This window comes from Ottowia sp. (assembly GCF_046348305.1).
In the GTDB taxonomy this organism is placed as follows: domain Bacteria; phylum Pseudomonadota; class Gammaproteobacteria; order Burkholderiales; family Burkholderiaceae_C; genus Ottowia.
Map to the genome: position 1 here is coordinate 55,351 of NZ_JAXMEM010000009.1, position 54,308 is coordinate 109,658.

Genomic DNA, 54,308 nt, shown 5'->3' on the forward strand with positions numbered 1-54,308 from the left:
CCGAAAGCGAATACCGGCGCGAGCTGGAGACCGACATCGAGCCCTTCAAGGGCCTGCTGATGGGCCTGTTTTTCGTCGCCGTCGGCATGAGCATCGACTTTGGCGTGCTGCTGGGCTCGCCATGGCTGATGCTGGCGGTGCTGCTGGGTTTTCTGGCGCTGAAGGTAGGGGTCATCGGCGCGCTGGCGCGGGTGCTGAAGCTGCCGATGCAGGAGCGCCCGGTGTTCACGCTGCTGCTGGCGCAGGGCGGTGAATTCGCCTTCGTGGTGTTTCGCGCCGCGGCCGACGCCAACGCGCTGCCGGCGGCCACCGCCTCGCTGCTGGTCGGCGCCGTGGCGCTGTCGATGCTGGCAACGCCCCTGGCGCTGGTCGCCGTGGACCGCTGGCTGTTGCCGCGCTATGCCGACTGCGGCCGCCCGCCCGCACCGCAGGAGCTGTCGGAGCCGCAGAACGCGCCGGTCATCATCGCCGGCTTTGGCCGCTACGGCCAGATCGTCAGCCGCCTGCTCAGTGCCGAGGGCGTGCCCGTGACGGTGCTGGACCACGACGCCGAAATGATCGAGGCGGCGCGCACGTTCGGCTCGCGCGTGTTCTACGGCGACGCCACGCGGCTGGACCTGCTGCGCACCGCCGGCGCCGCGCAGGCGAAGATCCTGGTGCTGGCCGTCGATGACGTGGAGCAGTCGCTGGCCATCGTCGATCTGGCGCGCCAGCACTTTCCCCAGCTCGAACTGGTCGCTCGCGCCCGCGACGTCACGCACTGGAACCAGCTGCGCGACCGCGGTGTGATGCGGGTGGAGCGCGAGCTGTTCGAGGCCAGCCTCAAGAGTGGGCGCAGCGTGCTGGAGCTGCTGGGCGCCAGCGCCGAGGCGGCGCGCTTCAGCGCCGACCGCTTTCGCCGCCACAACCTGGCGCTGTTCGAGCAGATGCACCCCCACTACAAGGACCGCGCCAAGCTGATCTCGGTGGTGGTGCGCGGGCGAATGCAGTTCGAGGAACAGCTGGCGCAAGAGCGCGCGCAGGCCGCGCTGGCGGCCACGGCCAATGCGCTGCCAGCGATCCCGCCCGCCGACCCGGTCGAGCGGGATTTAACATGAAATCCGCGCGCAGCCCTTTTGTGGCCTGCGCAGCCAGCTATCAGAAGAGTAGTGCTGACGCCTTGGCCGTCAGACCCGCTCCAGCACCAGCGCAATGCCCTGCCCCACGCCGATGCACATGGTGCACAGCGCGTACTTGCCGCCGGTGGCGTGCAGGCGGTTGACGGCCGTGGTGGCCAGGCGCGCGCCGCTGGCGCCCAGCGGGTGGCCCAGCGCAATGGCGCCGCCCCAGGCGTTGACACGCGCGTCGTCGTCCGCGAGGCCCAGCATGCGCAGCACCGCCAGGCCCTGGGCGGCAAAGGCTTCGTTCAGCTCGATCACGTCGATCTGATCGAGCTTGAGGCCGGTGCGCGCCAGCACTTTTTCGGTCGCCGGCGCCGGGCCGATGCCCATCACGCGCGGGGCCACGCCGGCCACGGCCATGCCCACCACGCGCGCCCTGGGCGTCAGGCCGTACTGGCCCGCCGTGGCCTCGTCGGCCAGCAGCAGCGCGCACGCGCCGTCGTTGACGCCGCTGGCGTTGCCGGCCGTCACGCTGCCATCGGGCCTGACCACGCCCTTGAGCGCGGCCAGCTTCTCCAGCGTGGTGGCGCGCGGGTGCTCGTCGGTGTCGACCACGATGGCATCGCCCTTTTTCTGCGCGATGTGCACGGGGACGATCTCGCGCGCCAGGTGACCGGCGGCAATCGCCGCGGCCGCCTTTTGCTGGCTGGCCAGCGCCATCTTGTCCTGCGCGGCGCGCTCGATCTTGTAATCCACCGCCACGTTCTCGGCGGTTTCGGGCATGGAATCGACGCCGTACTGCGCCTTCATCAGCTTGTTGACGAAGCGCCAGCCGATGGTGGTGTCGTACACCGCATTGGCGCGCGCATAGGCGCTCTCGGCCTTGGGCATGACGAAGGGCGCGCGGCTCATGCTTTCCACGCCGCCGGCGATCATCAGGTGCGTCTCGCCCGCGCGGATGGCGCGCGCGGCGCTGCCCACCGCGTCCAGGCCCGAGCCGCACAGGCGGTTGATGGTGGCGCCCGCCACCTCGATCGGCAGGCCCGCCAGCAAGCTGCTCATGTGCGCCACGTTGCGGTTGTCCTCGCCGGCCTGGTTGGCGCAGCCGTACAGCACGTCGTCCAGCGCCGCCCAGTCCACCTTCGGGTTGCGCTGCATCAGCGCCCGGATGGGCACGGCGCCCAGGTCATCGGTGCGCACGCCGGCCAGGGCGCCGCCGTAGCGGCCGAAGGGGGTGCGGATGGCGTCAACGATGAAGGCCTGGGTCATGGGAAGTCTCCAAATCAAGGGGTTCACGTGTCAATGGCCCAAGATGTTATGCCATGGAACCCGCCGGCGCTGCCCAAGGCCCTGCGTGCTACCCTTCCAGCACCATGTTCGCTCCCACCCAAGAACAAGTGCGCCGGTTTTTTTGCGAGGCCTGGGCCAAGTCGCAAACCGGGCAGCCCATGCAGGCCATCGAGCAGCTGGCCGCCGGCTGGGTGGCCGAGCACCCCGAGTGGCATGCCGAGCTGGCCGACGCCGACGCGGCGGTGGCGCGCGACTATGGGGCCGGCGCAGTGGGTGGCAACCCGTTTTTGCACCTGTCGATGCACCTGTCGATCAGCGAGCAGTGCAGCATCGACCAGCCCGCCGGCATCCGCCAGGCGGTGGAGCTGCTGGCCGCGCGCCGGGGCGACCTGCACGCCGCGCACCACGAGGTGATGGAGTGCCTGGGCCAGATGCTGGCCGATGCGCAAGCGCGGCGCGGCGAGCCCGACGGCGCGGCCTATCTGGAGTGCGTGCGGCGGCACGCCACGCGGGCCTGAACGCTATATCTTAGATAGCTGATTGCGCTTTCTGCGCGCGGGTCATGGCCCGATTTGACTTGAAAATCGAACGGGCAACAAAAAACCCGCCGGCGGCGGGTTTTTGTTGACGGCGCGGCGCCTCGATCAGCGGAAACGCCCCTGCGGCACGGTGCGGATCTCGCCCGGCAGCGAGCCGATGTAGTAGGAGATCGCCTTGAGCTCGGCGTTGGAGAACTGCTTGGCCATGCCGGCCATGACCGGGTTGCCGCGGCCCCAGGTGGTGTGGGTGTCGTCCTTGTAGGCCTTGAGCGCGGCAAACAGGTAGTCCGGATACTGGCCGGCGATCTTGGGGTAGCTGGGGTCGATCGGCTTGCTGAAGTTGTCACCGTGGCAGGACACGCAGGCGCCCTTTTGCAGCAGCGCGGCCACGTCGGCCTTGGCCGCGGGCGGGGTGGCTGCCAGCTCGGGCGCGCCCTTGATATCGCCCAGCGCGGTGTAGTAGGCAGCCACGTCGGCAATGTCCTGCTCGGTCAGCGAGCCGGCGATGCCGCGCATGCTGGGGTGCTTGCGCGTGCCTTTCTTGTATTCGCCCAGCACCGTCTCGATGTACTTGGGGTTCTGGCCGGCGATCTTGGGGACGCGATAGACCTCGGGAAAGTTGGTCTTGTAGTCCATGATGCCGTGGCAGCCGATGCACATGGCGACCTTGCCTGCGCCCGCCTCGACGTTGCCCGTCACCTGGGCCTGGGCAGACGTGGCCAGGCCGACGGCGAGGCCGATTGCAGCGAACATCGGGGACAGGGTCAGTTTCATTTTGCGCGCACAATCCAAGGTTGTTTGATCCAGATCAGCGGCCGATTGTAATCAAGCGCCGCGGCGCTTCGAAACATCACTTTCCCTAGTCCATCTCCGGTCCATTCGCCCCACCCGACATGAAATTCCAAGGCACCGATACCTACGTCGCCACGCAAGACCTGATGCTGGCGGTCAATGCATCCATCACCCTCAAGCGCCCGCTGCTGGTCAAGGGCGAGCCGGGCACCGGCAAGACCATGCTGGCCGAGGAAGTCGCCGACGCGCTGAAGCTGCCGCTGCTGCAATGGCACATCAAGAGCACCACCAAGGCGCAGCAGGGCCTGTACGAGTACGACGCGGTGAGCCGCCTGCGCGACAGCCAGCTGGGCGATGACCGCGTCAAGGACATCCACAACTACATCGTCAAGGGCGTGCTGTGGCAGGCCTTCACCGCCGACGAGCCGGTGGCCCTCTTGATCGACGAGATCGACAAGGCCGACATCGAGTTTCCCAACGACCTGCTGCGCGAGCTGGACCGCATGGAGTTTCACTGCTACGAGACGCGCGAGACCATCCGCGCCAAGCACCGCCCCGTCGTCTTCATCACCTCCAACAACGAGAAGGAGCTGCCCGACGCCTTCTTGCGCCGCTGCTTTTTTCACTACATCAAGTTCCCCGAGCCGGAGACGATGAAGCAGATCGTCGACGTGCACTTTCCTGATCTGAAAAAAGATTTGCTCAGCGCCGCGATGAAGGTGTTCTTCGACGTGCGCGGCCTGCCCGGCCTGAAGAAAAAGCCCTCCACCAGCGAGCTGCTGGACTGGCTGAAGCTGCTGGTGGCCGAGGACATCCCGGCCGAAGCCCTGCACAGCAAGGACGACAAGGTGGCCGTGCCGCCGCTGGTGGGCGCGCTGCTGAAAAACGAGCAGGACACGAGCCTGTTTGAAAAACTCGTGTTCATGAATCAGCGCAACAGATGACCACCCCCAGGCTCCACTCGCTGCGCGATGTTGCGCCTCCCCCCTGCGAGGGGGCGCACCCATTGATCGGGGAAACCCCGACCAAGGGTGCCTTGGCATGGCCTGCTCCGCGGCCTTTTGGCCCTTGGGATGCCGAGGCCACCGATCCGCAGGCCACGTGATTGAACTTGGAAGACCCATGCCTCCTCTGCTGGCCAAGGCACTGACCGACGCCGTCGGCTTTGTCGGCGGCGCGCTGGCGGGCTACTGGCTGGCGCGCATGGCCGGCATCGACGCGCTGCGCGATCTGCAAAGCAACGCCAGCGTGCTGGCCATCGCGGCCATCGGCCTGTGCGGCGGCATCGGCCTGGGTGCGGCGCGCCGCTGGAATGAACACACTGGCAAACACAGCTCGGAGTAAGCATGGCCTTCGTCCAACCCGTCATCCTGCGCGACCGCGGCATCCGTCTGGAACCCTTGACGCTCGACCACGAAGCCGGCCTGCGCACCGCTGCCGCTGACGGCCAGTTGTGGACGATTCGCGTCACCGGCGTGCCCGAGCCCGAGCAGACCCGCGCCTACATCGAAACCGCCCTGCAGATGCGCGAGCAAGGCAGCCGCTTTGCCTTTGCCGTCATCGACGAGGCCGGCGAGCGCGTGCTGGGCTCCACCAGCTTTCACGACATCATGCCCGCCGTGCAGCGGGTGGAAATCGGCTACACGTGGTATGCGCAAAGCGTGCAGCGCAGCCACGTCAACACCACGTGCAAGCTGCTGATGATGAGCCATGCCTTCGACACCCTGGGCTGCGCCGTGGTCGGCTGGCGCACCGACAACTACAACTTTGCCAGCCAGCGCGCCATCGAGCGCCTGGGCGCCAAAAAGGACGGCGTGATCCGCCACCACCAGCTGCGCCGCGACGGCACCGTGCGCGACACGGTGATCTACAGCATGACGGCCGGCGAGTGGCCCGAGGCCAAGGCGCAACTGCTGTATTTGCTTGAGCGCCACAATGGCGTTTGACGCCAACTTTCTGAGGAGCAACGCATGAGCGCCATCCCTGCCGAAATTGAAAACCTCACGCCGGCGGAAAAGCTGGACTTGGTTGAAAACTTGTGGGACGACATCGCCCGAACGAGCGCCAACGTTCCTGTCACGGAAGAAATCATGGCCGAAGTGTTGCGTCGTCAGGCGTGGCGCCAACGCAACCCGGGTCGCGGCAAAACGCTTGAAGAAATCATTGATACGCTGGGCGTGCGGCTGTGACCTATGAGGTGGAACTTGACCCCGGCGCCGAGCGCGATCTGATCGATGCCTTTGACTGGTACGAGCAGCAGTCCGATGGCCTGGGCACGGAGTTTTTGCGACAGGTGACTGTGCAGCGCGACAGATTGGCGCGCAACCCGCTGATCCACGCGACCGATTACGCCAACATTCGCCGCGCCTTTGTGGGACGCTTTCCTTACGCGCTTCATTTCGAGATTGAAGAGCGCACTGTGCGCATTCTGGCCTGCCTGCACTTTCGCCAGTCGCCCACCCGCTGGCCCGGAGCCTGACATCATGCTGATCGACTTCTTCTACACCCTGCGCGCCGCCAAGCTGCCGGTCTCGGTCAAGGAATTCCTGACCCTGCTCGAAGCCCTGCAGGCCGACGTGGTGGGCCCGCGCCAGCCCGAGGCCTGCACCATCGACGATTTTTATTACCTGGCCCGCACCGCGCTGGTCAAGGACGAGAAGCATTTCGACAAGTTCGACCGCGCCTTTGCCGCCTACTTCAAGGGCGTGGAGATGCTGACCGACTTCACCAAGGAAATTCCGGCCGACTGGCTGCGCCAAGTCCTTGAAAAGGAACTCACGCCCGAGGAAAAAGCCGCCATCGAGAAGATGGGCTGGGACGAGCTGATGGAGACGCTCAAGAAGCGCCTGGAAGAGCAGAAGGAGCGCCACGAAGGCGGCAGCAAGTGGATCGGCACGGGCGGCACCAGCCCCTTCGGCCACGGCGGCTACAACCCGCAGGGCGTGCGCATTGGCGGGCAGGGCAAGAACAAGAGCGCCGTCAAGGTGTGGGAAAAGCGCGCCTACCGCGACTACGACGACAGCCAGGAGCTGGGCACGCGCAACATCAAGGTGGCGCTGCGGCGCCTGCGCAAGTTTGCGCGCGAGGGCAACGAGCTGGAGCTGGACTTGCCCGACACCATTCGCAGCACCGCCGCCAACGCCGGCTGGCTGGACATCCGCATGGTGCCCGAGCGCCACAACAACGTGAAGGTGCTGCTGCTGATGGACGTGGGCGGCACCATGGACGAGCACATCCAGCGCGTGGAAGAGCTGTTCTCGGCCGCCAAGGCCGAGATGAAGCACCTGGAGTTCTACTACTTCCACAACTGCGTGTACGACTTCATGTGGAAGAACAACCGCCGCCGCTTTGCCGAGAAATTCCCCACCTGGGACATCATCCGCAAGTACAACAAGGACTACAAGCTGATCTTCGTGGGCGACGCGACCATGAGCCCCTACGAAATCCTGCAGCCCGGTGGCAGCGTCGAGTACAACAACGAGGAACCGGGCGCCGAATGGCTGCAACGCCTGACGCACGCCTTTCCCAAGTTCGTGTGGATCAACCCCGAGCCGCAGGGCGTGTGGCAATACCGCCAGAGCATCGCCATCGTGCAGCAGCTGATGGGCCAGCGCATGTTCCCGCTCACGCTCAAGGGGCTGGAGGACGCGATGCGGATGCTATCCAAATAATAGTTTCCCGCGCCCAATGGGCGGGCGCTGGCGGCGTATTTGTTCTGCAAACGCCCCGGGCGGCGCAGCCCCTCAGCTGACGCGGCAAGCCGCGTTGCCGGCGTTCGGCAGCGCCACGAACGAGATGCTGTGCGCCGCCAGCGTGGTGGCGGCGCCCGCCAGCGGCTGGCTGGGCGTGGCCGGCAGTTGTCCGTCGGCGCCCAGCGCCAGCGGCTGGCCGTTGAGCAGCACGCTGCGGCTGCGCAGCGTGGGTGCGCTCAGCTGCCACAGCTGCGCGTCCGGCGCGCCCGCCCACTGCAGCGCCACCGCCTGCGCACTGTTGTTGATGGCCAGCAGCGCCACGCCGCCGGGCGTGCCCTTCAGGCAGTGCGCATAGACGTGGCGCCCCTCGGCGATGGGCACGCCGGTGTCCAGCACGCGCGTGCCCATCAGCCGCGCCCACAGCAGCGCGCCCCAGTAGCTGGGCTTGGGCGTGAGGTCGTTTTCATCCAGCAGGCTGTAGTCGCTGGCGACCAGGGTGTTGTGCAGTACCACCTTCACGTCCTGCCGCGCCAGGCGGCCGAGCTGGTCGAGGTAGCGGAAGGTGTCGATGAACTCGCCCGCCCAGGGGTTGCCGCCGCAGGCGGACTCGCCGGTCTCGGTGTTCCAGAACGGCTTGCCGGGCAGGCGGCGCTCGCGCACCGCACGATAGAAGGCCAGCGTCTGGTCGGTACGGGCCAGCCAGTCTTCGCCCAGCGCGCGCTCGACCGTGGTCTGGTGGCCTTGCGCCGCGCAGCGCTGCGACACGGCGCCGTAGTGGTGGTAGGAAAAGGCGTCGGCCTGGCCCCGCATGCCGGCGGCCAGCGCATCGGCCGGCAGGACGCCCATGTCGGCGCTGTAGCCGCCTTGCGCCACGCCCCAGTCGCCCGTGCTCTCGCCGACGGAGCCGGGGCCCAAAATCTTCGCGCCGGGCAGCTGCGCCCCCATGAAGGCGCGAAACACCCCGAAATCGCGCTCGAAGTCGGCCGCGCCATAGCCCTTGGGCGCGCCGCCCATGGTGGCCAGCGTGGGCTCGTTCATGTATTCGACGGCCGCGATGTCGCCGCCGATGGCGCGGTTGAAGGCCAGCCAGCGCACCGCCTGATCGGGCAGCCAGCGGCCCTGGGCGTCGCGCGTGCCGATGCCGGTGGGCATGGAGGTGACGATGGGCGCGCCCACCGCGTTCGAGAAATCGACCACGCCGCGCCACTGGGCGCGCGTGAGCACGCCGCCGTAGCCCGCCGGCGGCTTGGTCGGCGGGGTGTCGGTGTCGGCAAAGAAGACGTTGTTGGCCCAGGTGCCGCTCACGCGCACGTAGGCCGGCGCCAGCGCGCTGGCCAGCATGCGCAGGCGCGGGTTGGCCAGATCGATCGGCGCGCGGTAGGCGTACAGCGACGCGGCCATGCCGGCGGGCACGTCGGCCGCCACCGGGCCCTTGGCGGCGGGCGCGCCATAGGGCCGCCAGAAATTGCCGCCCGTGACTTCGAGCATCTCGACGTTGTAGGACTGGTAGCGCGCATCGACCTCGCCCACGCGCGGCATGGCGGCGGGATCGAGCCGGACGGAACTGGACATGGTGCTGGCTCCAAGGGCGCAGCCGCCAGCGACCAGCGCAGCGGCAAGCGCAAGCACGGCCGGACGCGGCAAGGACATGAAAGGCATGGACGACTCCTGACAATGGCCGGGGCGGGCGCGATGCGCACCGCACGCACAGCGCTTATAGCATCGGACGCGGCCGCGCGCGCTGATGCCAAGGCCATGCGGCGGCGCTGACCGGCAGTCGCGGCCTTGTCCGACAAGGCTGCCGAATAGACTTGGGCCATGCCATGTGCAAACCCTGCAAGAGCCCTGCGCACCCGCGCCGCCAGGCTGGCCGCCGTGCTGGCCGCGGTGCTGGCGCTGGGTGCCTGCGCGGCCGGGCCGGGCGCGAGCGATGCCGCCGGCGACGCCGAAGCGGCGCCGACACCCTCCGCCACCGGCGTGGTGGGCGAGGCCGCCGCGCCCAACGCCTTCGACATCCGCATCGAATGTGCGGACGAGGATCTGCGCGCGCTCGTCGAGCGCTTCAACACCTTGCAGCGCTACCGCGCCGTGCGCGACCTGGAAGACGGCGAGCTGGCGCGCCTGATGGTGCTGGCCGAGCGCGACGTGCGCGACCTGCTGGGCACCGAGGGCTACTTCAGCCCCACCGTGCAGGTGCGCCGCGAGGGTGCGGCCGACGCCCGCCCCACGGTGGTGATCGCCATCGAGCCCGGCGAGCCCACCACGGTCGCCCACGTGGACATCGGCTTTGCCGGCGACATCGCCCAGTCCGCCGACGCCGGCGCGCGCCGCCAGCGCGAGGCGATCGAGGACGGCTGGACGCTGAAAGCCGGCCGCCGCTTCACGCAGCAGCGCTGGTCCGACGCCAAGACCGAGGCGCTGCGCCAGCTCGTGGCCCGGCGCTACCCGCGTGGGCGCATCGAGGACAGCCGCGCCGACATCGACGCCGCGCAGGCCCGCGCGCGCCTGGGCGTGCAGCTCGACTCGGGGCCGCTGTTTCGCCTGGGGCCATCCATCGTCAAGGGCGCCGAGCGCTACCCGCCCTGGCTGGCCGAGCGCCTGTCCTGGCTGAAGCCCGGCAACGTGTACGACCAGAAAGAGCTGGTCGACGCCCAGCAGCGGCTGACCGGCAGCGGCTACTACGACGCGGCCTACATCAGCATCGACCCCGAAGGCGACCCGGCCGCCGCGCCCGTCACCTACACCGTGACCGAGGCCAAGCGGCACAAGCTGCAACTGGGCGTGGGCTACAGCACCGACAGCGGCCCCCGCCTGACGCTGGAGCACCGCGACAACACGGCCTTCGGCAGCTCCTGGCGCGCCGACACCAAGCTCAACCTGGACCGCAAGCAGCCGCTGCTGCAGGCCGAGCTGACCTCGCTGCCCGACGCCGACGGCTGGCGCCGGGCGGGCCTGGCGCGCACCATGCGGCAGGACGACGGCGTGCTGGCCACGCTGTCGCAAACCGTGCGCGCTGGCGTGCTCAAGACCGAGAAGGACTACGACCGCAACATCTACGTGCAGTACGAGCACGCCAACGTCACCGGCTCGGGCACGCAGGCCGTGCCCGACGCGCTGCTGGGCGACGGCGCCGCCGTCAGCGTCAACTACGCCTGGACGGGACGCTACTTCGACAACCTGCAACTGCCGCGGAGCGGCCACGGCCTGGGCCTGGACCTCGGCCTGGGGCTGACCACCATCGGCCCGCGCAAGCCCTTTGCACGCATCGAGGGGCGCTGGCTCGGCTTCGTGCCGCTGGGCGGTGGCGCCAGCCGCCTGCAACTGCGCGCCAACGCCGGTGCGGTGCTGGCCAGTGACGCGGCGCGCCTGCCTGCCACCAACCTGTTTCGCACCGGCGGCGACGCCACGGTGCGCGGCTACAGCTATCGCAGCATTGGCGTGCCGGTGGGCGGCGGCCTGGTGGCGCCCGGCCGCTACCAGGCGGTGGGCAGCGTCGAATGGCAGCGCCCCATCCTGCAGGAGCGCTATCCCGGCCTGCTGGAGCAGCTCCTGTTCATCGACGTCGGCAGCGTGGCCAACCGCGTGGGCAACCTGCGCGCGCACTGGGGCGTGGGCACCGGCGTTCGGCTGATCACCCCGGTGGGGCCGATGGAGCTGGCCATCGCCTATGGCCTGCAATCGCACCAGGTGCGGCTGCACATGAGCGTGGGGTTCAGCTTCTGATGGCCGCCGGTCCGCATCGCCCGGATGCTCCCGATTCAATAGCTGGCGAGGCAAGTCTGGTGCCGGCATCCGGTCATCATCATCAAACACCGCCTGCGCCCCGGCCGCGGCGACGCGTGGCGCGCTGGCTGGCCGCGGCGCTGCTCGGCGTGCTGGTGCTGCTGCTGGCGGCCATGGGCACGCTGTGGTGGTGGGCCGGCACCGACGGCTCGCTGGCCACCGCGCTGCGTTGGGCCGGCGCCCACCTGCCGCTGCGCGCCGAGGCGGCCACCGGCTCACTGCGCGCGGGCGGCGCCGTGCAGCGCCTGGTCTGGAGCCAGAACGGCCTGCACGTCGAGGTGGACGACGCCGAGCTGCGCTGGGCACCCACCGCCCTGCTGCAGCGCACGCTGCGCATCGAGCGCCTGGCCGCGCGCCGCATCCTGATCGACGACCGCAGCCCCGCCGGCGCCCCTTCGGCCGGCCCGCCTGCGTCGCTGGCGCTGCCGCTGCGCGTGCGCGTCGATGCGCTGGACCTGGGCGAGCTGCAATGGGCCGGACCGCCCGCGTATGCCGTGCAGGACCTGGCCGCGCGCTACGACTACGACGGCGCGCGCCACCGGCTCGAGCTGGAGCACGCGCGCTTTCAGGACGGCCGCTGGCACGCCCGCGCCACGCTGGGCGACGAGGCGCCCATCCAGCTCGATCTGGCCCTGGCCGGCGCGCTGGCGCCCCCGCTGCCGGACGCCGAGGCGACGCTGCCGCTGACGCTGCAGGCCACGCTGCGCGGCCCCCTGGCGGATCTGCGCGCGCAGGCCGACGTGCAGGCTGAACCGCCGCCCGCCACACAGCCCGACGCGCAGGCGGCGCCCGCCGCTGCAGCCGCATCGGCCCCTGCGCTGCCGCCGCTGCCGGATGCCACAGCCCCGCCGCCGACCGATGCGGGCAAGGACACCGACGACGCGCCGCGCGCCCACGCCACCGCCCGCATCACCCCCTGGGCGCCGCAGCCGCTGCCCGAGGCCCACGCCACGCTGCAATCGATCGATCTGGGCGCACTGTGGCGCAGCGCGCCGCGCACGCAGCTGGGCGGGCGCGTGGACCTGGCGCCGCTGCCCGCGGCCGATGCCGCCGCCGGCGCCGGCTGGGTGGTGACGGCCGATCTGGCCAACACCGCCGCCGGCCCCTGGGACCGCCAGCGCCTGCCGATGGACGCCCTGCAGGCCGACCTGAGCTGGCAGGGCGACACCGCCACCGTGCGCACGCTGCACGCGCAACTGGGCGGCGGCACGCTGCAGGCCAGCGGGCGCTGGCAGCGCGCGCCGGCCGGTGCCAGCGCCGCCGCGCCGCCGCCCTGGCAGATCGACGCGCAGCTCGCCGACGTCGACCCGGCGCGCCTGCACACGCAACTGGCCGCGCTGCCCATTGATGGTCAAGCCACGGTGCAGGGCGCCGGCGAGGCCATCGACTTCGACGCCACGCTGCAAGCGCGCGCGGGCGCCCGCAACGCGGCCCCGCAAGCCAAGGGCGCGCCTGCGCGCGCGCTGCCTGGACTGCGCGCGCTGCGTCTGCAGGACCTGCGTGCACGCGGCCGCTGGGCCGACGACGTGCTGACGCTGGAGCAGTTGCGCATCCGCACCGACGACGCGCAACTGGCCGGCAGCGCCACGCTGCAGGGCCTTGGCACGGCCACGCCCGGCGGGCGCGCCGACATCACGGCCAGCGCGCCGGGCCTGGGCGCCACCGTGCAAGGCGAGCTCCACGCCACGCGCGGCGCCGGCACGGCGCAAGTCAAGCTGACCGACGCCGCGCGCACCCTGGCCTGGCTGCGCCGTTGGCCCGGCGTGGCCGATGCGCTGGCCGACGCCGACGCGCGCGGCAGCGCCACGCTGCAAGCGCGCTGGCAAGGCGGCTGGCAAAACCCCGAACTGCACGCGAGCCTGACGGCGCCGCGCCTGTCGGTCACAACCGCCACCGACGCGCCGCCGATCGAGGCGCGCCAGCTCAAGCTCGGCGTGGACGGCACGCTGGCGCAGGCCCGCATCGACGCCCAGGGGCAACTGACCCAGGGCGCGCGCCAGCTCGATCTGCAACTGGCGCTCGAAGGCGGGCGCAGCAGCCCCAAGGCCGCGCTGGCCGATTCGTCCTGGCGCGCCACCGTGCAGCGCCTGCAGGCGCGCGTGCGCGATCCGGCGCTGGGTGCGGGCACCTGGCTACTGGCCAGCCGCAACGCCGTGACCGTGAGCGCATCGCCCGCGCAAGGCGGCCAGGTCGATGTCGGCGCGGGCGAACTGATCGTCACTTCGCCGGCGCCCAGCGCGCAAGCCACGCTGGCCTGGGGTCCGGCGCGCTGGCACGGCGGCGAGCTGAGCACCACCGGCCGCCTCACGGGCCTGCCGCTGCAATGGGTCGAGCGCGTCGCCGGCTCCCAGATGCGGGACGCCGGCCTGGACGGCAACGTGGTCTTCAACGGCAGCTGGGACGCCGCACTGGGCCGCACGCTGCGGGTGCAGGCCGAGCTGGCGCGCGCCAGCGGCGACCTCAGCCTGCACGCCACCGACCCCGACACCGGCGTGCAGACCCAGGTGGGCGCCGGCCTGCGCCAGGCGCGGCTGACGCTGACCAGCGACGGCCATGCGCTGGAGCTGAAGCTGGCCTGGGACAGCGCGCGCGCCGGCCGCATCGACGCGCACCTGCGCACCGAGCTGGCCGCCACCCCCGACGCCGCCGGCCGCACCCGCTGGGCCTGGCCCGAGAGCGCGCCGCTGCAGGGCGAAGTGCGCGCGCAGTTGCCGCAGATCTCGGTCTGGTCGGTGCTGGCGCCGCCCGGTTGGCGCCTGCGCGGCTCACTGGCGCTGGACGCGCGCGTGGGCGGCACGCGCGCCACGCCGCAGCTCACCGGCACCGCGTCGGCCGACGACCTGGCGCTGCGCTCGGTGGTCGATGGCGTGCAGTTCGAGGACGGGCGCCTGCGCGCGCGGCTGGACGGCACGCGCATCGTGATCGACGAGTTCTCGCTGCACGGCGCCGGCCGGCAAGGCAGCGGCGGGCGGCTGACGGCGCGCGGCGAGGCCGGCTGGATCGACGGGCGCGGCCAGGCGCGGCTGGACGCCACGCTCGAGCAGCTGCGCGCCAGCATCCAGGCCGACCGGCAGATCACCGTGTCCGGCCGCGTGCAGGCCGCGCTGGACGGCCGCGCCCTGCGCGCCGACGGCCGCCTGACGGTGGACCACGCGCTGATCGTGCTGCCCGACGAAAGCCGCCCCGCGCTGGGCGACGACATCGTGGTGCACGGCGCCGGCGGCCGCACGGCCCAGGGCCAGGACGCGCCCGGCGTGCTGGCGCGCCCGCCCGCCGCGACCCGCGCCAAGGACACCGAGCCAAGCCCGCCAGCCGCCGGCACGCCGCCGATGACGGCCCAGGTCGACGTGCAGATCGATCTGGGCCAGGACTTCCGGGTCCGCGGCCGGGGCCTGGACACGCGCCTGACCGGCACGCTGAAACTGGCCGCCAACGGCCCGCTGGAGGGGCTGCCCCAAGTCACCGGCCTGGTGCAGACCGAGGGCGGGCGCTTTCATGCGTACAGCCAGAACCTGGACATCACGCGCGGGCGCATCAACTTCACCGGCACGCCCGACAACCCCACGCTGGACATCATCGCGCTGCGCCCCAACTTCACCAGCGACCAGCAGGCCGGCGTGCAGGTGGCCGGCACCGCCCTGCTGCCGCGCGTGCGCCTGTATTCCGACCCGCCCCTGCCCGACAACCAGACTCTGGCCTGGCTGATGCTGGGCCGCGCCGCGCCCGCCACCGGCGCCGAGGCCGCCATGCTGCAATCGGCCGCGCTGGCCGTGCTGGGCGGGCGCAACGGGCGCGGTCTGGCCTCGCGCTTCGGCCTGGACGAATTGAGCGTGGCCGGCGGCGGCGATGGCGACACCGTCGCCGGCGCCAGCGTGACCCTGGGCAAGCGCCTGTCCGATCGCCTGTACGCCGCCTACGAGCACAGCCTGGCCGGCACCGGCGGCGCGCTGATGATCTTCTACGAGCTCTCGCGCCGCTGGAGCCTGCGCGGGCAGGCGGGCGAGACCTCCGCCGTCGATCTGATCTACAAGCTGTCCTTCGACTGATTTCAGACCAAATCCGCCTCTGGCGCCCACGCACCGTGCGCCGCCAGCTATCAAATGAGGAGTCCGGCCCGTCCCGCCCCGCGCCCGCCCGCCGATACAATGCCCCCACTCCCGCCGCCGTAGTTCAATGGATAGAACGGGCGCCTCCTAAGCGCCAGATGCAGGTTCGATTCCTGCCGGGGGCGCCAACGCTAAGCGCTTGCGCCACAACGGACGATCAGCCGGCGATTGCTCGAAGGTGCGTAGTAAGAGCTTGGCCGATCTCGACAACGAGCTTTGAGAGCCGATCGTACTCAGGTTCCAGTAGCGTCTGAAACGAAACCGCTGGGTATGTTTGACCGTCGCGTTCAAACGCGCTGACATGCAGTTCACGAAAACTTCTACGCGAACCCGTCCAATCCTCATTCAGCATGGCCCGGACGACACTTCGATGTTTGCTGTTGTTCGCAACTGCATCGAGGTGGTGCCAAGATGACCCGGATCGCGTCTGGCGGAGCATCGCAGCAAGACTACATAGGCGCCCATCTCCAGCAAGGCGATTGGCCACAGATTCAACCGTGATGGCTCGGCTGGGTATGGCATCCGCACGGATTGCTTGTCCCGTAGAGTAGTAGAGAGCATGAGCAAGGATGTCTGGTATGCAGTGAACGCTCTGAATGGCTGCAGTGGCGTGGGCGCCAGCCTTCACCATGAACGCGTCAAACGCGACGCGCTTCTGCATTCCATTCCGTGTATGCATATCAAGCAGTCGTCCATCTGCAAGATGTTTGCGCTCAAACGCATGCTGCAGGCGACGCGCTTCGTGGTAGTGGAACCTTGCAAAGCTCTGCCGCTCGGCAACGGACTGCGCACTCGCACTTGCCAGTCGCTCCTGCTTCTTGCCAAATGCCTTCCGGACAAGGGTGTACGTCTCTTCAAGGTCCCAGCGGTTCATTGCGACGACCTCATGGATTTGATATGGCGGCAAGCGCGGGTCCATTCAGAGGTTGCTTACGAATCATTTGCATGTCAATGAACGGCATTCACGGGATCACGGTGCCAAATCACCTTCGAAACAGCGCCTTGAAGGTCTTGTCGCATGGTAATCTGGAGCGCGAATTTCAGTCCGCCGTGCAATAGCTTCCTGTCGTTCAGTCGTTGTTCGTCCAGGCAATTTTCAACGACGCCGCCAATTCCATGCCCGCCTACTCCTTCGAAGCCCTGCAAGCCGACGGCCAGACCCGCAAGGGCGTGATCGAGGCCGACACGGCGCGGCTGGCGCGCGCGCAGCTGCGCGGGCAAGCGCTGGTGCCGCTGGCGGTGGAGCCGGTGACGGGCTCGGCCGACAGCCTGCTCACCCGGCCGATCGCGGGCGGGCGCGCTTTTGGCGGCACGCAACTGGCGATCTTCACGCGCCAGCTCGCCGGGCTGGTCGCATCCGGCCTGCCGCTGGAGCGCTCGCTGTCGGCACTGTCCGACGAGGCCGAGGACGACAGGCAGCGCAACCTGATCGCCAACCTGCGCGCTGAGGTCAACGCCGGCGCCCCGCTGGCGCGCGCCATGGCGCAGCACCCGCGCGAGTTCTCGCCGGTCTACACGGCGGTGATTGCCGCCGGCGAGCAGGGCGGCCACCTGGGCGGCGTGCTCGAGCGCCTGGCCGACGACCTGGAAGAGCGCCAGGCGCTCAAGGGCAAGCTGATCGGCGCGGCGCTGTACCCGGCCATCGTCACCCTCGTGGCCATCGTCATCGTGGTGTTTCTGGTCAGCTACGTGGTGCCGCAGGTGGCCACCGTATTTGCCGGCACCAAGCACGCGCTGCCGATGCTGACGGTGGCCATGCTGGCCATCAGCGCCTTCGTGCGCAGCTGGGGCTGGTGGCTGCTGGGCGCCATCATTTTGATAGCTGTCGGCGCACGGTGGGCGCTGACGATCGCTGCTTTTCGTCAAAAGTTCGACGCCGCCTGGCTGCGCCTGCCGCTGGTGGGCCGCCTGGCGCGCGGCTACAACGCGGCGCGCTTTGGCAGCACGCTGGCCATGCTGGCGGGCGCCGGCGTGCCCATCCTGCGCGCGCTGCAGGCCGCCAGCGAGACGCTGAACAACACGGCCATGCGGCGCGACGCCGAAGACGCCCTGGTGCTGGTGCGCGAGGGCGCGCCGCTGGCCGCGGCGCTGGCGCAGAAAAAGCGCTTTCCGGGCCTGCTGGCCATGTTTGCCCGCCTGGGCGAGCAGACCGGCCAGTTGCCCGTCATGCTGCAACGCGCCGCCGTGCAGCTGTCCACCGAGGTGCAGCGCCGCGCCATGCAGCTGGCCACCGTGCTGGAGCCGCTGCTGATCGTCGTCATGGGCATCGTCGTCATGCTGATCGTGCTGGCGGTGATGCTGCCGATCATCCAGCTCAATCAGTGGGTCAAGTAGCGCCGACGCACGTTCCTGCGGGCCCCTGACGCGCAGGCGCCTACTGCGCCCACCCTTCCACTTCAGCTTGGTCGCCCAGACACGATCGGATTGCCTTGCACCCAGGCCGATTTGCTTCACATCAAATTTTTATTGAGAACGATTCGCATTCGCATATAATCGTGGCTTCACTGCCAGCCAGCCAGCCGCCAGACGGGTCATCGCCCGGCCTTGGTCAGACCGGTGCCAGCCAGCCTCCCTCTCATCCCGTGCACGCCGTGCACTACGAGGCTGTTCATGACCCTTGTCGAAATCGTCTGGCGCCGTGCCGCGCACCGCAAAACGCGCACCAGTGCGCCTCCCCGCCCCCGTCGCGCCGCAGCGTTCGCTGCGCAGTCCGCGCCCTTTCCGCTGCTTCTGGCGTCCGGCGTCATGTTGTCGCCGGCCGCCCTGGCCCAAGCACCGGCCACCGAACGGGACACCGCAGCCGACGCGACAGCCCAGGTTGCGCCCGCGCCGGCCGGCGCGGGCGGCGGCAGCCTCCCCGCCGTGGTGGTGACCGGCTCGCGCGCGGAGCGCGACGCCAAGGAAGTGCCGGCCACCATCGACACGATCACGTCCAAGCAGATCGAGGAACGCCAGATCACCGACATCCGCGAGGCGGCCGAGCTGGTGCCCAACGTGTCGGTCGAGCGGCGCTCCAACCGCATGAGCCTGGCGGGCAGCGCCACCGACGGCCGCGCCGGCAACGCCGGCTTCAACATCCGCGGGCTGGACGGCAACCGCGTGCTGATGCTGGTGGACGGCATTCGCGCGCCGCGCAACTACAGCTTTGGCGGCGCCAGCCGCGACAACGTGGACTTCGGGCTGATCGATCGGGTCGAGATCATCAAGGGCCCCTCCTCGGCCTTGTATGGCTCGGACGGCATCGGCGGCGTGGTGCAGTTCTTCACGCGCGATCCGGCGACCTACCTGAAGGGCGGCAAGACCTTCGGCGGCGAAGCCGGCGTGGGCTACGAGGGCGACAGCAACGCCCGGCGCGCGGGCGCCACCCTGGCGGGCCAGGCCGGGCCCACGCTGCAGTGGCTGCTGTCGGGCAGTTTTGCACGCGCCCATGCGCTGGAAACTGGTGGCGACAATTTCAGCGCCTCGCCCCTGCGCACCGCGGCCGACCCTGAGCGCGGGCGCGACCAGGCGCTGCTGGGCAAGCTGGTGTGGACGCCCAACGCCTGGCAAACGCACACCTTTACCGGCGAGTATGTCGAGAAGAAGACCGATCTCGACCTGCTGTCGCAGTACGGCGCGGTCTCGCGCGGCATCACCACGTCCAGCGCGCGCGGCGCCACCGACAACGGCCGCCAGCGCCTGAGCTGGCAGGGCCGGTTCGACCTGGGCGCAAGCTGGGCCGACACGGTACGCACCACGCTGGCCTACCAGCGCTTTCGCTCCGAGGAGCAGTACGACAACACCCGCGTCGGCGTGCCGGGCCAGGTGCGCGACACGCTGGACCACGAGAACACGCTGCAGGCCAACGTGCAGTTCGAGAAAACCCTGCGCGGCGGCGCGCTGGCCCACAAGCTCGCCTGGGGCCTGGACGCCATGCGCATCGGCGCCGACAACCTGCAGACCGGGGTGACGCCGCCGGCGGGCGAGACGTTTCCGCTCAAGCGCTTTCCCGACACCACCGAGACCAGCTACGGCGTGTTCGTGCAGGACGAGATCATCGGCAACGGCTGGAGCGTGATTCCCGGTCTGCGCTGGGACCACTACTCCATCCGCGCCGATCAGGCCGGCTTCTCGGGCACGGCCACCTCCAAGTCCGGCTCGGCGCTGTCGCCGCGGCTGGGCGCCACGCTGGACCTGAGCCGGGACTGGACGCTGTATGGCCAGTACGCCACCGGCTTTCGCACGCCCGGCGCCGACCAGCTCAATCGCTTCTTCGAGAACCCGATCGGCTTTTACCGCACGGTGCCCAACCCCAAGCTGAAGCCCGAAAAGGCGCAGCACGTCGAGATCGGCATCAAGGGCCGGGGCGAACAATGGTCGCTGGGCGCCGCGGTGTTCCATGGCCGCTATCGCAACTTCATCCTCGACAACCAGGTCGTCGCCGGCACGGGCCGGCCGGGCGATCCGCTGGTGTACCAGGCCATCAACCTCGGGCGCGCCACCATCAGCGGCTTCGAGATCGCGGGCGAGTGGCGCCTGGCGCGCGACGCCTCGGGCGGGCAGTGGTCGCTGCCGGCTGCTTTCGGCATGGCGCGCGGCAAGGACCAGGACACCGGCGCGCCGATCAACACCATCCAGCCGGCGCGCCTGAACCTGGGCGTGCGCTATGGGCAGCCCGCCTGGAGCGTGCGCCTGGATGCCACGCACCGCGTGGCCAAGAAGGCCAGCCAGGTGGACGACACGCTGGCGCCGACGGCATCGCAGTTCTTGCCGCCCTCGTCCACCACGCTGGACCTGAGCGGGCAATGGCGCCTGTGGCGCGACGGCAGCGGACGCGAATGGCGCCTGACCGCTGCCGTGCACAACCTCACCAACCGCAAGTACTGGCGCTGGAGCGACGTGCAGGGGCTGGCCTCCAACCTGTCCACGATCGACGCCTGGAGCCAGCCGGGCCGCAGCGTCAGCGTTTCGCTGGTAGGCCGTTTCTGAACCCTTTCACCAAGGAAGAAAACCATGACCGACATGACCCCCGACCAAATCCGCCAGCGCTTTGCCGACGAGCGCGCCAAGGGCAAGCGCGCGCGTGACGCGGCCCACGCCATCGGCCTGTCCGAAGGCGCAGCCGTGGCCGCCCACGTGGGCGCACCCGCCAGCGGGCCGGTGGCGCGCGTGATGCAGCGCGACTGGGTGGCGCTGCTGCAGGCGCTGGAGCCCTGCGGGCCGCTGCTGGCACTGACGCGCAACGAAACCACGGTGCACGAGAAGACCGGCGTCTACAGGAACGTGTCGGGCAACAGCCAGCGCATGGGCATTGCGCTGGGCGAAGAGATCGACCTGCGCCTGTTCTTCGCCCATTGGCACGCCGCGTTCGCGGTCACGGAGCTGGCCGCCAACCCCGGCAACCGTGCCGAGCCCAGTTTGCAGTTCTTCGACGCGCATGGCCTCGCGATCCACAAGATCTACCCGCGCGAGGCCACCGACCTAGCCGCCTGGCACGCGGTGCTGGAGCGCTTCGAAGACCCCGCGGGTCAGCCCGTCGCGTTCACCCCCGCACCGCCGCCCGCCGCGCCGCGCGCCGACAGCGCCGTGGACGCGGACGCGCTGCTGCGCGACTGGGCCGCGATGGAAGACACGCACGACTTCTTCGGCCTGCTGAAGATGCACAAGGTGGAGCGCCAGCAGGGCCTGCGCCTGGCCGAAGGCCGTTTCACGTACCGACTGACGACGGACGCCGTGCGCGCCCTGCTGCTGAACGCCGCGCTGGAGGGCACGCCCATCATGTGCTTCGTGGGCAGCGGCGGCTGCACGCAAATCCATTCGGGCCCGGTCCAGCGCATCGAGCCGATGGACATTCGCGGCACGCAGTGGCTCAACGTGCTCGACCCGGGCTTCAACCTGCACCTGCGCGAGGACGCGATCACCGACGTGTGGGTGGTGGAAAAGCCCACCACCGACGGCGTGGTGACCTCGGTCGAGGCCTTCGACGGCACCGGCGAAGTGATGGCCATGTTCTTCGGCGTGCGCAAGCCCGGCGTGCCCGAGCTGCAAGCCTGGCGCGACCTGGTGCGCGAGCTGCCGCGGCGCGACGCGGCCACCGCGCTGGCCTGAACGGATGGGAAACGCCACGATGAACATCGACACCCAAGGGGCGCGGGGATGGCGCACGCGCCGCGCGGCGCTGGCCGGGCTCGGCGCGCTGGCGCTGAGTGCGTGGCCGCGGGCGCAGGCCAAGGCGGCGCCGCGCCTGGTCACGCTGGGCGGCTCGATCACCGAGATCGTCTACGCGCTGGGCGCCGAGCAGCAGTTGGTCGGCACCGACAGCACCAGCTTCTATCCGCCGGCCGCCGCCAGGACGCCCAAGGTGGGCTACTTCCGGCAGCTGTCGGCCGAGGGCATTCTCTCGCTGCGTCCCGACGCCATCGTCGGCACCGACGACATCGGCCCGCCGGCCGTGGTGGCCCAGGTGCGCAGCGCCGGCGTCCAGGTGGAGCTGGTCACGGTGGACCACACCTGGGGCGAGGTGCAGCGCAAGGTGCAGGCCGTGGGCCGCGCGTGCGCGCGCGAGGGGTCGGCGCGCGAATGGCAGACCCGGCTGGACGAGCAATGGCGCGCCGTGCAGGCGGAAGTGGCGGCGTTCAAGGGGGCGCGGCCGCGCGTGCTGTTCATCCTGGCGCATTCGCAGACGCCGCGCGTGGCCGGCGCCGGCACGGCCGCCGACGCCATGATCCGCTTCTTCGGCGGCATCAACGCCATGCCGGATTTCGAGGGCTATCGCGCCCTCACGGCCGAAAGCCTGGCGCAGGCCGCGCCCGACGTGATCCTGACCACCGACCAGGGCCTGCAGGAGCAAGGCGGCGCCGACACCTTCTGGCGCCGGCCCGAACTGGCACTGACCCCCGCCTACAAGAGCCGCGCCCTGGCCACGCTCGATGCACTGGAGCTGATCGGCTTCGGCCCGCGGCTGCCGCAGTCGGTGCGCACCCTGCATCGGCGCGTGGTGCTGCGCGCCGCCGCGTGAGCCGCCCGTGAGCGCCGTGCTCGATCCGCCCGCGCGCCCGCGCTGGCGCTGGCCGTCCGCCGCCTGGCGCCGGCCGGCGACGGTGTGGGCCCTGGGCAGCCTGCTGTTGCTGCTGACGATTGCCTGGTCCGCGGGCCGGGGCGCCTACGCCATCGATGCGCAACTGCTGCCCGGCATCGTCTGGCGTGCGGCAACCGGCCAGGGCGACGGCAGCACGGCGGCGCTGGTGTTTGCGCACATCCGGCTGCCGCGCCTGCTGCTCGGTCTGGCGGCCGGCGCCGGGCTGGGCGTGGCCGGCGCGCTGATGCAGGGCCTGTTTCGCAACCCGCTGGCCGACCCGGGCCTGATCGGCGTGAGCAGCGGCGCGGCGCTGGCGGCGGGCGTGGCGATCGTGCTGGGCGCGCAGTTCTGGCCCGGGCTGCCGCGCGGCATCGGCAGTTGGCCGCTGATCCTGGCGGCCTTCGCCGGCGGGCTGACGGTGACGATGCTGATCTATCTGCTGGCGCAGACCGGCGGCGGCACGCATGTCGCGCTGATGCTGCTGGCCGGCGTGGCCGTCAACGCGCTGGCCGGCGCCGGCATCGGCTACCTGAGCTACGTGGCCACCGACGAGCAGTTGCGCAGCCTGCAGTTCTGGCTGCTGGGCAGCCTGGGCGGCGCGCGCTGGGGCACGGTGCTGCCGGTGCTGCTGTTCAGCGCGCTCACCGTGCTGCTGGGCCTGGCGCTGGCGCGCACGCTGAACGCGCTGGCGCTGGGCGAGGCGCAGGCGGTGCTGCTGGGCGTGCCGATCGAGGCGCACAAGCGCTGGTGCATCCTGGGCACGGCGCTGGCGGTGGGGGCGGTGACGGCGGCCACCGGCATGGTGGGGTTCATCGGCCTGGTGGCGCCGCACATGGTGCGCCTGACGTTCGGGCCGGACCATCGCCTTGTGGTGCCCGGATCGGCCCTGCTGGGTGCCGTGCTGGTGCTGATCGCCGACAGCCTGGCGCGCACCGTGGCGGCGCCGGCCGAGCTGCCGCTGGGCGTGCTGACGGCGACGCTGGGCGCGCCGTTTTTCCTGTTCCTGCTGCGCGGCATGCGATCGCGCCTGCCGACATGAGCGACCCGATGGCCTGCCCCGGCGCCTTGGCGCTCAACGATGCGGGGGTGCGTGTCGGCGCCGCCGTGCTGCTCGACGGCGTGACGGCGCGCTGCCATCCGGGCCGGGTGACGGCCCTGCTCGGCCCCAATGGCGCCGGCAAGACCACGCTGCTGCACCTGCTGGCCGGCCTGACCCGGCCCAGCCGGGGCCAGGTGCTGCTGGGCGGCCGGCCGCTGGCCCGCTGGCCGACGGCGCAACTGGCGCGCACGCGCGCCATGATGGCGCAGCACAGCGCGCTGGCCTTCGACTTTCGCGTGGAGGAAGTGGTGGCGCTGGGCCGCCACCCGCACCGCCGCCAGCCCTCGCGTCAGGAGGCGCACATCGTCCCGGCCGCGCTGGCGCTGGCCGATGTCGCGCACCTGGTCGGGCGGCGCTTTGGCAGCCTGTCCGGCGGCGAGCAGGCGCGCGTGCAGCTGGCGCGCGTGATGGCGCAGCTGTGGGAGCCCGTGACCGACGCCGCGGGCCAGCCGCTGACGCGCTGGCTGCTGCTGGACGAGCCGATCGCCGCGCTCGACTGGTCGCACCAGATGCGGCTGATGGACACCGTGCGGCGCTGGTCCCATGCGCAGCACGCCGGCGTGATCGCCATCGTGCACGACCTGAACATCGCCCTGCGCTACGCCGACGACGCCCTGGTGCTGGCCCATGGCCGCGTGGCCGCCCAAGGCCCCTGCGCCACCACCCTCACCCCGGCGCTGATCCAGCGCGTGTGGGATGTGCAGTGCCAGCCGGTCGATCTGGGCGACGGCGTGGCGCGGCTGATGGCCTGACGCTGCGCGGCGGCGCGCGCGGCCGGCGGGGCGCGCCGCCAGCGCCCGCGGTATAACATCCGGACCGTACGCGCCGCCGGCCGCGAACATCAGCCAAAGCATCGACGGCGCCCGCCCGGAGGGCGCCGCCAGCTATCGTTTTTGATATGCCCACACCCCTCGACGACAAGCTCGTGGTCGCGATTTCCTCGCGCGCCCTGTTCGATCTGGAAGAAGAAAACCGCGTGTTCGAGGGCGGCGACGCCGAGGGCTACATGCGCCTGCAGCTCGAGCGCCTGGACGTGCCGGCGCAGCCCGGCATCGCGTACTCGATGGTGAAGAAGCTGCTGCGCTTCAACCAGGACGGCGTCGAGCGCGTGGAGGTCGTCATCCTCTCGCGCAACGACCCGGTCTCGGGCATGCGCATCTTCAGCTCGGGCGCGGCGCAGGCGCTGCGGCTGGAGCGCGGCGTGTTCACCCAGGGCCGCGCGCCCTTCGGCTACCTGCGCCCGCTGAACGCCGACATCTTCCTGTCGGCCAACGAGGGCGACGTGCGCGAGGCGCTGGCCGCGGGTTTTCCGGCCGCGCACGTGATGGTGGGCGCGCGGCCGGCGGGCAACGGCTATCCCGACGAGCTGCGCATTGCCTTCGACGGCGACGCCGTGCTGTTCTCCGACGAAGCCGAGCGCGTGTTCCAGCAAAAGGGGCTGGACGCCTTCCAGCGCCACGAAAAGCGCAAGGCCGACGAGCCCCTGCCGGCCGGTCCGTTCAAGCCCTTCCTGGTGGCGCTGCACCGCCTGCAGCAATCGGCCGGCACGGGCATGCGCATCCGCACCGCCCTGGTCACCGCGCGCGGCGCACCGGCGCACCGCCGCGCCATCCAGACGCTGATGCAGTGGAACATCCGCGTGGACGAGGCGATGTTTCTGGGCGGCCTGCCCAAGGGCGAATTCCTGCGCGAGTTCGAGCCCGACTTCTTCTTCGACGACCAGAGCGGCCACATCCGGCAGGCCGCCGGCTTCGTGCCCGCCGGGCATGTGGCGGCCGGTGTTACAAATGCATCCAAGACGGCGGAAACCCGGCGGCGCCCGCCCCGCTCCAAGGACGCATGACCCTGCTTTTGCGCCTGGCCCTGCCGTTGTTCGCCAGCCTGCTGCTTCCCGCCGCCGCGCTGGCCCAGCAAGCCCAGGCGGCCACGCCTGCCGCGCCGGCCCAGGCATCCGCGCCCGGCAAGGGCGAGTCCCAGGCGTTGCAGCTCTTCAAGCTGCTGGACGCCAATGGCGACGGCCGCGTCTCGTGGGCCGAGGCCCAGGTGGCCATCCGCCTCAAGCCCTCGCTGGCCGAGTTGTTTCGCCGCACCGACACCAATGGCGACGGCTACCTGACGCAGGACGAAATCCGCGCCGAAGCGGCCCGCCAGCGCGCCGAACGCCTGGCCCGGCGCGAGCGCGAGGCGCAGGCCGGCAAGGGCAACGTTCCCGCCCGGTAAACCCGCCCGGTAAAGTTTCTTGAAGACGTCGGCGCCACGCAGCGCCTGAGCGTTGGCAACAAAACAAGACTGGCGCGGCCCGACCTGGCGCGCCCAGCCCTTGCGGAGACACCGCCATGGCCCCCCACGTTCCCCCCCTGTCCCGGCGCCGCGCGCTGCTGCTGGCCGCCGCCGGCGCCGCCACCACCTGGGCCCCCTGGGCCCGCGCCGACGACCCGGGCGCCGAGCGCGCCGCCACCTGGCGCGTGCTCTCGCGCCTGGGCTACGGGCCCACGCCCGCGTTGCTGGCGCAGGTGCAGCAAGCCGGCGGGGCGCGCGCCTGGGCGCTGCGCGAGATCGACGCCGCCTTTGCCGCCAGCCAGCAGCCCATCCAGCTGGCCGGCCTGCCGGGCGACTTCGATGCGCCGCTGCCCGAAATCTTCCAGCACGCGGCCGAAGAGCGCGCCGCGCGCCGCGAGCGCCGCGACGCCCAGGGCAACGCCCCCGCGATGGCGCCCGCCCCCATGGCCGCCCCCGTCAACACCATGCCGGCCGCCGCGATGGCTGCCGACACGGATCCGCTTCGCTACAGCGCCCGCATGGTGCGCCAGGCGCAGGACTGGCGCCTGACCAGTTGCAGCCGCCCCGACGTCGAGCACCCGCTGCTGGCGCGCGTGAGCGAGTTCTGGTTCAACCACCTCAACGTCTCGGTCGACAAGGGCCCGGTGCGGCCCTTTGCCGGCCACTACCTGGTGCACGCCATCCGCGCCCACGCCTTCGGCCCGTTCGACCAACTGCTGCTGGCCAGCGCCCGCCACCCCGCCATGCTGTACTACCTCGACCAGGCGCAAAGCGTGGCCGAGGGCACCATGCAAGGCACCCAGCGCCGCGGCCTGAACGAGAACTACGCGCGCGAGCTGATGGAGCTGCACACCCTGGGCGTCGGCAGCGGCTACACGCAGACCGACGTGCGCGAGCTGGCCCGCGTGCTCACCGGCTGGACGGTGGCGCCGCGCCAGGACAGCGGTTTTCGCTTTGCCCCCCGCGCGCACGACGCGGGCCTCAAGACCGTGCTCGGACAGTCCTTCGGCGGCAACCCCGATCCCCGCGCCGGCGAGGCCGAGGGCGTGCGCGCGATCCGCATGCTGGCCGCCGAGCCGGCCACCGCCCACCGCGTGGCGCTGCGCCTGGCGCAGTGGTTTGTCGCCGACACGCCGCCGCCCGCGCTGGTCGAGCAGCTCGCGCGCAGCTTCCTGTCCAGCGGCGGCGACACCCGCGCCCTGCTGCGCACCCTGGTGCAGTCCGGCGCCTTCTGGGAGCCGGCCAACACCCTGTTCAAGACGCCGTTCGACTACGCCTGCTCCGCGCTCGCCGCCTGCGGTGGCCCGCAAGACGCGCGCGAGTTCACGCAAACCCTCAACCTGCTTCAAGGCGCCGGCCAGGGCGTGCTGCGCTGGCCCACGCCCGACGGCTACAAGACCGATCGCGCAACCTGGCTCGCGCCCGAGGCACTGACGCATCGCGCCGACTACGCCCTGGGCCTGGCGCGGCGCAATCCGCCGGTGGATTTTTTGACCGAGTTCATGCAGCCCGCCACCCTGCGCCACATCGACGCACAGCCCGCCCCCCTGCGCGCCGGCCTGCTGCTGGCCAGCCGCGAATTCATGTCGAAATGACCCACCCCCAGTCTCCACTCGCTGCGCGATGTTGCGCCTCCCCCCTTCGAGGGGGCACCGCCAGCGGGCGGGCCAAGCCCTTGCGCGGCGGTCGCTTGCTTGGCCTGCTCCGCGGCCCTTCGGCCCTTTGATCTTGAAAGCGAATTTCGTCGAAGCAAACCTCACCGCCTTCGCTTGATTGAAGCCGGAATCGGTTTTTCAGCAAGCGCGGCAAGCTATTTATTCAGGAGCAAACCATGAACACGCCCCTCTCCCGTCGCCAACTGCTGGCCGGTGCCGCCACGCTGGCGCTCGGCCCGCGCGCCTTTGCCCAGGCCACCCCGGGCGCCCAGGGCGAAGGCCGCCTCGTCGTCGTGTTCCTGCGCGGTGCGGTCGATGGCCTGTCGCTGTTCGTGCCCTACGCCGACCCGGACTACGCCCGCCTGCGCTCCAGCATTGCCCTGCCCGCGCCCGACGGCACCGACCAAAGCGCGCTCAAGCTGGACGACACCTTTGCCCTGCACCCCGCCCTGGCCGACGTGCTGCCGCTGTGGCAGCAGCGCCGCCTGGCCGTGATCCCCGCCGCCGGCTCACCCGACCCGACGCGCTCGCACTTCGACGCGCAGTACCACTGGGAGACCGCGCGCCTGGGCCGCGGCGGCGACACGCCCGGCTGGCTCAACCGCCTCGCCAGCGTGGGCGCCGACGCCGCTGCGGTGCATGCGCTGGGCGTGGGCGAATCCAACCCGCGCATCCTGGAGGGCCGCGCCCCCGTCAAGCTGGTGGCGCGCGGCCGCGCCGCCCAGCGCCCCGGCGCGCTGCAAAACCCGCAGGCGCGCGAAGCGCTGATGGCCTTGTACGACGGGCAGGACAGCCTGTCCAAGGCCTTTCGCCAGGGCGCCGACAGCCGCCTGCGCACCGCGCAGGACCTGACGCGCGAAATGCAGGCCGCCGACAACGGCGCCGCCGCGCCCGCGCTGCTGGTGCAGGACGCGCGCAACCTGGGCACCCTGATGCGGCAGGAGCGCGCCCTGCGCATCGGCTTTCTGTCGGCCGGCGGCTGGGACACGCACGCCAACCAGGGCGCCGTCACCGGCCAATTGGCCAACAACCTGCGCAGCCTGGGCGGCGCACTGGCGCAGCTGGCGCGCGACTTCGACCGCCCCGGCGACGTGATCGTGATGGCCAGCGAATTCGGCCGCACCGCGGCCGAGAACGGCAGCCGTGGCACCGACCACGGCCACGGCAACGCCATGTGGCTGATCGGCCCGCGCGTGGCCGGCGGCCGTTGGCACGGCCAGTGGACGGGGCTGGCCCAAGCCAACCTGCACGAGCAGCGCGATGTGCCCGTGCACCACGACTTTCGCGCCGTGCTGGCGCAGGTGCTGCGGCCCAGCTTCGCCCTGCGCGACAGTCAACTGGCCGACGTGCTGCCCGACACCCGCTGGGATGCGCGACTGGACAGCGTGCTGCATCAGGTCTGACCAGCCTTGCACCCCATTTTTGGGTTGAACTCGGCACGAATGTCATGACGGCCATCGTGCTCACTCCTGCGCGATCTCGTAGTCGCGCACGAACTTCTGCCAAGTGACAGCGGCCGACTCGATGGCCAGGCCCATTTGCTGGGGCGTGCCGCCGGACACCCGAAAGCCCTGCGCCTGCAGCGCGCTGCGCAGCGTCGGCTCGGCCAGTGCGTGTTGAACCTCTTGCGCCAGGCGCGCCGTCACCTCGGAGGGCGTGCGCGGCGGTGCGACCAATCCGTTCCACGCCGTCAGGGTGTCGACAGACAAGCCGCCCTCGGCCAAGGAGGGCACACCCGGCACGATATCGCTGCGCTCGGGCAAGGTCGCCAGCAAGCGCAGCTTACCGCTGCGCACGTGCCCCAACGCCGGCGCCAGCGGGCCGACATAAAACTGCAGTTCGCCACTGATCAGGTCGGGCATGAGTTGGGCGCCACCCTTGTACGGCACCCGCAAGGCCTTCAAGCCGGTGGCCCGCAACAACTGCGCCGTGACCATGTATTCGCCGAGCACGGCGGTGCCGTAGGTCAGCCGATCCGGGTTGGCCCTCAGATGCGCCATGAATTCGTCCACCGTGCTGGCCGGCACCTTCGGATTGACAAAAAGCCCGTAGAGCAGGTCCACCACGGTCGTCACCGGCGCAAATTCGCCCAGCGACTTGATTGGCGGCGATTTCATGAGCAGCGGCATGCCGGCCATCGACGCCATGGCCCACAGCAAGGTGTGGCCGTCGGGTGGGGCCGAAATCGCGGCCTGCACGGCAGGCGCGCCATTGCCGCCAGGTTTGTTCTCCACCAGCACGGGCTGCCCAAGGTTCCTGGCCAGCGATTGCGCCAGAAGGCGCGCGGCGGCGTCCGAGGCGCCGCCGGCCGGCGTCGCCACGATGATCTTGAGCGGATGCCCCCCGAGGCCGCCTTGCGTCAGCGCCGTCCGTGGCGCCATGGCTGCCAGGACGGTGGCGGACGCGGACGAAAACAGCAAGGAACGCCTGCGCATGTCGATTCTCCGTGGGTTGTGCGATGGTTCCACTGTAGAAGGGCGAGGCGACGATGGAAAGCCGACTTGCACTGCATCTGGCTTTAACGTTTGGTTGAAGCGCAAAATGGCCCCGCCAAACGGCCCGGGGACGCGGACTCATGGACAAGCTCAAGGCGCTCGAATATTTCATCCGTTCAGTCGAGGCGGGCAGCTTCTCGCGCGCCGCGCAGCGTCTGGAGATCAGCGTTCCGGCCGTGCAGAAGCTGGTCGGAGCGCTTGAACATCAGCTTGGCGTCATCTTGCTCGAACGCGACACGCATGGTGTACGGCCAACGCCCGCTGGCGCTGAATACCTGGATCGCTGCCGCGCGTTGCAGCTGGAGCACGACGAGCTGAGGCAGGTCGAGCGCCGCCTCAAAGGCTCGAGCGAGCGCGCCAGCGGCTTGCTGGCGGTGGCCGCCCATCCCCAGCTGGCTCACCACGTGCTGCTGCCGGTGCTACCGCGGTTTCACGCACTCCATCCGGAGATCGAGATCGACCTGCGCACGGTCCATCGGATCAGCGACACCGACGCCGTGACCGCCGACGTGCTGCTCTTGCATGGCTGGCCCGATGCGCCGCCGGACTATGTGCACCACCGGTTGGGCGGCGCGCGCAGTCTGATCGCGGCCGCGCCCGAGCACTGGGCCGCCCACGGCGTGCCACAGCACCCCTCGGATCTGACTCGCTACACCTGCCTGCCGATGCGCAACCCCAGCGGCACCCTGGTCGATCTGTGGGAGTTCAGGCGCCAGGATCAAGCGGTGCAAGTGCCGGTGCGCGGCTGGCTGTCCAGCAACGCCCGCGAGGTCGTGCTGGCCATGGTTCTCGGTGGCCATGGCGTGGGCCGTTTCACCGAAATGACCACGCGCAACGCCGTGCAATCCGGTCGGCTGGTCCCGGTTTTGCTGGATTGGGAGGTGCAAAACGGCCCTCCAGTCAACCTGTTGTTCAAGGGCACAGCTCGACGAACCCCCCGGGTACGCGCATTTGTTGACTTTGTCCTTCAGTGTGTGCGCTCCATGCAGACCCTTCGCGACGCCCCGGCCGCGCAGGCACCGACACAGCGCCCCGCCTGGCATTTGCGCGGCTATTCACGAGCGTCTGCGACCGTTCGGCGCTCTGACTGACCAGCGCTTTCGGTGCCACGCAAGACCAGGCGACGCAAGCAACGGCTCCATCAGGCGCCGCGGCGCACCACATCGATCACGCGCGTCACCCAGGGCTCGGCCCAGTGGCTGGCCAGCAGGCCCACCAGGCCGGCCAGGCCCACGGCCACCATCGACACCGCCAGCGTGCGGATCAGCGGGCCGCTGCGCGTGCGCAGCACGAAGGACAGGCTGAACACCAGGCTGGTGAAGGACGCCAGCACCGCGCCCACGCCCGCGGTGATGGGCGCGATGTTTCCCTGCTCGGCCAGGGTGGCGGCCGCGGCCACCGCGCTGGCGCTGGACAGCAGGCCGCCGACCACGCTGACGAAGTAAAAGCCGGTGTCGCCAAAGTGGCGCTGGGTGAGCGCGCCCACCACGTGCAGCACCAGGAAGATGGCGCCGTACTTGAGCGCCTGCGCCAGCGAAAACGGCAGCTCCAGGTTGATCTCGGGCGTCGCCTCAGCCCGTGCGCCGTGGCGCTGGCGCATGCTGCCGAGCACCAGCGCCACATTGGTCAGCGCCATCAGCGCGAAGGCCGACAGCGCCCCCACCAGCGCCTGCGGCGCCAGGATCAAGAGCAGCGTGGCGTTGCGCGCCACCATGGCGGTGGTGGCCAGCAGGATGCCGCGGTAGGCCGTGGGCACGAAGGCCGCACCGACTTCGCGCACGCGCTCCGACAGCTCGATCACGGTGAAGTTGCTGTTGATCAGGCCGCCGAAGAAGCCCGACAGCTCGGTGCCGCGCGTGCCGTAGATCTTCCAGAGCACGTAGTTGAAAAAGCCGATGCCGGCGATCAGGATCACCGTGACCCAGGCATAGCGCGGCTCGATCACGTCGCCCGGGCCCACGGTGCCGGTCGGCAGCGCCGGGTAGATGACGATGGCCAGGATCGCCAGCAGCAGCGCCGAGCGGATCTCGCCCTCCGACAGGCCCATCGAGAAGTCGGCCAGCCGCTCCTTCCAGGCCAGCAGCGCGGCCCCGATCACCATCACCGCCGCCGGCGGCAGCGTGTGGCCCTGCCCGCACAGGATGCCCGACATGGCCGTCACCATCATGGCAGCGGACGTGGTCAGCTCGGTGCCCTGATTGGCCCGCAGCGACGACAGGTTCAGCAGCACCGCCAGCAGGCCCGTCAGCGCCAGCGCCGCCAGCGCGTAGGGCATGCCCAGCGCCCCGCCGATGGCGCCCAGCAGGCCGATGAAGCCGAAGGTGCGCACGCCCGCCTCCTTGCCGCGGCGCTCGCGCTCCAGCCCGATCAACAGGCCCAGCGCCAGCCCCAGCGCCAGCCGCATCAGGCTTTGCGAATACGGCCAGTTGGCCTGGGGCAGGGTCAGAATCGAATCGGGCATGGGCGGCGCAAAGGTGTCCGCTTCAGTATAGGACGCCCCTGCCGCGCGCCCCGCAAGCCGCTACCATGCGCGCTCCTTCCGACCGTGAAAGCCCCCGATGACCTGGTTCGACAAGCTCGCCCGCATCCAGCAGTTCCTGCGCCAGGTGGCGCACTTGTCAGCCCCGTACTTCGCCCGGTCCGACGAAAAATGGAAGGCCCGCGGCCTGCTGGCCGCCATCATCGCGCTGAACCTGGCCGCCGTGTACATGCTGGTGCAGATCAACGAATGGAACCGCACCTTCTACGACGCGCTGCAAAACAAGAACGCGGCGGTGTTCTGGACGCAGCTGGGCCGCTTCACGTATCTGGCGATGATCTTCATCGTCATCGCCGTCTACCGCTTCTACCTGACGCAGTTGTTGCAGCTGCGCTGGCGCGCCTGGATGACGCGCGATCTGATGCACCGCTGGCTGGCCAACCACGCCTTCTACCGCATGGAGCTGGCCCGCTACGGTGGCCCCGCGCCCGAGGAGCAGGCCGGCAGCGGCCTGCCCGTGCCCGGCCAGCGCGTGCCCGACAACCCCGACCAGCGCCTGCAGGAAGACGCCGCCCAGTTCACCGCGCAGACCGTGGGCCTGTCGATGGGCTTCTTGAATGCCGTGGTCACGCTGGCCAGCTTCGTCGGCATCCTGTGGGGCCTGTCGGGCAGCTTTTCGTTCAGCCTAGGCGGCAGCGAGTTCGCCATCCCCGGCTTCATGGTGTGGATGGCACTGCTGTACTGCACCGTCGGCAGCGTGCTCACGCACTACATCGGCCGGCCCCTGGTGGGCCTGAACTTCGAGCAGCAGCGGCGCGAGGCCAACTACCGCCACAACCTGGTGCGGGTGCGCGAGTACAGCGAATCCATTGCGCTGGACCACGGCGAGGCGGTGGAAGGCCGCAACCTCGACACGCGCTTTTCAGCCGTGCTGGCCAACTACCTCAAGCTCATCAACAAGCAAAAGCAGCTGGTGGGCTTCACCAACCTGTTCGGCCAGGCCGCTGTCGTGTTTCCCTTCATCGTGGCGGCGCCACGCTTTTTCAGCGGCGCCATTCAGCTGGGCGAGCTGATGCAGATCAGCAGCGCCTTCGACCGCGTGCAGGGCGCGCTGTCCTGGTTTGTCGACAACTACGACAGCCTGGCCGCCTGGCGCGCCACCACCGAGCGCCTGACCAGCTTCGACAGCCTGCTGGCGCAGCAGGAAGGCGCGGCTGCGGGCGTGGAGACCGCCAGCACCGCCCGCACCCTCGGCGCCGACGCGCTCACCGTGGCGCTGCCCACCGGCGTCACCCTGGTGCAAGGCCAGACGCTGGCCATGGCCCCCGGCGAGCACACCGTGCTGCAAGGCCCCTCGGGCAGCGGCAAGAGCACGCTGTTTCGAGCCCTTGCCGGCATCTGGCCCTGGGCCCAGGGCCGTGTCGCGCTGCCCGCCAGCGCCATGTTCATTCCGCAGCGCCCGTACTTTCCCGACGGCAGCCTGCGCGACGCGCTGGCCTACCCCGAGCCGGCCGAGCGCTACAGCGACGCGCAGCTGAAGCAGGCGCTGCAAGACGCGCTGCTGCCCCTGCTGGCCGAGCGCCTGGATGATCGCGACAACTGGACGCAAAAACTGAGCGGCGGCGAGCAGCAGCGGCTGGCGATCGCCCGCGTGCTGCTGAAACAACCCGCCTGGGTGCTGGCCGACGAGGCCACGGCCGCGCTGGACACCGAGGCCGAAAAAACCCTGTACGAGCGCCTGAAGGCCCTGACCGAGCGCGGCGGCGGCGCCTTGCTGTCCATCGCGCACCGCCCCAGCGTTGCACCGTTTCACAAGCGGCGCTGGCAGCTGGTGGCGCAACCCGAAGGCGCGCCCGCGCGCTACCGCGTCGAAACCGCGCCGATCGGCTGAACCGGGCGCCTCAAAACCGGTAGCGGTAGTAGAGCTGCCAGAAGTTGATGCCCGGGTTGGGCTCCTTGATGCCGAGGTTGGAAAGGTGCTGAAAGCGCAGCCCCGCCGTGTGGCGTCCCTGATCGCCCCAGGTCCAGCCGGCGCGCAACTCGTCGGAGAACTGGAACGCCGTGCTCAAGTCACGATCATTGGACACCCGCGTGTGCGACAGCAGGCGCGCGCCGATCGCACCTTCGACGAAGAACGTCGCCCGCGCACCTTCCAGCGTACGCTCCAGTCGCAGCACCGGCGAATAACCCAGCTCCACCAGGTCACGCGCCTGCGGCACACGCCACGCGGCCAGCTCCGCCTCATGGCGCAGCAGCAGGCGCCATTGCCGGCCCTGCCACAGCGGATCGGGGCGCGTCCAGCCCAGCACCAAGCCCAGCTTGCGCACCTGCTGGGTGCCCGAACCGGCCGTCAATGCCAGATCCAGATCCGGGGGGGCCGCCGCCGCCGGCACCGCCGCTCCCAGCAGAACCGCCAGGACAAGGACGCACCAGCCCTTTGAGCGCGGCAGCACCCGAGATGCAACATCACGTACGCCGAATCGGAAACAGGGTTTCATCGAGCCAGTATCCTTCGATCGCCAAACTCCGTGCAACGCACGGCCCTTTCAACCGCGAAGCGGCGTTTGGATGCACATGCCGGTCACCGGTCAGGGCAGCACGAATCGCATAATGCAACGCTGACCCCGACATCAACTTCTGAGCCAACGACCCGCCATGCGATCCCAGCTTTGCCAATTCTTGACCGTTGCCGCCCTCGCACTGGGCGGCGCCAGTGTTCATGCCCAGGGCGAGGTGACTCGCCTCATCGTGCCGTTCGCACCGGGCGGTGCGCAGGACGTGATCGGACGGCTTCTGGCCGAGCGCCTGGGCAGTCGCCTGGGTGCTCCCGTCGTGGTCGAGAACAAGGCGGGCGCCGGTGGCGTGATTGCTGCCGACGCGGTGGCCAAAGCCAAACCCGACGGGCGCACGCTGCTGCTGGCGACCGGAGGCGCCATCACCATCGCGCCGCACCTCATCAGCAAGCTCAGCTACGACCCCCGCAAGGACTTCGTGCCCATTGCGCTGGTGGCCGACACGCCCATGACGCTGGCCGTGCGTGTGCAAAGCCCCTACGCCAACGTGGCCGACCTGCTCAAGGACGCCAAGGCCAACCCCGGCAAGGTCAGCTTTGCCTCGACGGGCAACGGCACCATCTCGCACCTGACGGGCGAGCTGCTGGCGCAGGCCGCCGGCGTACAGCTGCTGCACGTGCCCTACCGCGGCGCGGGCCCGGCCATCACCGACCTGCTGGGCGGGCAGGTGGCTGCCATGGTCACCAGCTCGGCCTCGATCGAACCCATGGTGCTCGACAAGAAGGCGCGCGTGCTGGGCAGCTTCACAAAAGCGCCGATTGCCGCGCTGCACGGCGCGCCCACCATGGGCGAGGCCACGGGCCTCAAGGGCCTGACGGTGCCGGTCTGGGTCGGCCTGCTGGCGCCGGCGGGCACGGCCAAGCCGGTGCTGGACAAGCTGGCCACCGAGCTGCAGGCCATCTGCGCGCAGCCCGACATCATCGAGCGCTTCAAGGCGCTGGGCGCAGCCGCCACCTGCGGCGGGCCCGCCGAGCTGGGCAAGGTGATCGCCGAGGACGACAAGCGCTGGGAAGGCGTGATCCGGCAAGGCAAGATTCAGGTCAACTGACATGGCTCACCCCCAGTCTCCACTCGCTGCGCGATGTTGCGCCTGGTGCTCGCCGCCAGAGGCGGCGGCCCTTCGGTCTGTCCAGACCTGCGCAGGCAGGTCTGGAGCCGCAGACCTCAGCCCCCTTGCAGGGGGCCGAGCCTGCGCACAAAAGGTCCGGTGGACCTTTTGTTGGCTGGCGAGGGGTCGGGCCACTGGCCCGGCGCGGCCTGCAAGGCTCGCCAGTGGCCGGGGAGACCCCGGCCACGGCGATCGCTGGCACGGCCTGCTCCGCGGCCACCGGGGTCTTGGGCTTTTGCGTGTCGCGGGCAGGCGGTAAGAAGGGGAGTCATTGCGCATGAACATCGGCATCATCGGCGTGGGCGGCATCGGCCTGGCCAGCGCGGCATGGCTGGCGCACCGGGGCCACGCGGTCACGCTGTGGGCACCACGCGCGGCCGCGCCCCGGCGCGCGGGGCCCCAGGCGCTGACCAGCACGGGTGTGCTCGAGGCCAGCGTCACCGTGCACTGGGTGGGCTCGGTGGCCGAGCTGGCGGGCAGCGATCTGATCCTGATCGCCGTGCCCGTCAACGGCCACCGCGCGGTGATGGACGCGCTGGCCCCGCACCTGCGCGCGGGGCAGACGGTGCTGGTCAGCTCGATGGCCTCGCTGTCCTCGCTGTATCTGTACGAGCAGGCGCGCGCGCGCGGCCTGGCCGACGTGACGGTGGCCAGCCTGGGCACCACGGTGCTGACGGCGCGGCGCGAGGCGTTCGATCGCGTGCGCATCATGACGCGGCGCACGCAGCTGGGCGTGTCGGCCCTGCCCACCGCGCGCCAGGGCGCCGTGCTGCAACTGTGCACTGCGCTGTTCGGCGAGGGTTTCACGCCGCAAACCAACGCCCTGGCCAGCGCGCTCAGCAACATCAACCCGGCCGCGCACGGCCCGCTGGCGCTGTTCAACTGGACGCGCATCGAACGCGCCGAGCACTGGCCCCAGTACCACTACATGACGCCGCGCGTGGCGGCCGTGATCGAGCGGCTGGACGCCGAGCGCCTGGCGCTGGCGGCCGCCTTTGGCCTTCAGGTTCGCACCATCGAGCAGCACTTCGCCCAGTCGTTCGCCACCACGGCGCCGCGCCTGGCCGACATCGCCGCCGAGTTGCACGCCAAGCGCGGCGGCCCGCCCGGTCCGACCGACACGGGCACGCGCTTTCTGGGCGAGGACGTTCCCTTTGGCCTGGTGTTTTGCGCCGCGCTGGGGCGCATCGCCCAGGTGCCCACGCCCGCCACCGACACCATCATCGCCACCGCCGGCCTGATCACCGGCTGCGACTTTGCGGCGCAGAACACGCTGATCGAGCCACTGGGCCTGCGCGGCGAAACGCGCGCGGGACTGCTGGCGCGCGTGGGCGCCTGAGCCAGTTCAGCCGCCGCCGCGCATGTCCGGGCTGTCCGGATCCGCGCCGATCTCGGTGCGCTGCACCCGCATGTCGGGGCCGAAGAACACGTTGAAGGCCTTCTTGTCGCTGGGCGGCTCCAGGAACTTCCAGGTCCAGACGGTTTCATTCTTCAGCGCGTACGGCACCTGCCTGGCCGGCTTGCCCAGCATGCGGCGCACGTCCTCCACCCCCATGCCGGCATGCACGCGCGCGAAGTTCTGGGGCGTGAGCACCTGGCGCAGCGCACTCATCTTGCCGTCGGCGCCGATGGTGATCATGTAGTTGCGCAGGCCCTCGGGCTGGCGGTTGTATTCGTAGGTCTTGGCGCCGCCGGCCTCGGGCCACACGCGCTCGGGCTGGCCGAAGCGCTGCACCACGTCGGCCTCGGTGGACACCCCCTCTTCCAGCTCCTTGATGGCTTGCGGGTCGCAGCCGGCCGCCGCCAATGCAGCGGCGAGCATGGCGACGACGCCCCATCGACGAACCCGAATCCCTGTGCTTTCCATCATGACCGACCCCGGTAAAATCAAACCATGGCGTTTGTAACGCATCGCGCCCGCCCGGCGCGGACGGCGCCTCACGACCTTTTTCAAAAGATCCATGTCCATCGCCAAATTGTTCGCCCGCCCGCACTACACCTCCCCCGCCACGGACTTCCTCCGGGCGCTCAAGCAGGAGCGGCCCGAGCTGGACCAGGCGCAGCGCCAGGGCCGTGCGCTGCTGTGGGACAAGCGCATCGACCGCGATCAGCAAGCCGAGATGCGCGCCGGCCGCATCCCGCCGACGGGTTACGTGTACTACGCGCTGCCGCGCCGTCCAAAGTCCGATCACGCCTGAGCCGGTGACCGCCGCCGACGACACCCTGCTGCTGCTGGCCGCGCCCGAGGCCGAGCAGCCGCAGGTGGTGGACCATGTGGCGGTGGCGCGCCTGTACGGCGAGCCGCTGTTCGCGCTGCCGCAGGACCTGTACATCCCGCCGGATGCGCTGGAGGTGTTCCTGGAGGCCTTCGAGGGCCCGCTGGACCTGCTGCTCTACCTGATCCGCAAGCAGAACTTCAACATCCTGGACATCCCCATGGCGGCGGTGACGCGCCAGTACCTCAGCTATGTCGATGAGATCCGCAGCCGCAATCTGGAGCTGGCGGCCGAATACCTGCTGATGGCGGCCATGCTGATCGAGATCAAGTCGCGCATGCTGCTGCCCCCGCGCAAGAGCGCCGAGGGCCAGGAGCCCGAGGACCCGCGCGCCGAGCTGGTGCGCCGCCTGCTGGAGTACGAGCAGATGAAGCTGGCGGCCACGCAACTGGCCGAGGCGCCGCAGTTCGGGCGCGACTTTTTGCGTGCACAGGTGTATGTCGAGCAGGCGCTCACCCCGCGCTTTCCGGACGTGGAGCTGGCCGACCTGCAAAGCGCCTGGGCCGACATCCTGAAGCGCGCGAAGCTGGTGCAGCATCACAAGATCTCGCGCGAGGAATTGAGCGTGCGCGAGCACATGTCCATCGTGCTCAAACGCCTGCAGGGCCGGCGCTTTGCCCCGTTCGAGGACCTGTTCGACCCCGCGCGCGGCGTGCCGGTGCTGGTGGTCACCCTGATCGCGCTGCTGGAGCTGGCCAAGGAAACCCTGGTCGAAATCACCCAGGCCGAGGCCTACGCCCCGATTTACGTGCGCCTGGCCTTCACGCCGGCGGGATAAATCACGCTCTGCCCGACCGGCGCATCGGCGCGCGCCCCATGTCCGGCCCATTCGCGTCAGAATGACCGGCTGTTTCGTTCATTTTGAAGGGGTACGTCATGGGACTGCTTGATTCCGTTTTGGGTTCGGTGCTGGCCGGGCAAGGCCAGGGCCAAGGTCAAAGCCCGCTGGGCGGCGGCCTGGGCAACATCCTGGGCGGCATGCTGGGCGGTGGCCAGCAGCAGCAGGCGCCGGGTGGCGCCGGCGGTGGCCTCAACATGGGCATGATCGCGGCGCTGGCGCCCATCCTGATGTCGATGCTGGCCAACAACAGCCAGTCGGGCGGGCTGGGCGGGCTGCTCAACAAGTTCCAGCAAGCGGGCCTGGGCGGCGCCGCCAGCAGTTGGGTGGGCACGGGCGAAAACCACCCGGTCACCTCCGACCAGGTCACGCAGGCGCTCGGTCCCGACGTGATCGGCAACATCGCCGCACAACTGGGCGTGGGCCATGCCGACGCCGCCGGCGGCGTGGCGCAGTTGCTGCCCGAACTGATCGACAAGCTCACGCCCCACGGCCAGGCCCCGCAGGGCGGCCTGGGCAGCGCCGACGACATCGTCGGCATGCTGGGCAAGATGCTGGGGCGGTGAAACAGCACACCCCCAGTCTCCACTCGCTGCGCGATGTTTCGCCTCCCCCCTTGCAGGGGGCATCGCCAGTGACCGGGGAAACCCCGGCCACGGCGATCGCTGGGCCGGCCTGCTCCGCGGCCACTTGGCTCTTTGGGTTTCATGGCTTGCGGGTGATGCGCAACGCCATGGGCGCCCCGGATATCAATGATCCGGGGCCGATCAGAGCAATTCGCCCTTGGGATCGCGCCCCATCAGCGCGGCCACAGCCTCGACCGGCTTGAGCTGGCCGTCCAGCAGCGCCACCACGCATTCGGTGATGGGCATCTCCACGCCCAGGTGGCGTGCGCGCTGCAACACCGTGTGCGCGCTGTACACCCCTTCGGCCACGTGCCCCAGTGATTGCACCGCCTCGGCCGGCGTCTTGCCTTCGGCCAGCAGCAGGCCGACGCGGCGGTTGCGGCTCAAGTCGCCGGTGGCCGTCAGCACCAGATCGCCCAGGCCCGACAGGCCCATGAAGGTTTCAGGCTGTGCGCCCAGGGCCACGCCCAGGCGCGCAATTTCGGCCAGTCCGCGCGTGATCAGGGCGGCGCGCGCGTTCAACCCCAGATTCAAGCCGTCGGCCAGGCCGGTGGCAATCGCCAGCACGTTCTTGACCGCGCCGCCCACCTCCACGCCAACCCAGTCGTCGTTGCCATACACGCGCAGCGTGGGGCCGTGGAAAGCCGCCACCAGCGCCTGGCGCACGCTCTCGTGCCGGCTGGCCGCGACCAGGGCCGTGGGCTGCCCGCGCGCCACCTCCTGCGCAAAGCTGGGGCCCGACAGCACGCCGGTGGCCAGGTTTGGCGCGGCAGCACGCGCGATCTCGTGCGGCATCAGGCCGAAGGGGCGGTGCGCCGCCGGGTCCTGCGCGGGCTCGAAGCCCTTGCACAGCCAGGCCACCGGCACGCGCACATCGCGCAGCAGGGTCAAGGTGGGGCGCAGGCCGGCCACAGGCGTGGCCACGACCAGCAGATCGGCCTGCGCCGCTGCTTCCAGCAGCCGCTCCACGTCGCCGCCATGCACCGCCAGCTCGCGCGGCAGCGGGATGCCGCGCAGGTAGCGCGCGTTCTCGCGCTGGGCAGCCATGGCCTCGGCCTGCACGCCGTCGCGCGCCCACAGCACCACCTGGTGGCCGGCGGGGTTGCGCGCCGCGCTCACAGCCAGCGCCGTGCCCCAGGCGCCGGCGCCGATGACTATGATTTTCATAGCTGGTTGCGCTTGATGGGTGGGCGCCAGGGGCCGAATCGGCAAAAATTACTGCGTGGTGGCGGGCGCCTGGACTTGCGCCGCCTGCTGTTGCTCGTACATGGCCTGGAAGTTGATCTCGGCCAGATGCACGGGCGGAAAGCCGGCGCGCTGCACCAGATCGGCCACGTTGCTGCGCAGGTAGGGGTAGACGATCTGCGGGCAGGCCACGCCGACGATGCCGGCCATCTGCTCCTCGGGCACGTTGCGAATCTCGAAGATCGCCGCCTGCTTGCACTCGACCAAAAACACGGTCTTGTCGGCAATCTTGGACTGCACCGTGGCCGTCACGGCGATCTCGAAGATGCCCTCGGCCACCGCCTCGGCGTTCACGCCCAGGTTGATCTCCAGCGCCGGCTGCGCCTGCTCCAGCAGGATGGCGGGCGAGTTGGGCTGCTCCAGCGACGCTTCCTTCAGATAGACGCGCTGGATGTTGAAAACGGGATCCTGATCGGCCATGAAATATCTCGGTTGGGGAAAAAGCAGAAGAAACACGACCGCAGCGCGGCCGCGCAAACGCTGGATTATCTCAGGCGCCGGCCAGCAGCGGCAGCAAATCGCCCCGCGCATCCAGCGCCATCAGATCGTCGCAGCCGCCCACGTGGGTGGCGCCGATGAAGATCTGCGGCACGGTGCGCCGGCCGCTGCGCTCCATCATCCGCACGCGCTGGGCGGGCTCCAGGTCGACGCGGATTTCTTCGTATTCGGTCACGCCGCGCGCCGCCAGCAACTGTTTGGCGCGGATGCAGTACGGGCAGGTTCCGGTGGTGTAGAGGGTGATGGGGGGCATGTTGGCGGCGCGCCTCAGGTCTTTTCGACTGGCAGATTGGCATCGCGCCAGCTCTTCATGCCGCCGGCCAGCACCTCGGCCTGCTCGTAGCCGAGCTTGCGCGCCGTGGCGACGGCACGGCGCGCCCGCACGCCCGAGGCGCAGACCATCACCAGCGGCGTGGCCTTGTTCTTGACGGCGCCGGGCAGCCTGGCCTCCAGCTCGGCCAGCGGAATGCTCTTGGCGCCCACCACGTGGCCGGCGGCAAACTCCTCGGGCTGGCACACGTCGATCACCACCGCCTTCTCGCGGTTGATGCGCTGCACGGCCGCCGCGGCCGAAAGCCCGCCGCCCGAGCCGCCTTGCAGCAGCGGCCAGGCCAGCAGGCCGCCCGAGACCAGGGCCAGCAAGACCAGTGACCAATTGGCAATCAAGAAATCCACGGTGAACGTCCTTTGTGTGTTCGCTGCAAAAGCCCGCCGTGCAACCTGGGCCTATCGACGGCAACCCGCCATTTTAAAATGAGCGCTTGTTGCCGTGCGCGCTGGCCGCCTCGGCCCCGTGTTTTTTCGCACTCCCCACCCCATGCACAAGCTCGTCCTGATTCGCCACGGCGAATCCACCTGGAACCTGGAAAACCGCTTCACCGGCTGGACCGATGTTGACCTGACCCCCACCGGCATCGAGCAGGCGCGCCAGGCCGGGCGGCTGCTGAAGGCCGAGGGCTACGAATTCGACCTGACCTGCACCAGCGTGCTCAAGCGCGCCATCCGCACCCTGCACCTGACGCTCGACGAGATGGACCGCCTGTGGCTGCCCTCGACAAAGCACTGGCGCCTGAACGAGCGCCACTACGGCGCCCTGCAGGGCCTGAACAAGGCCGAGACGGCCCAGCAGTACGGCGACGCGCAGGTGCTGACGTGGCGGCGCAGCTACGACACCCCACCGCCGGCGCTGGCGCTGGACGATCCGCGCTGCGAGCGCAGCGACCCCCGCTACGCCCGCCTGAAGCCCGAGGAAGTGCCGCTCACCGAATGCCTGAAGGACACCGTGGCGCGTGTGCTGCCGTTCTGGAACGCGGTGATGGCGCCCGAGATCCAGGCCGGGCGGCGCCTGGTGGTGGTGGCGCACGGCAACTCGATCCGCGCGCTGGTCAAGTACCTGGACGGCATCTCCGACGCCGACATCGTGGGCCTGAACATCCCCAACGGCATTCCGCTGGTGTATGAGCTGGACGACGCGCTGCGCCCCCTGCGCCACTATTACCTGGGCGACGCGCAAGCCGCCGAGCAGGCCGCCGCCGCCGTGGCGCGGCAAGGCCGCGGGTGAAATGGCACACCCCCAGTCTCCACTCGCTGCGCGATGTTTCGCCCACCCCCTTGCAGGGGGCCGAGCCTGCGCACAAAAGGTCCGGTGGACCTTTTGTTGGCTGGCGAGGGGCCGGGCCACTGGCCCGGCGCGGCCTGCAAGGCTCGCCAGTGGCCGGGGGAACCCCGGCCACGGCGATCGCTGGCTTGGCCTGCTCCGCGGCCGTTCGGCCCTTTGGGTTTCATACCCTGCCGATGGCGGGCAGCGCCATGGATAACCGAAGCGCAGGTGGCGGAACTTCCCCCCGCGCAGCGGACCCAAGATCGACCCTCCACCCGAACCCTGTATATTGAGCGCTTGCCTCAGGAAAGCCCCGTCACATGAGCCAGAAAACCAAGATCGCCGGCTGGATTGCCGTAGGTGCGCTCGCCGGCGCGCTGACCACCGTATCGCTGCAAACCGTGGCGCGCGGCACGCTGGCGCCGCTGCCGCTGCAGGAGTTGCAGCAACTGGCGGCGGTGTTCAGCATGATCAAGACCGACTACGTCGAGCCGGTGGACGAGAAAAAGCTGCTCACCGACGCCATCTCGGGCATGGTGGCGGGGCTCGATCCGCACTCGCAGTACTTCGACCAGAAGTCCTACAAGGAATTCCGCGAAGGCACGACCGGCCGCTTTGTCGGCGTGGGCATCGAGATCACCCAGGAAGACGGGCTGATCAAGGTGGTCTCGCCCATCGAAGGCTCGCCCGCCGACCGCGCCGGCCTCAAGCCGGGTGATCTGATCACCAAGATCGACGACACCGCCGTCAAGGGCCTGGCGCTGAATGATGCCGTCAAGCGCATTCGCGGCGAGCCGGGCACCAAGGTGCGTTTCACCGTGCTGCGGCGCGACGAGGACCGCAGCTTTCCCGTCACCATCACGCGCGAGGAAATCCGCACCCAGTCGGTCAAGGGCAAGATGCTGGAGCCTGGCTACGCCTGGATCCGCGTGTCGCAGTTCCAGGATCGCACGGTGGATGATTTCGTCACCAAGATCGACGCCCTCTACAAGCAGAACCCCAACCTGAAGGGGCTGGTGCTTGATCTGCGCAACGACCCGGGCGGCCTGCTGGACGCCGCGGTCGCCGTGTCGGCCGCCTTCCTGCCCGAGGGCGCCACGGTGGTCACCACCAACGGCCAGATCGAGGAAAGCAAGGCCGCCTTCAAGGCCATCCCCGAGGACTACATGCGCCGTCGCGGCGCCGACCCGCTGGCCAGCCTGCCGCCTGCGCTCAAGAAGGTGCCGCTGGTGGTGCTGGTCAACGAGGGCTCGGCCTCGGCCAGCGAGATCGTGGCCGGCGCGCTGCAGGACAACAAGCGCGCCGTCATCATGGGCAGCCAGACCTTCGGCAAGGGCTCGGTGCAGACCGTGCGCCCGCTCGGCCCCGACACGGCCCTGAAGATCACCACCGCGCGCTACTACACGCCCAGCGGCAAGACCATTCAGGCCAAGGGCATCATGCCCGACATCCTGGTGGACGACACCGCCGAGGGCAGCCCCTTTGCCGTGCTGCGCATGCGCGAGGCCGACCTGGACCACCACCTGGCCGGCTCCAGCCCCGACAAGAAGGACCCGGCGCTGGAGCAGGAACGTGAGGAAGCCCTGAAGAAGCTCGAGGCCGAGGCCAAGAAGCCCGCATCCGAGCGTCGCCCGCCCGAATACGGCAGCGCCAAGGACTTTCCGCTGCAGCAGGCGCTGGCCAAGCTCAAGGGCGATCCGGTGAAGGTCAGCACCACGCTGACCGCGCGCAAGGAAGAGCCCAAGACCGAGTGAGGGGCTGGCGCCAGCGCACGGCGCCCAGCGGCCATGGACGACTCGCAACTGCTGCGCTACTCGCGCCATGTGCTGCTCGATGACATCGGCATCGAAGGCCAGCAGAAGCTGCTGGCCGCGCATGCCCTGATCCTGGGCGCCGGCGGCCTGGGCTCGCCGGCGGCGCTGTACCTGGCCAGCGCCGGCGTGGGGCGCCTGACGATCGTCGATGACGACACGGTCGATCTGACCAACCTGCAACGCCAGATCATGCACACCAGCGCCCGCGTCGGCCAGGCCAAGGTCGATTCGGCGCGCACGGCCATTGCGGCGCTCAACGCAGGCGTGCAGGTGCGCACGGTGGCGCAGCGTGCCGATGCCGCGCTGCTGCATGAATTGGTGCGGGATGCCGACGTGGTGCTGGACTGCGGCGACAACTACGCCACGCGCCACGCGCTCAACGCGGCCTGCGTGCGCCACCGCAAGCCGCTGGTTTCGGGCGCGGCCATCCGCATGGACGGACAAGTCTCGGTGTTCGATGCGCGCCGCGGCGACTCGCCCTGCTACGCCTGCGTGTTTCCGCCCACGCAGCAGGTGGAGGACGTGGCCTGCGCCACCCTGGGCGTGCTGGCGCCCCTGGTGGGCGTCATCGGCAGCCTGCAGGCCACCGAGGCCATCAAGCTGCTGTGCGACATCGGCGAGCCGCTGGTCGGGCGCCTGCTGATGATCGACGCCAGGCGTGCCGACTTCACCACCGTGCGCGTGCAGCGCCAGCACGACTGTCCGGTTTGTGGCGCGGCCGCGCCGCCGCACTGAAAAAGCGGCGAGCGGCTGTTGCGGTGATTCACCGGCGCCCTTCGGGCGCTTGTCCTACATCCGGGCACCGCCAACACGCGCAGACTCGCGCTTGTTACCTGTCGAAACCGTGGCCAACCATGACCGCGTGCGAAACAGTTTGAAGAGCACCAGCACGCCATGCCAGTCAGTCGCCCCCTTCGGGTCTATTTTGTCGAGGACAACACGGTCATCCGCGACCGCCTGATCGTCACCCTGAATGAATGGGTGGGCATCACCCCCGTCGGCCATGCCGAAGGCGAGCAGGACGGCAGCGCTTGGCTGACGCGCGCCGATTCGGTGTGGGACCTGGCCATCGTCGATCTCTTTCTCAAGCAGGGCAACGGCCTGGGCGTGCTGCAGGCGTGCCGGGGGCGCCTGGCGCCGCGCAAGGTGGTGGTGCTCACCAACTACGTCACGCCAGACGTGCGCGCACGCTGCCATGCTATGGGTGCCGACGCCTTCTTCGACAAGTCCAGCGATCTGGAGGCCCTGTTCGACTACTGCACGCAGTTGCGCACCGCACTGCAAGCGCCGCCGGCCGCTTGAGCGGGAGCGGCGGCCATCAGGTGATCAGCTTGTTCGTCAACGCGTAATACGTCAGGTCGCTGTTCGAATGCAGGCCCAGTTTTTCCATCAGGCGCGTGCGGTAGGTGCTCACGGTCTTGACCGACAGCGACAGCTCCTCGGCCACCTGCCCCGCGGTCTGGCCGGCGGCCAGCTTGAGGAACACCTGGAACTCGCGCTCCGACAGCAGCTCGTGCGGCAGCCCGTCGGCCTTGCGGTCGAGCTGCTGCGCCATCAACTCGGCCACCTGCGCCGAAAAGTAGCGCTTGCCCAGCGCGATGGTGCGGATGGCGTCGACGATTTCCAGCGGGTCGCACTCCTTGTTCAGGTAGCCGCGGGCGCCCTGGCGGATCAGGTTCATCGCGTAGTGCTCCTCGGGGTAGATCGACAGCACCAGGATGCCCACGTCCGGCGCCTTGGCGCGGATCATGGCCAGCGCATCGATGCCGCCCTGCCCGGGCATCGACAAATCCATCAGCATCACGTCCATCTCGGTGGTGCGCGCCAGATCGATCGCCTCGCGGCCGTTGGCGGCCTCGCCCACCACGCGCACATCGACCTGCTCGGCCAGGAAGTTGCGCAACCCGACGCGAACGATGGCGTGATCGTCCACAATGCCCACTCTGATCATGACTTGACCCTTGTTGTCAACGCGTGAACCCACAACAAGGCCCACCCGCCCATTCTATGAAGGTCATGCCAGAGAAGGGGCTGCTCCACCACATCTCGCCGTCGTTCCTGCGGCATCGCCCTCGCAAGTATTGGCTGGCGATCCTGGTGTCCGTCCTGTGCGCGCTGGGCGTGTTGGTGCTGGCCGAGCGCTCCTACAACACCCTGATGCGCGTGGCCGGCGAACGTCAGCAACTGCAACTGGTGAGCGCGACCATCGACGCGCTGGGCGACGACCTGACCCTGGCTGAATCAAGCCAGCGCGGCTATCTGCTGACCGGCGACACCCGCTATCTGGAGCCTTTCAAGAGCGCGGCCGGCCGCATTGCGGCGCGCACGAACCTGCTGCGCGGCATGGCGCCGCTGCCGCTGCGCGAGTCGCCCAGCCTGCGGGGCATGTACGCGCAGATGGAGCTCAAGCTGGGCGAGATGAACCGGACGATCGAGCTGCGCACCCGCGACGGGCCCGATGCAGCGCAGCGCCTGGTCAACACCGATGCCGGCAAGCAATACATGGAGGCGTTCCGCAGCCATCGACAACTGGTGAGCCAAGCGGCCGACGCGCTGATCGTGCGCAAGCAGGTCGAATTCAACCGACTGCTCAGCGCCACGCGCCTGTCCTTCATGGCTTGCGTGCTGGCGGCGCTGCTGGCTTTCGTGCTGTATCTGGGGCAGACCTACCGAATCGACAAACTGACCCGCAGCGCGCAGCGCGCGACCGAGGAAGAGCGCGCCCGGCTGGAGCGCCAGGTGCGCGAGCGCACCGCCCGCCTGACCGATCTGGCGTCCTATCTGCAAACCGCCGTCGAGGACGAACGCGCCCGTCTGGCGCGCGAGCTGCATGACGAGCTGGGCGCGCTGCTGACCGCCGCCAAGCTGGACGTGGCACGCCTGCGCATGCGCCTGCCGGCCGATGCCGGCAAGTTGGCCGACGACCTGGCCCACCTGAGCGGCGTGCTCAATGAAGGCATCGCGCTCAAGCGCACCATCATCGAGAACCTGCGGCCTTCGGCCCTGACCAACCTGGGGCTGGTGCCGGCGCTGGAAAACCTCACGCGCGAATGGTCGCATGCGAGCCGCATCGAGGTGCATACCGCGCTGGAGCCGGTCGAGCTGGACGAGTCGCGCGCGCTGGCGGTCTACCGCCTGGTGCAAGAAGCGCTCACCAACATCCAGAAATACGCCCGGCCCTCGCGCGTCGCGGTGCGTCTGGACACGCATGACGGCATCGTCGAGGTGAGCGTGGTGGATGACGGCGTCGGCTTCGATCCGTCCAACCTGCCGCTGGCCACACATGGCCTGACCGGCATGCAGCATCGCCTGGACGCCTGCGGCGGGCGCCTGGTCATCGATTCGGCGCCCGGGCGCGGCACGCGCATCACGGGAACCCTCGCGCAGCAACCGGCGCCCCGCTGAAGGCGCCGCGGCTCGAACGCCGCCATCCGATCGTGCAGGCGGCGCCGCTTTGCCATGGGCCGCCGGCCGGGCGTCGCACGGGCTGAGCGCACTGGGGCGTTGTCCTACATGCGGGCGGTGCAAGCGCCCACAGGGCGTCAAGGCCGCTGCCGATGCCGCCCGCGTCCGCCGACACCTACGCTTGGGCCATGCCGTCGAGAACAGGGGGTGCAGCACAGCCCCACCCGCCGGCCCCATCAACCCAAGCACACACGTGATGAGCAACAAACAACCCATCGAACAGGTCGCCCGCACCGCCGCCCGAGCCACCGACCGGCTGGCCGCCAACGCGCAAAGCGGCATCGACGCCACGCGCGAGCTGGCCAACGACGCCCTGGACAAGGCCAGCAGCCGTGTCACCACCCTGCGCGACGATATGCAGCCCGCCATCGAAGCCGTGTCCAGCCGGGTGCAGGACATGGCGGCGCGCGGCATGGCGGCCGCCGCCGAAACCCGAGACCTCGCCCGCGAAAAGCTCGCCGAAGCGTCGGACCACACCAGCGCCTACGTGGCTGAAAAGCCGTTCAAGGCGATGGCCCTGGCGGCCGCCGCTGGCGCGTTGCTGGCCATGCTGTGGCGCCGCCGCTGACGGCCGGCCCATATCCCACCCGTCAACCGAATCCCCCACAAGAGAAGGAGAAAGTCCATGAAACCCGTTCGTACCCTGATTCTCGCCGCATGCGTCGGCGCCAGCTTGGCCACCGTTGCCGGCTGCTCGGTCATCCGCGGCCAGGAATCGGTCAGTTCCTATGCCGACGACGCGAGCATCACGGCCGAAGTCAAGGCCAAGCTGATCGACAGCAAGGCGGTGGACGGCGGCGCCGTCAACGTGCAGACCATGCACGGTGAAGTGGCCCTGAGCGGCTTTGCGAAGAGCACCACCGAGCGCGACCGCGCCGGCCAGATCGCACGCGACGTGAAAGGCGTGCGCAGCGTGCACAACAACCTCGTCGTGCGTCCCTGACGCACATCCACGCTCTTTTGCACGCGCGGTGCCCGCAGCAAATCAGCGACCTGACCTCGGCACCCCCATCGAAAAGGAAATCACCATGAATGAAGACACCATCAAGGGCAACTGGAAGCAATTCAAAGGCAAGGTCAAGGAGCAGTGGGGCAAGCTGACCGACGATGACCTGGACGTGATCGCCGGCAAGCGCGACCAGCTGGTCGGCAAGATCCAGGAGCGCCACGGCATCGCCAGGGACGACGCAGAGAAGCAAGTCTCCGACTGGGAAAAGCAGTCGCGGTACATCTGGTAAGCGCGTACCGTTTCAGGAGGCCTGTCCCCGGCCTCCTTTTTTTTAAGCCGTCACGCGGCACGGGTGTCGCGCGGGAGATCGACATGCTCAAGTGGGCCATCATCTTTGCCATCGTCTCGGTCATTGCCGGGGTGTTGGGCTTTACCGGCATCAGCGCGGGCACGGCGTCCGTGGCCAAGCTGCTGTTCTTCCTGTTCGTGGCGATCACCGTCATCCTGATCGTGGTGGCGCTCACGGGCGTGGGCGCGGTGGCCTGAGAGGCTGAGGCGGGAGCCGGCCAGGCCGCACGCGAACCGACCATGGGCACGACTACTCCATCCCGCATCCAGACCGACGTCGCCATCATCGGCGCCGGCACGGCGGGCCTGCATGCGCTGCGCGAAGTGCGCCGTGCCAACAAGGACTTCTACCTGATCGACCACGGTCCGCTGGGCACAACCTGCGCCCGCGTGGGCTGCATGCCGTCCAAATCCGCCTTGCACGCCGCAGCCGTCTGGGCGGCGCGCCGGCAGCTCACCGCCTTGGGCGTGACCGGCGTCGACCAGCTCGACATCGATCTGCAGGCGGCCTGGGCGCACGTGCGCGGGCAGCGCGCGCACTTTGCCGCCAGCGCGGCCGACCAGGCGCGTCAGGCGGCGGGTGAACGGCTGCTGCACGGGCGCGCCCGGCTGATCGAGCCGACCCTCATCGAAATCGAGACGCCGGAGGGCGCGCTGCATCTGCATGCGCGGCGCGTGATCATCGCGACGGGTTCGCGCCCGGTCCTGCCGCGGTTCCTGGACAGCGTGCGCGAGCGCACCGTCACCACCGACGAACTGTTCGATCTGCCAACGCTGCCGCGCTCCGTGGGGGTGCTGGGGCTGGGCGCGGTGGGCCTGGAAATGGGCGTGGCGCTGGCGCGGCTGGGCGTGCGGGTGATCGGTGCCGATCAGGCCGCCCGCGTGGCCGGCATCAGCGACCCACAGATCGCCAGCCGGGCCCGCGAATGCTTCGATCACCTCACGCCCTTGTGGCTGGGCGCCCAAGCGCGGGTCGAGCGGGCACGCGATGGCGTGCGGATCACGGCGGGCGAGCAATCGGAAACGGTCGATGTCCTGCTGGCCGCGCTGGGGCGGCAGGCCAACGTCGACGGCCTGGACCTGGACGAAGCCGGCGTCCCGCTGGACCGCAAGGGCATACCGGTGTTCGACCGTGCCACCTTGCAGCTCGGAGAACTGCCGGTGTTCATTGCGGGCGACGCCAACGCCGATCGCCCGCTGCTGCACGAGGCCGCCGATCAGGGCGCCATCGCCGGCTACAACGCCTGCGTCGAAACGCCCCTGCGCTTTGCGCGCAAGGTGCCGCTCGGCATTGCGTTTTGCGCGCCGGATGTGGTGACCGTGGGTGCGGCATGGGACGAGCTGGATGCCGATCGCATCGTGGTCGGCAGCGCCGAGGCCGCGCGCAACGGCCGCGCCATCATCGAGGACAGCACGCACGGCCTGCTGCGGGTCTATGCCGACGCGGGCAGCGGCCGGCTGCTGGGCGCGTCGATGGTGACGGCCGGCGGCGAGCATCTGGGGCAATGGCTGGCCTGGGCCGTCCAGCGGCGCGAAACCGCGCGCGACCTGCTGGCCGGCGTGTTCTATCACCCGACGCTGGAAGAGATGCTGCAGTCGGCGCTGCAGGACATCGTGCGGCAGATCGACAGCGGTGCCAGCCATCCGCTGGGCGTCTTGCCGCTCGCCCCGCAGGACAAGGCGAGCGCGCCCTGAGCGCGGGCACGGCGCAAGGCTCGATCACGTTCCTTGCTTGGCGCGCCTGTTGCACTTCGACCATGCGGACGACCGGGATTGCGCCCGGGGGTAGCGGTGGTCTTGCACCAAGTGCAAATTTGACCATCCGCAACGCAAGGCGTCCGCCGCAACACCGCGCCGATCAGGGTGGGCGCAACGCCGGTTGCGCGCCGGCTCAGGACTTGTCCAGCCAATCCGACAGGTCGTCGGCGTGCTCTTCCTCGTCTGCCAGGATGGCGCGCAGCAAGTGGGTCGTGCTGGGGTCCTTGTCGCCGATCAGCGCGATGAGCTGCCGGTAGACCTCCACCGCGATGCGCTCGGCCACCAGGTTGGCGCGGATCATGGCCTTGAGATCGAGCGACTCGTCGTAGTCGGCGTGGCTGCGCGCCTTCAGGCTGTCGGGATCGAGCATCGGCTCGCCGCCGAGCTGAACGATGCGCTCGGCCAGGCGATCGGCGTGACTCAGTTCTTCGTTGGCATGCACCAGAAATTCGGCCGCGATGGGCTCGGAGGCGATCCCCTTGGCGGTGAAGTAGTGGCGCCGGTAGCGCAGCACGCACACCCACTCGGTGGCCAGCGCGTCGTTGAGCAGCTTGCAGATGTCCTTGGCATAGGGCGCGATGCTGGGTGTCACCGCGCCGTCGTGCAGGCGCTCGCGCGCGGCGCTGGCGATGGCATTCTCATCGAGCGCCATCGAGGGGGTTGGGTGGGCATGGACGGTCTTGGCCATGTCGTTCTCCTTGGGTTCGGTTGGGATCGGGTTGCGTTGGCGAGCGCGCGACCCCTGCGACCGCTGGCATGCGCAGCCGAGCCCTCGCCGAGGTGATGGTCAAGGTCGCCGGCGGCCGAAGGCCAGCGAGACGACGAACAGGACCAGGAAGACGATGAACAGGATCTTGGCGATTTCGGCCGCCAGGCCGGCGATGCCGAAAAAGCCGAAGAATCCGGCGACCAGCGCAACGATCAAAAAAACGACAGCGTAGTGCAACATGATGGCTCCTTGGGTGATGCGTGAACATCTGGATCAGCCCGCCACGTGCGCCGGCGGCGCGCATGCCGCGCGCCGCCGAAGCGCAGCGGGCGCGTGCGTCAGCCCTTGACCTTCAGGCCTGCGGCGTCCACCTTCTTCACGCCCTTGACGGCGCGGGTGACCGTCTCGGCTTTCTGGACGGCCGTTTGCGTGGGCAGCACGCCGGTGAGCGTGACCACCCCGTCATTGGTCTCGACCGACACGCGGGTGCTCTTGACGCCGTCGGCGGTCGCCAGCTCGGCCTTGACCTTGGTGGTGATCCAGGCATCGGTCACCGCCTCGCCCGCGCTCGACGACTGGTCGGCTGTGGAGGCGCCCTTGGGATCGACTTTCAGCGACGCCATGTTGACGCCCGTGACGCCCTTGACGCTCTTGGCGGCCGCTTCGGCCTTCTTGACCTCGATGTCGCTGGGCAAGGTGCCGCTCAGCATCACCTCGCCGTTGTGGGTGGACACCGAGACGCTCGAACTTTTCAAACCGTCGGTTTTCGCCAATTCGGCCTTGACCTGAGTCGTGATCACCGCGTCGGCGACGGGGTGCTCGTTCTTGACGCCGTTGCTTGGTGCGGTGCCGGCAGGCGTGCCGGGTGTCATCGGCTGCGCCATGGGCGTTGCCGGAGCCGGTGTGGTGGGCTGGGCGCTCGATTGCGCCATGGCCGCGCCGCAACCCAGGGCGGCCATGGCGGCAACAGCGGCGGCAGACTGAATGAATCGGACTTTCATGGGATTTCCTTGTTTCCGTGAAGGACACAAACAATTTAGTCGCCACCGCGTCCGCTGCCTGTAGGACATCGACATCAGAGGCTGTCGGCTGAGGGCGGGCATGGGGCGCTTGCAATGGCGTGCGCCGACCCCATATGGGGGAGTGCCTGGCGCCGACGTCCGCGCGACGATGGCGCGCGCAAAAATTCATCCACCACCGACCTGGAGCCTTTGCATGAGCCACGATCCCGCCATCGATCCCCGCGACGACGCCACGACCGCACCCGACGCCCGGCATGCCGCCGACACCGCCGAAGCAACCCGTGCGCGCGTGAACCAAGCCATCGACAAGGCCAGCGCCAAGCTGCACAGCCTGCGCGACGACCTGCAACCGACGATCGAGTCGCTGTCGGCGCAGGTGCACGAGCTGACCGCACGCGGCAAGGCCGCCGCGGCCGATGCCAGCCAGCAGACACGCGACAAGCTCTCGGAAGTGGCCGAACAGACCAGTGCCTACGTCGCCGAAAAGCCCTTCAAGTCCATGGCCATTGCCGCCGCCGCGGGCGCCGCGCTGGCCCTGCTGCTGGGCCGGCGCCGGTAGGGGGCCGCGGCCGTGGCATCATTTCGGCTTTCAACCGGATGAAAGCCTCTCCATGAAAGCCACCCGCGCCCTGCTTCTGGCCGCCTTCGTCGGCGCCACCCTGGTCACCACCGGCTGCTCCGTCGTGCGCGGCCAGGAGTCCACCAGCGCCTATGTCGATGACGCCGCGATCACCGCCGAGGTCAAGGCCAAGCTGGTGGGCGACAGCAGCGTCAACGCCGGCGCCATCAACGTGCAAACCCTGCATGGCGAAGTGGCCCTGAGCGGTTTTGCCAAGAGCAACGCCGAGCGCGACCGCGCCGAACAGATCGCTGGCGCGGTCAAGGGCGTCAGGAAGGTGCGCAACAACCTGGTGGTGCGCTGACGACAGGCTTTGCGCGCGGCGGCGCCCCGGCGGGCGCAGCGCACGTTGCCGCCCCCGTCATGCCTCGCGCGCCGCGCGCTCCAGCGTCGATCGGCGGCCCGCGTTTGCGCGACAGCTATATTTTTAATAGTCCTTCGCGCAATATTCGCAAGGGCTGCAGGGCCGTTTGACCATCAACGCCAAGCGGGC

At 69.7% G+C, this 54,308-nt stretch carries 56 protein-coding genes and 1 tRNA gene (2 of these 57 only partly in view); 40 read left to right on the top strand and 17 right to left on the bottom strand.

Going from position 1 to position 54,308, the window contains the following annotated elements; translation table 11 throughout:
• Positions 1–1,097, top strand: partial view of a glutathione-regulated potassium-efflux system protein KefC gene (gene kefC / locus U1F38_RS12005; protein WP_409987306.1) — the 3' portion only. 772 nt of this gene lie to the left of the window's left edge; the window shows 1,097 of its 1,869 coding nt (coding positions 773–1,869); its start codon lies beyond the left edge, outside the window; it ends in the stop codon at positions 1,095–1,097.
• 69 nt (positions 1,098–1,166) lie between these two features.
• Here the strand turns inward: kefC and pcaF are convergent, their stop codons facing one another.
• On the bottom strand, positions 1,167–2,369 hold the full coding sequence (pcaF, locus tag U1F38_RS12010; protein WP_409987307.1) for a 3-oxoadipyl-CoA thiolase: 1,203 nt from the start codon (positions 2,367–2,369) through the stop codon (positions 1,167–1,169).
• Between the two features lie 104 nt (positions 2,370–2,473).
• On the opposite strand from pcaF, the gene U1F38_RS12015 reads away from it, so the two are divergent.
• A complete protein-coding gene (locus tag U1F38_RS12015; protein ID WP_409987308.1) occupies positions 2,474–2,908 on the top strand; it encodes a DUF1841 family protein in 435 nt (144 codons plus the stop codon).
• Between the two features lie 126 nt (positions 2,909–3,034).
• Here U1F38_RS12015 and U1F38_RS12020 read toward each other — a convergent pair whose 3' ends face one another.
• On the bottom strand, positions 3,035–3,703 hold the full coding sequence (locus tag U1F38_RS12020) for a c-type cytochrome (RefSeq protein ID WP_409987309.1): 669 nt from the start codon (positions 3,701–3,703) through the stop codon (positions 3,035–3,037).
• Positions 3,704–3,822: 119 nt separating this feature from the next.
• Here U1F38_RS12020 and U1F38_RS12025 point away from each other — a divergent pair, with 119 nt between their 5' ends.
• The 6 genes from U1F38_RS12025 to U1F38_RS12050 all read left to right on the top strand — a co-directional run bounded on the left by U1F38_RS12025 (position 3,823) and on the right by U1F38_RS12050 (position 7,392).
• Entirely contained in the window at positions 3,823–4,665 is an 843-nt protein-coding gene (locus U1F38_RS12025; RefSeq protein ID WP_409987310.1) for an AAA family ATPase, read from the top strand.
• Between the two features lie 178 nt (positions 4,666–4,843).
• Positions 4,844–5,065 (top strand): hypothetical protein, encoded by a 222-nt coding sequence (locus U1F38_RS12030; protein WP_409987311.1) that lies wholly within the window; start codon positions 4,844–4,846, stop codon positions 5,063–5,065.
• Between the two features lie 2 nt (positions 5,066–5,067).
• Positions 5,068–5,667: a GNAT family N-acetyltransferase gene (locus U1F38_RS12035; protein WP_409987312.1), complete on the top strand. Its 600-nt coding sequence runs from the start codon at positions 5,068–5,070 to the stop codon at positions 5,665–5,667.
• 24 nt (positions 5,668–5,691) lie between these two features.
• The gene (locus U1F38_RS12040; protein WP_409987313.1) at positions 5,692–5,910 is read left to right on the top strand and encodes an addiction module protein; all 219 of its coding nucleotides are present in this window, start codon (positions 5,692–5,694) and stop codon (positions 5,908–5,910) included.
• Positions 5,907–6,200 (top strand): type II toxin-antitoxin system RelE/ParE family toxin, encoded by a 294-nt coding sequence (locus U1F38_RS12045; protein WP_409987314.1) that lies wholly within the window; start codon positions 5,907–5,909, stop codon positions 6,198–6,200. Before U1F38_RS12040 ends, U1F38_RS12045 begins: the two co-directional genes overlap by 4 nt.
• Before the next feature lie 4 nt (positions 6,201–6,204).
• On the top strand, positions 6,205–7,392 hold the full coding sequence (locus U1F38_RS12050) for a vWA domain-containing protein (protein WP_409987315.1): 1,188 nt from the start codon (positions 6,205–6,207) through the stop codon (positions 7,390–7,392).
• A gap of 72 nt (positions 7,393–7,464) precedes the next feature.
• On the opposite strand, the gene U1F38_RS12055 is transcribed toward U1F38_RS12050, so the two are convergent.
• On the bottom strand, positions 7,465–8,985 hold the full coding sequence (locus U1F38_RS12055) for a hypothetical protein (RefSeq protein WP_409987316.1): 1,521 nt from the start codon (positions 8,983–8,985) through the stop codon (positions 7,465–7,467).
• 246 nt (positions 8,986–9,231) lie between these two features.
• Between U1F38_RS12055 and U1F38_RS12060 the strand changes: the two genes are divergently transcribed.
• The 3 genes from U1F38_RS12060 (at position 9,232) to U1F38_RS12070 (ending at position 15,430) form a co-directional block, all read left to right on the top strand.
• Positions 9,232–11,136 carry an autotransporter assembly complex protein TamA gene (locus U1F38_RS12060; protein WP_409987317.1) on the top strand — a complete coding sequence of 635 codons (1,905 nt, stop codon included), beginning with the start codon at positions 9,232–9,234 and terminating at the stop codon, positions 11,134–11,136.
• A gap of 116 nt (positions 11,137–11,252) precedes the next feature.
• The gene (locus U1F38_RS12065; protein WP_409987318.1) at positions 11,253–15,242 is read left to right on the top strand and encodes a translocation/assembly module TamB domain-containing protein; all 3,990 of its coding nucleotides are present in this window, start codon (positions 11,253–11,255) and stop codon (positions 15,240–15,242) included.
• Positions 15,243–15,355: 113 nt separating this feature from the next.
• A tRNA-Arg gene (locus U1F38_RS12070) sits at positions 15,356–15,430 on the top strand.
• 29 nt (positions 15,431–15,459) lie between these two features.
• On the opposite strand, the gene U1F38_RS12075 is transcribed toward U1F38_RS12070, so the two are convergent.
• Positions 15,460–16,221 (bottom strand): hypothetical protein, encoded by a 762-nt coding sequence (locus U1F38_RS12075; protein ID WP_409987319.1) that lies wholly within the window; start codon positions 16,219–16,221, stop codon positions 15,460–15,462.
• Between the two features lie 197 nt (positions 16,222–16,418).
• On the opposite strand from U1F38_RS12075, the gene gspF reads away from it, so the two are divergent.
• The 10 genes from gspF to U1F38_RS12125 all read left to right on the top strand — a co-directional run bounded on the left by gspF (position 16,419) and on the right by U1F38_RS12125 (position 28,796).
• Complete coding sequence (gene gspF / locus U1F38_RS12080; RefSeq protein WP_409987320.1) at positions 16,419–17,636, top strand: type II secretion system inner membrane protein GspF; 1,218 nt, start codon at positions 16,419–16,421, stop codon at positions 17,634–17,636.
• 276 nt (positions 17,637–17,912) lie between these two features.
• A complete protein-coding gene (locus tag U1F38_RS12085) occupies positions 17,913–20,270 on the top strand; it encodes a TonB-dependent hemoglobin/transferrin/lactoferrin family receptor (RefSeq protein ID WP_409987321.1) in 2,358 nt (785 codons plus the stop codon).
• 33 nt (positions 20,271–20,303) lie between these two features.
• Positions 20,304–21,389 (top strand): hemin-degrading factor, encoded by a 1,086-nt coding sequence (locus U1F38_RS12090; protein WP_409987473.1) that lies wholly within the window; start codon positions 20,304–20,306, stop codon positions 21,387–21,389.
• A 19-nt stretch (positions 21,390–21,408) separates the two neighbouring features.
• Positions 21,409–22,299: a hemin ABC transporter substrate-binding protein gene (locus U1F38_RS12095; protein WP_409987322.1), complete on the top strand. Its 891-nt coding sequence runs from the start codon at positions 21,409–21,411 to the stop codon at positions 22,297–22,299.
• Between the two features lie 16 nt (positions 22,300–22,315).
• Entirely contained in the window at positions 22,316–23,398 is a 1,083-nt protein-coding gene (locus tag U1F38_RS12100; protein WP_409987474.1) for a FecCD family ABC transporter permease, read from the top strand.
• The gene (locus U1F38_RS12105; protein ID WP_409987323.1) at positions 23,395–24,210 is read left to right on the top strand and encodes a heme ABC transporter ATP-binding protein; all 816 of its coding nucleotides are present in this window, start codon (positions 23,395–23,397) and stop codon (positions 24,208–24,210) included. Before U1F38_RS12100 ends, U1F38_RS12105 begins: the two co-directional genes overlap by 4 nt.
• A 146-nt stretch (positions 24,211–24,356) precedes the next feature.
• Positions 24,357–25,301, top strand: a complete 945-nt coding sequence (locus tag U1F38_RS12110; protein ID WP_409987324.1) for a 5'-nucleotidase — start codon at positions 24,357–24,359, stop codon at positions 25,299–25,301.
• Complete coding sequence (locus U1F38_RS12115) at positions 25,298–25,678, top strand: EF-hand domain-containing protein (RefSeq protein ID WP_409987325.1); 381 nt, start codon at positions 25,298–25,300, stop codon at positions 25,676–25,678. The genes U1F38_RS12110 and U1F38_RS12115 overlap by 4 nt, the downstream gene beginning before the upstream one ends.
• Positions 25,679–25,794: 116 nt before the next feature.
• A complete protein-coding gene (locus U1F38_RS12120) occupies positions 25,795–27,333 on the top strand; it encodes a DUF1800 domain-containing protein (RefSeq protein ID WP_409987326.1) in 1,539 nt (512 codons plus the stop codon).
• A 236-nt stretch (positions 27,334–27,569) separates the two neighbouring features.
• Complete coding sequence (locus U1F38_RS12125; RefSeq protein ID WP_409987327.1) at positions 27,570–28,796, top strand: DUF1501 domain-containing protein; 1,227 nt, start codon at positions 27,570–27,572, stop codon at positions 28,794–28,796.
• Between the two features lie 60 nt (positions 28,797–28,856).
• Here the strand turns inward: U1F38_RS12125 and U1F38_RS12130 are convergent, their stop codons facing one another.
• Positions 28,857–29,828, bottom strand: a complete 972-nt coding sequence (locus U1F38_RS12130) for a Bug family tripartite tricarboxylate transporter substrate binding protein (protein WP_409987328.1) — start codon at positions 29,826–29,828, stop codon at positions 28,857–28,859.
• A 140-nt stretch (positions 29,829–29,968) separates the two neighbouring features.
• On the opposite strand from U1F38_RS12130, the gene U1F38_RS12135 reads away from it, so the two are divergent.
• The gene (locus U1F38_RS12135) at positions 29,969–30,979 is read left to right on the top strand and encodes a LysR family transcriptional regulator (protein ID WP_409987329.1); all 1,011 of its coding nucleotides are present in this window, start codon (positions 29,969–29,971) and stop codon (positions 30,977–30,979) included.
• 50 nt (positions 30,980–31,029) lie between these two features.
• Here U1F38_RS12135 and U1F38_RS12140 read toward each other — a convergent pair whose 3' ends face one another.
• Positions 31,030–32,349 carry an MgtC/SapB family protein gene (locus tag U1F38_RS12140; RefSeq protein WP_409987330.1) on the bottom strand — a complete coding sequence of 440 codons (1,320 nt, stop codon included), beginning with the start codon at positions 32,347–32,349 and terminating at the stop codon, positions 31,030–31,032.
• A gap of 97 nt (positions 32,350–32,446) precedes the next feature.
• Between U1F38_RS12140 and U1F38_RS12145 the strand changes: the two genes are divergently transcribed.
• Complete coding sequence (locus U1F38_RS12145; protein ID WP_409987331.1) at positions 32,447–34,258, top strand: ABC transporter ATP-binding protein/permease; 1,812 nt, start codon at positions 32,447–32,449, stop codon at positions 34,256–34,258.
• Positions 34,259–34,268: 10 nt separating this feature from the next.
• On the opposite strand, the gene U1F38_RS12150 is transcribed toward U1F38_RS12145, so the two are convergent.
• Positions 34,269–34,721, bottom strand: a complete 453-nt coding sequence (locus U1F38_RS12150; protein ID WP_409987332.1) for an acyloxyacyl hydrolase — start codon at positions 34,719–34,721, stop codon at positions 34,269–34,271.
• Between the two features lie 325 nt (positions 34,722–35,046).
• On the opposite strand from U1F38_RS12150, the gene U1F38_RS12155 reads away from it, so the two are divergent.
• On the top strand, positions 35,047–35,988 hold the full coding sequence (locus U1F38_RS12155) for a Bug family tripartite tricarboxylate transporter substrate binding protein (protein ID WP_409987333.1): 942 nt from the start codon (positions 35,047–35,049) through the stop codon (positions 35,986–35,988).
• A 337-nt stretch (positions 35,989–36,325) separates the two neighbouring features.
• The gene (locus tag U1F38_RS12160; protein WP_409987334.1) at positions 36,326–37,387 is read left to right on the top strand and encodes an NAD/NADP octopine/nopaline dehydrogenase family protein; all 1,062 of its coding nucleotides are present in this window, start codon (positions 36,326–36,328) and stop codon (positions 37,385–37,387) included.
• Positions 37,388–37,393: 6 nt separating this feature from the next.
• Here the strand turns inward: U1F38_RS12160 and U1F38_RS12165 are convergent, their stop codons facing one another.
• Complete coding sequence (locus U1F38_RS12165) at positions 37,394–37,870, bottom strand: outer membrane protein assembly factor BamE (RefSeq protein ID WP_409987335.1); 477 nt, start codon at positions 37,868–37,870, stop codon at positions 37,394–37,396.
• Between the two features lie 139 nt (positions 37,871–38,009).
• Here U1F38_RS12165 and U1F38_RS12170 point away from each other — a divergent pair, with 139 nt between their 5' ends.
• The 3 genes from U1F38_RS12170 to U1F38_RS12180 all read left to right on the top strand — a co-directional run bounded on the left by U1F38_RS12170 (position 38,010) and on the right by U1F38_RS12180 (position 39,728).
• On the top strand, positions 38,010–38,246 hold the full coding sequence (locus tag U1F38_RS12170; protein WP_409987336.1) for a DUF3460 family protein: 237 nt from the start codon (positions 38,010–38,012) through the stop codon (positions 38,244–38,246).
• Between the two features lie 4 nt (positions 38,247–38,250).
• Entirely contained in the window at positions 38,251–39,102 is an 852-nt protein-coding gene (locus U1F38_RS12175; protein WP_409987337.1) for a segregation and condensation protein A, read from the top strand.
• 98 nt (positions 39,103–39,200) lie between these two features.
• A complete protein-coding gene (locus U1F38_RS12180; protein ID WP_409987338.1) occupies positions 39,201–39,728 on the top strand; it encodes a YidB family protein in 528 nt (175 codons plus the stop codon).
• A gap of 201 nt (positions 39,729–39,929) precedes the next feature.
• Here U1F38_RS12180 and U1F38_RS12185 read toward each other — a convergent pair whose 3' ends face one another.
• From U1F38_RS12185 to U1F38_RS12200, 4 genes are all read right to left on the bottom strand, one after another.
• Complete coding sequence (locus tag U1F38_RS12185) at positions 39,930–40,955, bottom strand: NAD(P)H-dependent glycerol-3-phosphate dehydrogenase (protein WP_409987339.1); 1,026 nt, start codon at positions 40,953–40,955, stop codon at positions 39,930–39,932.
• Between the two features lie 48 nt (positions 40,956–41,003).
• On the bottom strand, positions 41,004–41,453 hold the full coding sequence (gene secB, locus U1F38_RS12190; RefSeq protein WP_409987340.1) for a protein-export chaperone SecB: 450 nt from the start codon (positions 41,451–41,453) through the stop codon (positions 41,004–41,006).
• A 70-nt stretch (positions 41,454–41,523) separates the two neighbouring features.
• Positions 41,524–41,784, bottom strand: coding sequence for a glutaredoxin 3 (gene grxC / locus U1F38_RS12195; protein ID WP_409987341.1), 261 nt, complete (start codon positions 41,782–41,784; stop codon positions 41,524–41,526).
• A 14-nt stretch (positions 41,785–41,798) separates the two neighbouring features.
• Positions 41,799–42,206, bottom strand: coding sequence for a rhodanese-like domain-containing protein (locus U1F38_RS12200; protein ID WP_409987342.1), 408 nt, complete (start codon positions 42,204–42,206; stop codon positions 41,799–41,801).
• Between the two features lie 142 nt (positions 42,207–42,348).
• Here U1F38_RS12200 and gpmA point away from each other — a divergent pair, with 142 nt between their 5' ends.
• The 4 genes from gpmA to U1F38_RS12220 all read left to right on the top strand — a co-directional run bounded on the left by gpmA (position 42,349) and on the right by U1F38_RS12220 (position 46,247).
• The gene (gpmA, locus tag U1F38_RS12205; protein ID WP_409987343.1) at positions 42,349–43,092 is read left to right on the top strand and encodes a 2,3-diphosphoglycerate-dependent phosphoglycerate mutase; all 744 of its coding nucleotides are present in this window, start codon (positions 42,349–42,351) and stop codon (positions 43,090–43,092) included.
• A 359-nt stretch (positions 43,093–43,451) separates the two neighbouring features.
• Positions 43,452–44,885 (top strand): S41 family peptidase, encoded by a 1,434-nt coding sequence (locus U1F38_RS12210; protein WP_409987344.1) that lies wholly within the window; start codon positions 43,452–43,454, stop codon positions 44,883–44,885.
• A 33-nt stretch (positions 44,886–44,918) separates the two neighbouring features.
• Positions 44,919–45,680, top strand: coding sequence for a HesA/MoeB/ThiF family protein (locus tag U1F38_RS12215; RefSeq protein ID WP_409987345.1), 762 nt, complete (start codon positions 44,919–44,921; stop codon positions 45,678–45,680).
• Between the two features lie 159 nt (positions 45,681–45,839).
• Positions 45,840–46,247, top strand: coding sequence for a response regulator (locus tag U1F38_RS12220; RefSeq protein WP_409987346.1), 408 nt, complete (start codon positions 45,840–45,842; stop codon positions 46,245–46,247).
• A 16-nt stretch (positions 46,248–46,263) separates the two neighbouring features.
• Here U1F38_RS12220 and U1F38_RS12225 read toward each other — a convergent pair whose 3' ends face one another.
• Positions 46,264–46,896 carry a response regulator gene (locus U1F38_RS12225; protein WP_409987347.1) on the bottom strand — a complete coding sequence of 211 codons (633 nt, stop codon included), beginning with the start codon at positions 46,894–46,896 and terminating at the stop codon, positions 46,264–46,266.
• A 56-nt stretch (positions 46,897–46,952) separates the two neighbouring features.
• Here U1F38_RS12225 and U1F38_RS12230 point away from each other — a divergent pair, with 56 nt between their 5' ends.
• The 6 genes from U1F38_RS12230 to U1F38_RS12255 all read left to right on the top strand — a co-directional run bounded on the left by U1F38_RS12230 (position 46,953) and on the right by U1F38_RS12255 (position 51,402).
• On the top strand, positions 46,953–48,350 hold the full coding sequence (locus U1F38_RS12230; protein WP_409987348.1) for a CHASE3 domain-containing protein: 1,398 nt from the start codon (positions 46,953–46,955) through the stop codon (positions 48,348–48,350).
• 256 nt (positions 48,351–48,606) lie between these two features.
• Complete coding sequence (locus tag U1F38_RS12235; protein WP_409987349.1) at positions 48,607–48,978, top strand: glycine zipper domain-containing protein; 372 nt, start codon at positions 48,607–48,609, stop codon at positions 48,976–48,978.
• Between the two features lie 57 nt (positions 48,979–49,035).
• On the top strand, positions 49,036–49,353 hold the full coding sequence (locus U1F38_RS12240) for a BON domain-containing protein (RefSeq protein WP_409987350.1): 318 nt from the start codon (positions 49,036–49,038) through the stop codon (positions 49,351–49,353).
• 85 nt (positions 49,354–49,438) lie between these two features.
• The gene (locus tag U1F38_RS12245; RefSeq protein WP_409987351.1) at positions 49,439–49,648 is read left to right on the top strand and encodes a CsbD family protein; all 210 of its coding nucleotides are present in this window, start codon (positions 49,439–49,441) and stop codon (positions 49,646–49,648) included.
• Positions 49,649–49,731: 83 nt separating this feature from the next.
• Entirely contained in the window at positions 49,732–49,905 is a 174-nt protein-coding gene (locus U1F38_RS12250; RefSeq protein WP_409987352.1) for a DUF1328 domain-containing protein, read from the top strand.
• A 42-nt stretch (positions 49,906–49,947) separates the two neighbouring features.
• The gene (locus U1F38_RS12255) at positions 49,948–51,402 is read left to right on the top strand and encodes a dihydrolipoyl dehydrogenase (RefSeq protein ID WP_409987353.1); all 1,455 of its coding nucleotides are present in this window, start codon (positions 49,948–49,950) and stop codon (positions 51,400–51,402) included.
• Positions 51,403–51,598: 196 nt separating this feature from the next.
• Here U1F38_RS12255 and U1F38_RS12260 read toward each other — a convergent pair whose 3' ends face one another.
• From U1F38_RS12260 to U1F38_RS12270, 3 genes are all read right to left on the bottom strand, one after another.
• Positions 51,599–52,153, bottom strand: a complete 555-nt coding sequence (locus tag U1F38_RS12260) for a ferritin-like domain-containing protein (RefSeq protein ID WP_409987354.1) — start codon at positions 52,151–52,153, stop codon at positions 51,599–51,601.
• 99 nt (positions 52,154–52,252) lie between these two features.
• Complete coding sequence (locus U1F38_RS12265) at positions 52,253–52,414, bottom strand: DUF1328 domain-containing protein (RefSeq protein WP_409987355.1); 162 nt, start codon at positions 52,412–52,414, stop codon at positions 52,253–52,255.
• A gap of 98 nt (positions 52,415–52,512) precedes the next feature.
• Positions 52,513–53,277: a BON domain-containing protein gene (locus U1F38_RS12270; RefSeq protein ID WP_409987356.1), complete on the bottom strand. Its 765-nt coding sequence runs from the start codon at positions 53,275–53,277 to the stop codon at positions 52,513–52,515.
• A gap of 112 nt (positions 53,278–53,389) precedes the next feature.
• On the opposite strand from U1F38_RS12270, the gene U1F38_RS12275 reads away from it, so the two are divergent.
• Entirely contained in the window at positions 53,390–53,755 is a 366-nt protein-coding gene (locus tag U1F38_RS12275) for a glycine zipper domain-containing protein (RefSeq protein WP_409987357.1), read from the top strand.
• 52 nt (positions 53,756–53,807) lie between these two features.
• A complete protein-coding gene (locus U1F38_RS12280) occupies positions 53,808–54,119 on the top strand; it encodes a BON domain-containing protein (RefSeq protein WP_409987358.1) in 312 nt (103 codons plus the stop codon).
• Between the two features lie 173 nt (positions 54,120–54,292).
• On the opposite strand, the gene U1F38_RS12285 is transcribed toward U1F38_RS12280, so the two are convergent.
• Positions 54,293–54,308 carry the 3' end of an AAA family ATPase gene (locus U1F38_RS12285; RefSeq protein ID WP_409987359.1) on the bottom strand. It continues 1,541 nt past the right edge of the window, so only the last 16 of its 1,557 coding nucleotides appear in the window; its start codon lies beyond the right edge, outside the window; it ends in the stop codon at positions 54,293–54,295.

What these genes read in the sequence shown, in the direction of transcription:
- U1F38_RS12120 (WP_409987326.1), top strand. Translation starts at nt 25,795, where the DNA reads ATGGCCCCCCACGTTCCCCCCCTGTCCCGGCGCCGCGCGCTGCTGCTG.
- U1F38_RS12240 (WP_409987350.1), top strand. Translation starts at nt 49,036, where the DNA reads ATGAAACCCGTTCGTACCCTGATTCTCGCCGCATGCGTCGGCGCCAGC.
- U1F38_RS12230 (WP_409987348.1), top strand. Translation starts at nt 46,953, where the DNA reads ATGAAGGTCATGCCAGAGAAGGGGCTGCTCCACCACATCTCGCCGTCG.
- U1F38_RS12275 (WP_409987357.1), top strand. Translation starts at nt 53,390, where the DNA reads ATGAGCCACGATCCCGCCATCGATCCCCGCGACGACGCCACGACCGCA.
- U1F38_RS12105 (WP_409987323.1), top strand. Translation starts at nt 23,395, where the DNA reads ATGAGCGACCCGATGGCCTGCCCCGGCGCCTTGGCGCTCAACGATGCG.
- U1F38_RS12215 (WP_409987345.1), top strand. Translation starts at nt 44,919, where the DNA reads ATGGACGACTCGCAACTGCTGCGCTACTCGCGCCATGTGCTGCTCGAT.
- U1F38_RS12075 (WP_409987319.1), bottom strand. Translation starts at nt 16,221, where the DNA reads ATGGACCCGCGCTTGCCGCCATATCAAATCCATGAGGTCGTCGCAATG.
- U1F38_RS12060 (WP_409987317.1), top strand. Translation starts at nt 9,232, where the DNA reads ATGCCATGTGCAAACCCTGCAAGAGCCCTGCGCACCCGCGCCGCCAGG.
- U1F38_RS12110 (WP_409987324.1), top strand. Translation starts at nt 24,357, where the DNA reads ATGCCCACACCCCTCGACGACAAGCTCGTGGTCGCGATTTCCTCGCGC.
- grxC (WP_409987341.1), bottom strand. Translation starts at nt 41,784, where the DNA reads ATGCCCCCCATCACCCTCTACACCACCGGAACCTGCCCGTACTGCATC.
- U1F38_RS12235 (WP_409987349.1), top strand. Translation starts at nt 48,607, where the DNA reads ATGAGCAACAAACAACCCATCGAACAGGTCGCCCGCACCGCCGCCCGA.
- U1F38_RS12090 (WP_409987473.1), top strand. Translation starts at nt 20,304, where the DNA reads ATGACCCCCGACCAAATCCGCCAGCGCTTTGCCGACGAGCGCGCCAAG.
- gspF (WP_409987320.1), top strand. Translation starts at nt 16,419, where the DNA reads ATGCCCGCCTACTCCTTCGAAGCCCTGCAAGCCGACGGCCAGACCCGC.
- U1F38_RS12050 (WP_409987315.1), top strand. Translation starts at nt 6,205, where the DNA reads ATGCTGATCGACTTCTTCTACACCCTGCGCGCCGCCAAGCTGCCGGTC.
- U1F38_RS12225 (WP_409987347.1), bottom strand. Translation starts at nt 46,896, where the DNA reads ATGATCAGAGTGGGCATTGTGGACGATCACGCCATCGTTCGCGTCGGG.
- U1F38_RS12145 (WP_409987331.1), top strand. Translation starts at nt 32,447, where the DNA reads ATGACCTGGTTCGACAAGCTCGCCCGCATCCAGCAGTTCCTGCGCCAG.
- U1F38_RS12210 (WP_409987344.1), top strand. Translation starts at nt 43,452, where the DNA reads ATGAGCCAGAAAACCAAGATCGCCGGCTGGATTGCCGTAGGTGCGCTC.
- U1F38_RS12185 (WP_409987339.1), bottom strand. Translation starts at nt 40,955, where the DNA reads ATGAAAATCATAGTCATCGGCGCCGGCGCCTGGGGCACGGCGCTGGCT.
- U1F38_RS12245 (WP_409987351.1), top strand. Translation starts at nt 49,439, where the DNA reads ATGAATGAAGACACCATCAAGGGCAACTGGAAGCAATTCAAAGGCAAG.
- secB (WP_409987340.1), bottom strand. Translation starts at nt 41,453, where the DNA reads ATGGCCGATCAGGATCCCGTTTTCAACATCCAGCGCGTCTATCTGAAG.
- U1F38_RS12035 (WP_409987312.1), top strand. Translation starts at nt 5,068, where the DNA reads ATGGCCTTCGTCCAACCCGTCATCCTGCGCGACCGCGGCATCCGTCTG.
- U1F38_RS12020 (WP_409987309.1), bottom strand. Translation starts at nt 3,703, where the DNA reads ATGAAACTGACCCTGTCCCCGATGTTCGCTGCAATCGGCCTCGCCGTC.
- U1F38_RS12125 (WP_409987327.1), top strand. Translation starts at nt 27,570, where the DNA reads ATGAACACGCCCCTCTCCCGTCGCCAACTGCTGGCCGGTGCCGCCACG.
- U1F38_RS12170 (WP_409987336.1), top strand. Translation starts at nt 38,010, where the DNA reads ATGTCCATCGCCAAATTGTTCGCCCGCCCGCACTACACCTCCCCCGCC.
- U1F38_RS12025 (WP_409987310.1), top strand. Translation starts at nt 3,823, where the DNA reads ATGAAATTCCAAGGCACCGATACCTACGTCGCCACGCAAGACCTGATG.
- U1F38_RS12030 (WP_409987311.1), top strand. Translation starts at nt 4,844, where the DNA reads ATGCCTCCTCTGCTGGCCAAGGCACTGACCGACGCCGTCGGCTTTGTC.
- U1F38_RS12130 (WP_409987328.1), bottom strand. Translation starts at nt 29,828, where the DNA reads ATGCGCAGGCGTTCCTTGCTGTTTTCGTCCGCGTCCGCCACCGTCCTG.
- U1F38_RS12095 (WP_409987322.1), top strand. Translation starts at nt 21,409, where the DNA reads ATGAACATCGACACCCAAGGGGCGCGGGGATGGCGCACGCGCCGCGCG.
- U1F38_RS12160 (WP_409987334.1), top strand. Translation starts at nt 36,326, where the DNA reads ATGAACATCGGCATCATCGGCGTGGGCGGCATCGGCCTGGCCAGCGCG.
- U1F38_RS12055 (WP_409987316.1), bottom strand. Translation starts at nt 8,985, where the DNA reads ATGTCCAGTTCCGTCCGGCTCGATCCCGCCGCCATGCCGCGCGTGGGC.
- U1F38_RS12040 (WP_409987313.1), top strand. Translation starts at nt 5,692, where the DNA reads ATGAGCGCCATCCCTGCCGAAATTGAAAACCTCACGCCGGCGGAAAAG.
- U1F38_RS12115 (WP_409987325.1), top strand. Translation starts at nt 25,298, where the DNA reads ATGACCCTGCTTTTGCGCCTGGCCCTGCCGTTGTTCGCCAGCCTGCTG.
- U1F38_RS12260 (WP_409987354.1), bottom strand. Translation starts at nt 52,153, where the DNA reads ATGGCCAAGACCGTCCATGCCCACCCAACCCCCTCGATGGCGCTCGAT.
- U1F38_RS12265 (WP_409987355.1), bottom strand. Translation starts at nt 52,414, where the DNA reads ATGTTGCACTACGCTGTCGTTTTTTTGATCGTTGCGCTGGTCGCCGGA.
- U1F38_RS12280 (WP_409987358.1), top strand. Translation starts at nt 53,808, where the DNA reads ATGAAAGCCACCCGCGCCCTGCTTCTGGCCGCCTTCGTCGGCGCCACC.
- gpmA (WP_409987343.1), top strand. Translation starts at nt 42,349, where the DNA reads ATGCACAAGCTCGTCCTGATTCGCCACGGCGAATCCACCTGGAACCTG.
- U1F38_RS12255 (WP_409987353.1), top strand. Translation starts at nt 49,948, where the DNA reads ATGGGCACGACTACTCCATCCCGCATCCAGACCGACGTCGCCATCATC.
- U1F38_RS12270 (WP_409987356.1), bottom strand. Translation starts at nt 53,277, where the DNA reads ATGCCCGCCCTCAGCCGACAGCCTCTGATGTCGATGTCCTACAGGCAG.
- U1F38_RS12165 (WP_409987335.1), bottom strand. Translation starts at nt 37,870, where the DNA reads ATGCTCGCCGCTGCATTGGCGGCGGCCGGCTGCGACCCGCAAGCCATC.
- pcaF (WP_409987307.1), bottom strand. Translation starts at nt 2,369, where the DNA reads ATGACCCAGGCCTTCATCGTTGACGCCATCCGCACCCCCTTCGGCCGC.
- U1F38_RS12250 (WP_409987352.1), top strand. Translation starts at nt 49,732, where the DNA reads ATGCTCAAGTGGGCCATCATCTTTGCCATCGTCTCGGTCATTGCCGGG.
- U1F38_RS12140 (WP_409987330.1), bottom strand. Translation starts at nt 32,349, where the DNA reads ATGCCCGATTCGATTCTGACCCTGCCCCAGGCCAACTGGCCGTATTCG.
- U1F38_RS12015 (WP_409987308.1), top strand. Translation starts at nt 2,474, where the DNA reads ATGTTCGCTCCCACCCAAGAACAAGTGCGCCGGTTTTTTTGCGAGGCC.
- U1F38_RS12180 (WP_409987338.1), top strand. Translation starts at nt 39,201, where the DNA reads ATGGGACTGCTTGATTCCGTTTTGGGTTCGGTGCTGGCCGGGCAAGGC.
- U1F38_RS12135 (WP_409987329.1), top strand. Translation starts at nt 29,969, where the DNA reads ATGGACAAGCTCAAGGCGCTCGAATATTTCATCCGTTCAGTCGAGGCG.
- U1F38_RS12085 (WP_409987321.1), top strand. Translation starts at nt 17,913, where the DNA reads ATGACCCTTGTCGAAATCGTCTGGCGCCGTGCCGCGCACCGCAAAACG.
- U1F38_RS12220 (WP_409987346.1), top strand. Translation starts at nt 45,840, where the DNA reads ATGCCAGTCAGTCGCCCCCTTCGGGTCTATTTTGTCGAGGACAACACG.